This is a genomic window from Ruegeria sp. E8 (genome assembly GCF_056533985.1).
Genome location: NZ_JBQFOY010000012.1, coordinates 1 through 53384 on the forward strand (window position 1 = coordinate 1; position 53384 = coordinate 53384).

Sequence of the window (53384 nt, forward strand, 5' to 3'; positions counted from 1 at the left end):
ACGGCCTGGCCGCCAATGGCGAAGACGGCAACGGCGCGGTCGAAGCCAAGGTCAAAGCCGAAGTCGCCGAACTCTGCGCGCGCTTCCCTATATATCCAAACCTGTAATCGGTTCGGAACGAATGAAAATGGCGCCTCAGGGGCGCCATTTTTTTAAATCTACTCGGGCCAGTACAAATCCCGCGCCCGAAATCCGCTCAATCCATATTGACGAATGCAGGATTCCGCCGCCTCGCCCAGTTGTTCACGCAACTGCTAACAGCCGATTTGAACCACGTTCAGGCCTCATCGCATAGTCCAGAACCCAAGGTCAGATCAAGCCGCGCCACCACAGAAAGACCAGCAGTAGTGTTGTCAACGCCAGCAAGTTGAATGCCAGTCCTCCCAGCAGACCAAGGAACCACCCCCATCTGCGATCCGCCAGATTGATGGAGCTCAGATGGGCCTGCACCACGTCGGATGCCTTGACCAGTTTGGGGTTATCCAGAACCAGCCTCAATTTGGGATGCGCTGCCATCGCCTCGGCCCGGGCCAGAACCAAAGCCTGTTTGTAGACACGGCGCGGCAGGCGGCGTTTGGCCTTGCGGATCGATGCCTCAAGCGTCTTGTCGCGCACCCCGAGCTTTGCGCGCAGCAACGCCACCGTCTCGGTGATCCTGGTCTGAATGTCTTTGTCCTGCGACATGGGCGGCCTCCTGCGGCGGCAATCTAGCGCCTGCTGCATAGACCCACAATGGGGCTGGCTGTTTCCGGCGCTGGCTAGTATCACGCAATACATGCTGAACACGATCGTACATGGTGATCCGACCGCCCGACCGCCCCTTGTCATCGCACATGGCCTTTATGGATCGGCCCGGAACTGGGGCGTGATAGCCAAACGGCTCTCGGACGAGCGGCAGGTTGTGGCAGTGGATATGCGCAACCATGCCTACAGCGCTTGGGATGCGTGTCATGATTACCCCCATCTGGCGCAGGATATCGCTGAAGTGATTGAGCAAATCGGCGGCAATGCCGATGTGCTTGGTCATTCGATGGGTGGCAAGGCGGCGATGACGCTGGCCCTGCAACACGGCGGCTTGGTGAACAAACTGGTGGTCGCCGACATTGCACCGGTGCAATACACGCACACACAGATTCAGTTCATCGAAGCCATGCGCGCCGTGGATTTTTCGCACGTGACACGCCGTTCCGACGCCGAGCAGCAACTGGCCGAACTGGGCGTCGAGAAGGCTTTGCAAAGCTTTTTCACTCAATCGCTGGACGTAAAGGAAAAGCGCTGGTTGCTGAATCTGGATGTGCTGGCGGATCAGATGCCAAACATCATGGGATTTCCAGAATTGGACGGCCAGTGGGATGGTCCGGCGCTTTTCCTGTCGGGGGGGGCGTCAGACTACGTCCTGCCGGAACATCGCGACAAAATCCGCGCCCTGTTTCCTGGCGCGCGGTTTGCCAAAATCCCAGGCGCCGGGCATTGGCTACATGCCGAAAAACCGCGCGAATTCGAAGCTGCCGTCAGGACGTTTCTGAACGCCTGATCACGCGCCCTGAAAGAGCCGCTTGGCCACCATCCAGGACGCCGGCGCGGCAACTATGGCACCAGCGGCAGCAGCACCAACAATTGCGCTGACGGACACCATTCCGGCCGACAACACGGCGATGACGGCCGAACCAGACAGGGCAGTTGCAATCAGCGAATATAGCATAGCGGCAAGGCGAAACATGGCCGGTAGTTCCTTTTGATAAACTCCGGCCAAATATTTCACGATTCGAATGTGATACGCTTTGATTTGTGTCAGATACAGAATACCTCTGCGTCAGGAATTAGCGATCTCACCGCCGCCATTCACCCAGTCGGCCAAACCTCCTAGGTTGTAGACCTGCTGATACCCCATGTCCTTGAGAAGCTTTCCGGCCAAGGCCGCACGCCCACCCGCCGCGCAATACATAACAATAGGACGATCCTTGCGCAGTTCCGGGTCGTGAGATTGCAGCGCATCATCTGCACGAAACTCCAGCATACTGCGCGGGATATGATGCGCCCCGACAGCGCGACCGGTGGTTTGCAGTTCATTCGCATCGCGAACGTCCAGCAACAGGCCGCCCTGCTCGATCAGAGCCTTCGCCCGAGCCGTATCGATCCGTTCGACCACGGCATTTGCGGCCTCCATCATGTCCTTGACCGTTACCGGCATACAACTTCTCCTTCACGTCACAGCGCAAAGGCTAACATGCAATATTCGGAAGGTGTAGCCGCAACCGGGTCCAACCGCGTCATTGCTCGCGAAACGCGCGCGACATACTGTCTGTCACCGGTTTCGCAATATAGGCGGCAAAGGTCCGCTCTTCAGTCTGGATCATGATTTCGGCGGGCATTCCGGGCGTCGGGACAAACCCGCTGACGCGTTGCAACTCATCCGGAGTCAGCGAGATGCGCGCAAGATAGACTTCTTGCGGAACGCCGGTCGTTTCTTCAAGCAGTGCGTCGGCTGAAATATAGAAAACCTCGCCGTACAGAACGGGGGTCGTGCGCTGGTTCAGCGCGATAAGCCGGACGGTGGCGGTCTGACCTGTGATCACGCTGTCAATTTCGGTACGGGGGATTTGCGCCTCGATAATCAATGGCGCATCCGCAGGCAGGATTTCGGCGATCGGCTCACCCGTTTCGATAACACCGCCGGGCGTGTGGTAATGCAGCCGGACCACCGTTCCTGTCACCGGCGCACGCACCACTGCGCGGTCCAGAACACTGCGGGCCTGACGGGATTTTTCGCGCACACTTTCCAGATCGGCTTCGATCACGCCCAACTCATCCAGCGCGGCTTCGCGATAGGCAGATCGGGTGCGCGTGATCTGTTCTTCGTATTTCAACAGCATCTGATTGATTTCGGCAGCTTCGGCCTGCAAACGGGCCTGTTGCCCTTCGGCTTCGGCCTGTACGCGTCGGATGGTGTTCAACTCACCTTTGCGGACAAGGCCTTTTTCGAACAGCTGACTCTTGGCCTCATATTCTTCCTGCAGAATATCGGCCCGCCTGGTCATGCTGTCGAGCTGAGCTTCAAACCCGCTTGACCGGATTTTCAGTGCTTCCATGTTGCGCTCCAAAAGCGCCACGTCATTCAACAACGTCTTGCGCGACACATCAAAGCTGAGCTTTTGTCCATCGAGAATAGCCATGACTTCGACATCGTCGGACGCATCGATCAGGCCCTGAGAGAATACCAGACGGTCCCGTTCCCCATACTCCGCCAACAACCGTTCGGTCATGGCCTGAAGACGCAGTTTGCGGATAAACAGCTCGCGCTCATTGGCCTGGGCCGAGGTCTGGTCCAGCGTCATCAGCACCTGACCGGCCTGAACCGACTGGCCTTCTGCAACCTTGATATCTTCGATGATACCGCCTTCAAGATGTTGGACAATCTTGTTGCGACCCGTCGCGACAAAACTACCCTGCGCAATAACGGCAGCGGCTAGTGGGGCGCTGAAGGACCAGAGACCGAAGCCGCCAAAACACACAACCAGCATGACCATGCCTAAGACTATCAGCCGGTTGATCGAGCGCGGAACCTCGGCATACCAAACTTCCGGTTCATTGGCAGAGTTCTTCACAGGTACGAGGTCATTCATGGTCAGCCCCCCTGCTGGCCTTCAATTCCGGTCTGTTTGCGCGGCGCGTTGATCTGCTGCAGAACCTGATCGCGCTGTCCGAACAAGGCCACGCGCCCGTCGGTCAGCAACATGATCTTGTCGACCGCATTCAACAGCGTCGGCTTCTGCGTAATGACAACCACAGTGATCTTGCTTTCGCGCGCCTGTTCAATGGCACGCGCCAGCGCCTTGTCCCCGGCGACGTCGAGGTTCGAGTTCGGCTCATCCAGCACAACCATTTTCGGGTCGCCAAAGAAGGCCCGCGCCAGTGCGATGCGTTGTTTCTGCCCACCCGACAACGGCGAGCCATCGGCGGCCACTACGGTCTCATATCCCTGCGGCAGGGTTGCGATCATGTTGTGCACGTCGGCCAGAACGGCAGCGTCGTGGATCTGTTCGTCGGTGGCGTCCGCCCGCATCCGGCCGATATTGTCCTTGATCGTACCGGGGAATAGCTGAACGTCCTGCGGCAGGTAGCCGATGCTTTCCCCAAACTGGCGCGGGTCCCAATTGCGGATATCCATCAGGTCGAGCCGTACGCTACCCGACGTGGGCAGAATGGACCCGACAAGCGTTTTCCCAAGCGTGGTTTTGCCCGCGCCGGAATTGCCGATGATGGCCAGCGTTTCTCCGGGGATGAGCGAGAATGTAATCCCGTTCAGAACCACGCGCTTGGTTCCACCGGGCACATAGAGCAACCGTTCCACATCCAACCGACCTTCGGGGCGCGGCAGGCGCAGTTTTTCGTATTGCAGGGCCGAGGTCGACAGCAACGCCTTGATCCGCCCATAGGCTCCGCGTGTCAGCAGGTAACTGTTCCACCCCTCGATCGAACCTTCGATAGGCGCAAAGGCACGTCCCGCGATGATCGAAGCAGCAATCACCATGCCACCCGTGATCTCGCCTTGCAGGGCCAAATATGCACCCCAGCCCAGAATACCGATTTGGGTCAGCAGACGAACCCCGCGCGAGATTGCTGCGAAAATCACGTTGCGGTCCTGCGCACGCACCTGCCATGTCAGCGATTGGGCGGTGTCGCGCCCCCAGATCCGAACAGCTTCGGGTATCATGGCCAGTGCGTTGATGATCTGACTGTTGCGCGACATCGAATCCAGATGCAGGTTCGCCATGGATTGCGCCTTGTTCGCCTTGGCAAACGGTTTGGCGGTCATTTTCTGGTTGATCAGCGCAATCGTCATCAAGATCAGCGCGGTAACCACGACGATCATGCCCAGTTGCGGGTGAACCAGGAAGATCATCAGGATGAACAGAGGCGCAAAGGGTACATCCAGAAACGAGATCAATGTGCCCGAGACCAGAAAGCCGCGCAGTTGCTGCAAGTCCCCAAGCGTCTGATACTCGCGCCCGTTTCCATGCAACGACGCATGCGCGGCCGCGCTCAGCACTGGCGCACCCAACCGGGCCGCCACCTCAACGCCGGTTCGCATGAGCATAAACCGTCGCACTGCATCAAAGGCCGACTGAAAGATCACCGCCCCGGCGACGATTGTGGTCAGCATGATCAGCGTATCCAGAGACCGGCTGGTCAGAACCCGGTCGCTGATCTGAAACAGGTAGATCGGGATTGCCAGGATCAGGATGTTGGTGGCGCATGTCAGCACCAGAACAAACGCCAGATTACGCCAGATCGCCCGGGTCGAAACGCGCAGGGTACGCTGGAAATCTTCGGGCGGGGTGCGTTTGTGGAAGGTTTGGGGTGGCCCGTTCCCATCACCGCCGCCGGTCTTCGTTTGCAGCAGTGGCTGGTTTGCCTTGGCCTCGATCGTGGTGCCCATGCCGTTCTCGCCGGATGCGCGCGCAGAGGGGGTCTTGCGCGCAGTCGATTTTCCGGCGGATGCCGGATCCGGGCCATCAGCGGCGGCCACCCCATCGCCACCACCCGCCGGGTCTTTGTCTTGCGCGGGCTGCGGCTGTGCGCGCCGATGGGGAGTATCGGCGCGCCGTTGTTCGCGTGAGTGTTGTTGGTCTTCGGATGACTTAAGCTCTGCGGTTTCAACCGTCTGGTTTCGATCTGGTTCCGGCACGCGCATCTCCTGCGTCAGGTGCAGCCGTGTTTTCACCCGCGGTGCCCGTGCCGTTTCGCCTACTCCACCGTCAGCGCTCTGACGCTGCGGGCCCAAACCGCCTTGCCTGTCCAAAGGGCTGGAAAAGAGTGGACGGCGCGACGAGAATACAATCGACATCTACAAACCTTCTGGTCACTCGGTAAAAATTCGGGAAGTCAGGCCAGCAAGGTTTGCAGGCCGTCATCTTGCGTTTCTGTCTCGGTGGGTGGTGCGTTCAGTGCCGTTGCCGCATCGGGTTGCGGGATAGACATGTCATCCATGATGGCAGCGATTGCCTCGTTGGCCATCGTGGTGATTTCTTCGTTATCAGGAACGTCGATCAGGCTGGCCTGGTGCAACAGAAGATCGGAATAAGATCCGTCAGCAGCCATGATGGTCGAATCCACACCCATCTTTGTCAGGCTCGCGCTGTTCAGCAACGCGTTGCTGCCTGCGACAACTTCGGTCTCGGCGGCATGAGGGCCGGACAGGTCAATTTCATCCTGATCCAGCATCTTGGTGACCTGTTCAAAGATGTTCACCTGCATCAGATCCCCGTCGATCTTGAGCACTCGCAACTGCTCCATCCCGGCGAACATGGGATCGTTGAGCAGCGCATCCTCCAGCGCGTCCATATCTGATTGCTGAAGCGCCATGGCGTCAGAAAGGTTCTGCTGCATGTCCTGATGAACATCTTCGCCTATCGTTTTGACAGTCGCTTCATTCATCAGCAGATTTGCATCCTCCCCGGCCATCTCTCCGGGTGTTCCGCCGCTGATAATATCGTCGTCCATCAGGGCAATGGTCTGATGCAACAAATCGACGGAAATCATGTTCCCACCGACCATGATCAGATCATAGAAGCTGCCCAGTTGCACGATATCGGTGATATTGAACAACTCGTTATCGCCCAGCGCATACAGGGTCGATGCTGCCGAAATCTCGGTCTGGATGTTGTCGATGTCCGTGGCGTCGATGACTTGCTTGACGAAGTTCGCCACAACCAAATCACCGTGTACCCAATCGACAACGACGTAGGCGGGTTGCTCGTCGGTGCCTGAGGTATTTGCAAGCCACGGGGCCTCTCTGCCTTCGACTTCGATTGTCGACGTTTGAATCACATCAGTGCCACTGCCCGTACCTGGTGCGCCCACATCCCAATCCGACACAACCGCAACCTGGCTGATGGCCGTCAGGCTGATCGCCTGCCCACCGACAGCGATATAGGGGGCATCAACCCACCCGACGGATGCAGCGACCGCATTGATCGCAAGGTTGCCTCCGGTCACGACCATGTGTCCATCGTCAAAATCGGGATCCTTGGATTGATCCCATTCCTCCGGAAGCACAACCTCTGCTTCGTTTTCGCCTGCTTCTTCGGGCTGATGGAACGCAGGCAGAAGATCCTTCCATACCGGCGCCTCGGCCACGTATTCGCCATTGACGATCACACCCATCGCGTCATCGCCATGGAACTGATGCACCGTAACGCCGTCCATTTCCGCAATTGCCGGGTTCAGCATCGACTGGGCCAGCGCCTCGACCATTTCAACCGATTTGTAATCCGCGAGTGAAAATGACGGGGATGCCGTGGCATGGAACGACAGCGCCATCTCCAGCATCTGTTCGCCTTCTGCCATCAAGGCCTCGGTGTCGCGAAAATCCCCTTCACCGACCGTATCGTTGTCGTTCATGACGACCTTTTGCACGGTGTAGGTCATTGCCGACCCTAGTGGCACGGTATCTGGTCGCAAGATGATCAGCTCGGCGCTGGAAGACGGGCCGGATACGGTATCCGGAACAAATCGTACGGATTCTGCGCTGTCGCCATTTAGAATAATGACGGATTCATGAACGGGCCCAATAGGTGTGGACGGCAACGGCAGTTCGGGTTGAGAAGGGATGAAATTGAAGGGCAGAGCCTTATACTCGCCCGCGGGGATGTCTAAATCCGCCTTGATGTTAATCGAAGCGGGTTCCTCCAGTCCTTCAACTTCGGCTTTTCGCCTCAGAGCGGTGAACTCCTCGTACTGATCTCTCAGCCGGGCCTGTTCGATCGTAAGCTCAAAAGTTCCAACAAAATGCGCGATCGTTTCCGTAATACTGTCAAGGGCCATGTTGGTTATCCTTTTTTCCCGCCGCGGCCTGAAATTTCCGCTTTGGGGTCAGATGGGCCGGGGCCGCGTTTTACGGCCCCGGCGTTTTCAAAAATTTGCGGGGCTCGAAAATGCGAGCCCCGCTTTGTGACTTATACGTCCGTGTCGTCACTTGCAGACGAGACACTCATCGAACCACCAACCATGGTCGTATCGACTGAGTTACCAAGAACATTGGCACCCATGATGATCGACTGGTTGAAGGCCGAGGTGTCGACCACTGCGGCAGCCGAAGCATAGGACTCGCCGGTCACGATACCATCGCCACCATTGTTCGCGCCCCAGGCACCGCCATTGCCGCCAGCGCCGCCGTCACCTGAATAGGCACCTGCCGCGCTACCGGCAGAGATCATGCCACCCCAGGTGTCGCCACTGGTTGCGGTGCCCATCGAGCCCCCGCTGTTTCCACCGTTCGAAGCGGATGCGCCGCCAGCACCACCGGCACCTGAATCGGCTGCACCAGTTGCGTCGCCCGATCCAGCCGATGTGGCATCATTGTCCGAGCTGCCCGCACCGCCGTAACCGGCGATTGCATCGGCCATACTGTCAGCGGAACCGTTCGTGTCGGCTTCTCCGAAGATATCTGCGGCTCCACCTCCACCTGCGGTATTGGCGGCATCGGCAGATCCGGCACCGTTACCGGTAGACGTGGATGTCGGGGTGGTGGTGCCACCTGCTCCGCCGTCACCGTCTGCTGCCGATGTTCCGGTTCCCGCTGCATCCGCTGCGCCGTCGGCCGTATTCGTACCGCCGTCACCGCCACTGCCGTCGGTATTCTGGTCAGTGCTGGCTGCACCGTTCACGTCGCCTGGGCTCTGATCGATGTCTGGCCCGCTGGCCGACTGATCGCCAACGCCCTGTGCGTCAGAATCCGCGTCTGCGGTTCCACCGGAACCATCGCCGCCCGAGCCATCGCCAGCCGTTCCGTCACCGCCGGTACCATCACCGCCGTTTCCGTCACCGCCGTTTCCGTCGCCGCCTTCGCCAGCTTCGGCATCAACCATGCCCAGCTGTTCCTGCAGCTCCATGATGGCTGCTTCGAGCATCGCCGCAAAACCGCCTTCACCATCACCACCAGTGCCGTCACCGCCGGTACCATCACCGCCTGTGCCGTCACCACCGGATCCGTCACCACCAGTGCCGTCACCACCCGAGCCATCGGCCGAGCTGTCTGCACCGCTGTCAGCGGAGCCTTCCGCACCATTGCTGCCTGCGGTGGCGTCATTTGCTTCAGTGGTGCTGTCGCCACTGTTCGAGGCCGAACCGTCGGTCGATGCATCACCGTCACCGCCATCCGCGCCAGAGGCATCTACAGCGTTATCTGCAGTACCGGTGCCAGTTCCGGTCGAGTCGGAATCGCTGTCACCACCATCGGCGTTGCCGGATGCGTTCGAACCCGAAAGACCCAGACCAAGACCCAGGCCAAACGAATCTGCGCTGCCGCCCGCTCCGCCGGTTCCATCACCGTCGGTGCTCGAGCTACCGTCGTTGTCCGAAGACGAGCTACTGTCAGCTGCTCCGCCTTCACCGCCAGAGCTATCGCCATATGATCCGGCACCAGACAGACCCAAGCCAATGCTTGCGTTGCTTGCTTCGCCGGACGTACCACCTTCTCCACCGCTGGAGTCGGCATCCGCACTGCCGGTATCGCCACCTTCGGACCAGGCCTCGCTACCCGTTGTTGATGAATCGGCTGCGCCACCATAGCTGGTGCCGCCGTCACCCGAGTTTCCGCCCCTGGCGTCTGTGCTGATACCTTCGGCAGCAGAGGCTGTACCGCCGTTGGCGTCGCCATTCTGATTGAAGTCAGCATTGTTCGATACGGTCGGTGAATCGAGCGTATCGTCGTCACTCAGGCTGGCCACCTGGTTGTTGACAGCATTCATTGCTGTACCGGCACCATCCATTGAGATGTCCAGGTTCATGTCATCGCCCGGATCATAGGTCAGATCGCGACCAGCAGTGATCACGTCACCCACTGTCGCTGAATCGCCAAGATCGAGATCAACCTGATCATCGTCGCGCGGAATCCACTCGCCGCCACCAAAATCGATATTGATTGCGTTGTTGTTGGAGTTGTCGTTGCTGTCATCGCCGGCATCAAGCGTCTGAGACTGATCCTGACCTTGATCCTGACCCTGGTCCTGGCCCTGGTCCTGGCCTTGATCCTGACCCTGTTCTTGACCTTGGTCCTGACCCTGGTCCTGGCCCTGATCATTAGAGTTGTCTACATTCTGGTCCTGCTGTTGCTGTTGCGCTGTCAGGTCGGCCTCGACGAGAGCCTCATCTACCTGAATTTCAACATCCACCGGAGCATCCAGATTTTCGACATTAATTTCGTCGACGGTCGTTACATTGGTATTGTTTACATTACGTCTCATAACAAAATCCCATTTCTGGAACGCCAGACCGCCATTCATCTACAAAGCGGCATCAGGCGTGATTGAAACAAAAACCCACACGCAGCGACAAACGCGCTGAATGCGGTCTATGGTCGTTTCTTTGGGGCCACCTCCTTTCCCGGCTAAGCCGAAAAACGCGACCGCTCTCAATCAATGCTGTAATACGCAAGGTTGCGGGCGCGTCAGGAACAGACACTTCGACAATTGAAGCCCGGTCATGTTTGCAGCGACTCCGGCTCGCGACTAGCTAACTGAAAGTTCAGTTGCATTTATCATACTGTTTTTATTGTTTATTTTAGCGATTCAGTAATTTACTGACGGGTCGAAGAAGAAAGTTCTAAACAAAGAAAGTCTCAAAAAAATTAATGCAATTGTTTCCAACAGTTACACAAAAACAAATGAAAAAACCTAAACGATAGTTCTATAACTTTGCTGCTCGAACTATACCGTCTGGTTGTGGAAATTCACGTTTTCAGCTACACTAAAACGTACATAATTCTTTGATTAGTTAACTATTTTCACCCGTCTAATACTTTTTAAAAACGCTATTTCCGGTTAACCCCATTTTGTGAGGGAACATAATGAGTGTGTCTTTGAACAATGGAACTGCCGATCAGAGTCTTTATTCACAGGGTTTTTCGATTGCTTTCCTTGGAAAGGAATTATTCTACTCAAATCAAACCTTAAGAAGCGTCCAGACCGAGTTTGGAGTCAGCGCCCTGCGCTTCGAAACGCTCGAAGCAATGTGTGAACATGTTCCCGGCGGCGAAAGGATCGTCGTCGTAGATCAAATGCTGATCGAAGATCTGTTGGCACGCCCTACGGCCTATACCGAAAGTACAGGATCCGGCTGTCTGGCCTTTGCCTATCGCAAAGAGGAATCGGCCCGGCACATGTTCGAAAATTGGGATCGCCCGCAATTCGGAGACGTTGGTTTCTTGCCGATGAACGTTGCGCCGGACGCATGGCGTGCCATTCTCAGGTTGCTGATGCACGAAGAACTGTACCTTCCCAGCTTTCTGGCCGACTGTGTTTCGCCCCCGTGTCAGAGCGCGCCAGAATCCCCTAGGCTGCCCGAGCCTGCTGCACCGAACGGCGTTGACCGACACGCCCAATTCTCCAAGCTGACGCGTCGTGAGAAACAGGTTCTGCAACTGGTCTCGCAAGGCAAAAGCAACAAGCTGATCGCAGCCAAGCTGGGCATCACGGAACACACGGTCAAGCTTCACATGCACAACGTTGTCGGCAAGATCGGTGTCAGCAACCGGACTGCCGCCGCTCATTTCTATTTCGAGGTTGCGCCTCATGAGGCGCAGCAGACCGCCTTTGACTGATCCGTTCGAAGTCCGGTTTGACCGCCTGATCCTTTTGGTCGGCAGGCTGAACTACATGTGGACCAATACCGAAAGCCTATTGATCCACCTGATAGCCGGCCTGACCGAAACGTCGAAAGACGTGGCGGTCATCATTTTCCTGACATTGAACACAACACGCGCGCGTATCGATCTGGTCGAACGTCTGGCCAAAATGGAAGGTCGCCCGGCCGAGGTCCGCGACCCGATCCTCGAGCACACACAACGGCTGGCCAAGCTTTCGGGCATTCGCAACAAATACAACCATTGCATCTACTCCTTCGACCCGGAAAGCGGAAACCCGAAAACAATCCTCATGCGGATTGCCGATCGCAAAACCGACATCAAACTTGGCCGCGAAGATACGGTCGATGACGAGGCCCTGCGCGAGATCGAAGCGATCGTTGATCGGCTGTCAGCGGCCAACCGAGACATTTGGAAACTGATCCGCCAATTGGGGTATCCGGTTTAAGTTGCGCCCGAAGCATTTTTTCAATGTAAAAAATCGCACATTCGGCAAAACCCGCGCAGGCCGATGCAGATTTTTCAGGTGTCTTTGATTGGTGCGGGCGGTGGGACTCGAACCCACACGGGCATACGCCCTTCAGATTTTAAGTCCAATTTGGTGTGGTACGGACGACGGGACTCGAACCCGTAAGCCATTGACGGCGAGGGATTTTAAGTCCCTTGTGTATACCAATTCCACCACGTCCGCATGTCACTCTGTCACCATTGTCACCAGTTTTGTCACCAACGATGGCACTTGCGCCAATTACCCAACTTTTTTCCCGTTAGCCAGAGCAATGTTGCTCATTAATGCCAAGAAATCTAACCTGCAATTTCATCGTTAGTATTTTGGAATGCAAATGAAAACTGAAAGTCGTGAACCAATGCTGCCCGATTACTCCATAAGCATTGAGGTTGAAGGAAAAAAGCGCAAGCGGATCAAACTAGATCTTTCTACTGTTGAGACCGCGATCCTCGGTGAACTCACGGCGAACTGGGCTTACCTGGAGCACGCGATTTTTGTAGCCACAGCGATTGCCGCCGAACAAGCTGGCGTCGGTTTACCTGCCGACGCAGTACATGACTCCTTCAAAAGGAGGTTCAAAGCGTTTCAGGAAATCCTCAATAAGCACCGGTCGAAAGTTGAATATTCATCAGTACTCCAAGGATTGGTCAGCAAAATTGCCAACCTTCAAACACATAGGCACAGGATAACTCACGGAATTTGGTCATACTCCAGGGGCGACGCTCGAAAAATTATCGGTTCGAGCTTTCGTCCGGGGCGAGAATTTGAACATCCCTATGATCACAAACGATTAGTCGAGCTTGCTGACGAAATTGCGGAAGTCAACTTTTGGCTTACATACCCTAACGGCGAATGGCTTCCATCTGGCTCGGAAAACTACGCCTATGTTCACCGCTCGCTGCTCATGCCTGATGAGGACAGAGAACGTTTGTATCCAGAATTTAGAACGTTTACTGCTTCCCCGTTCGTAAAAAAAGACGAACAAGAATGAACCAACTGGTTCCCGAAATATCCCGTATTGGAGTCACTTCCGGAAAGAAAAGAGTTAGGATTGCGCAGACTCTTCTTTAACCTTTTTGTGCATCAATCGAACTACTTAGCTCAAATTTGATCCGGTACACATATCAGATCTGTTCAGATTTTAAGTCTGATATGTCTACCATTCCATCACGCCCGCACGGCGCGGCCCCTTCGGGCCCTGCAATTTCCTTACAAGCACAACGGAATGATAACAATGTGCTTTGATGCAGCTGAGCCAGGAATTTGCGGCTTGAATGCAGGCAACCCGACCGGACGACTGCTCGCCTGCGCGAAAAGGGAGCGGCCTTGCCCCTCCCCTGTTCAGACATCACATGCCCAGCGCTTCTTTGTACATTTCCAACACAGCCTCTTCCTCGGCAATGTCGTCCTTGTCGCGCTTGCGCAGCGCGATCACCTTGCGCATGACTTTGGTGTCGTAGCCGCGCGCTTTGGCTTCGGCCATGACTTCTTTCTGCTGCTCTGCCAGATCCTTTTTCTCCGCATCCAGACGCTCGAACCGTTCGATGAACTGGCGCAACTCGCCTGCGGTCACGCGATAGTTGGCGGCGGCCTGATCTTCGGTGATGTCTTCCATATGCGTCTCTCCCAAAGGCTGAAAATCTGATGCAGGTTGCCGGATACAGTGCTGCCGCCCGGGTCGCAAGCACCCAATCCCCAAGCGCCCTTGTACGACCTGTTCCGATCCGTTAAGCGCGGGGGCAGTTCACGAGGAAATGTGGGGCACCATGTTCGAATTCATCACCTGGGGCGGTGCGGCCCTGTCTCTGGCCGGGCTCGCCGGTCTGGTCTGGTGTATTCTTCGCGTGATGAAAGCGCGCAAGGCCGGTTTGTCGGATGACGAATTGCGCGCGACCGTTCAGGGCGTATTGCCCTGGAACCTGGCCTCATTGTTCCTGTCGGTCATTGGATTGATGCTGGTCATCCTCGGGATCTCCTTCGGATGACCGTTTGATTCAGATCGGCAAGTTATCAAACTGCGCTTCAATCGCGTCATCACATAATGCGGCGTCCAGACGTCGCAGACGGGACGGCACATGCATCCCCTGCTGTCGCATTCGGTCGACAACCTTGCTAACACTCGGCTGAAGCGCCAAACGCGTTTCCAGGCACGCATTCCTGAGCTTTTGTTCAAGTTGCTCAGCTTCGGAATAAAGACCATTTGCTGTCATAATATCCTCCCAAGTGTTGCCAGTATTCCAGATATAGGTAACGGGAATAAGACCCGAAAAAATTAACCTGGAATTGTGCGGGATATTGCCTGCAAAAATCGTGATTTCGGCAATCCGGCGCGAATGGATTAAAGTTTAAGCCAAATTAATGGTGAATGCCTTGACCGGCATCAAATACAGATTGCCGGTTGTATCACATTCCAATTTACATATATGATGCAAGCAACCAAGACGGAGGAAAAAATGACACCCGCAGTGAAAGCCTTTTTTGACGATCAGACCTTCACTGTGTCCTACGTTGTTCACGAACCTCAGGGGCGTGCCTGCGCCATCATCGACAGTGTTTTGGATTTCGATCATGCCTCGGGGCGGACGGCGACGACGTCGGCAGATCAGATCATCGATTATGTGCGCAGTAACGATTTCAAGGTCGAATGGGTTCTGGAAAGCCATGTCCACGCCGATCACCTGTCTGCTGCCCCCTACCTGCAACAGGAACTGGGCGGCAAAATCGGAATTGGCGCGCAGATCGTTACCGTGCAGGACACCTTTGGCAAGGTTTTCAACGAAGGAACCGAGTTCCAGCGCGATGGCAGTCAGTTCGATGCGCTGTTCTCGGAAGGCGACAGCTTTCATATCGGCCAGATGCGCGGCGATGTACTGCACACCCCGGGACATACCCCGGCCTGCCTGACCTATGTGATTGGGGACGCCGCATTTGTGGGTGACACGCTGTTCATGCCCGATTTCGGAACTGCGCGCTGCGATTTTCCTGGAGGGTCGTCAGCCACGCTGTTCGAATCCATCCAGAAAATCCTGTCACTGCCGGACGAAACACGCATCTATGTCGGACACGACTACAAAGCGCCGGGCCGCGACGAATACGCATGGGAAACGACGGTAGGCGAACAAAAGGCGCTTAACGTTCATATCGGCCAAGGGCGCAGCATCGAAGAATTCGTGGAGATGCGCGACGCGCGGGACGCGACCCTGGCCATGCCGCGCCTGATTCTGCCCTCGCTGCAAGTGAATATGCGGGCAGGACAGATGCCTCCGGCGGATGAGGAAGGTGATGTCTTTCTGAAACTGCCGATCAACAAGCTCTGACGCAGGGCAATTCAGTTCAAAAGGAAACTGCCACATGAACATCGAGTGGATTTTGGGGCTGTGCGGCGGTCTGCTGATTGGCCTGGGCGGCGCTGTGTACCTGCTTGGAAATGGCCGGATCATGGGCGCGAGCGGCATTCTTGGCGGTCTTGTCGACGGCAGTGCCCGCGACACACTGGCCGAGCGGTTGGCCTTCATTGCGGGGCTTATCGGAATGCCGCTGCTGCTGCGCCCGCTGATCGCGCCCGAGGTCCAAACGCATCTGACCCACAATTTGGGCATTGTTGTAGTGGCCGGCCTGCTTGTCGGCGTCGGCACACGTATTGCCAATGGCTGCACCTCGGGTCACGGGGTGTGCGGCATCTCTCGGTTTTCGCTGCGCGGCATTGTGGCCACCGTTTTCTATATCCTCGCCGGGGGCGTAACGCTCGTCCTGCTGCGCCATGTTTGGGGGCTGATCTGATGCGCCTTTTCATTGCTCTGCTCGCCGGATCACTGTTTGGTGCCGGATTGTTGATCTCGGGCATGACAGACACGACAAAAGTTCAGGGCTGGCTGGATGTTTTCGGAAATTGGGACCCGACACTGGCCTTTGTGATGGGCGGGGCCATCCTGCCGATGCTTTTAGCCTGGAGGATAACGACCGGGCGCAAAGCCCTGACCGGCAACAATTTTCCTTCGCCCGCAAAACCTGAAGTAGATCGTCGACTGGTCGTGGGTTCGGTCCTGTTCGGAATGGGCTGGGGGTTGGCCGGACTGTGCCCCGGGCCCGCAATGGCCTCACTGAGTTATGGCGGGTTCGGTGGTTTGGTCTTTCTGGCCGCGATGGCTGCGGGCATGTTCGTGGCGCCACCGCTGAGCGCGCAACTGGACAGAGCTGCAAACGCGGCCTAAGGAATTAGCATGGAGATTCGACCGATCACCCCCCGCTATTCAGTCTCGCCACAGATCACTGTCGAGGACGTCCCGGCAATTGCCGCGGCTGGCTTCGTCAAGGTGATTTGCAACCGGCCCAATGTGGAAGTTCCCGCGATCATGCAATCGGACGCGATCGGTGAAGCCGTGCGCGCGGCGGGTATGGAATACGAGGTGCTGGAGCTGACCCACCAGACCATGACACCAGAGAATGTGCAGCGGCAGCGCGATATGGCCGAAGGCTGCACCGGCCCGGTTCTGGCCTATTGCGCCTCGGGCACGCGGTGTTCTGTAGTCTGGGCGCTTGGCCAATGCGACCACATGAGTACGGACGACATTCTGAGCGCGACAACAAATGCCGGGTATCAACTGGAAAACCTGCGCCCGGCCCTGGACCACATCCGCAGCAAAGCAGACTGATCCTTAATCACTACCGCTGTTTAAATTGGCTGTGTCCAGACCAGCCAATTGCGAAATCTCCGCGACCATACGCTCGGAATCATCCAATAGAAGCTCGCTGTCCACTGGCTCGAACGCCTCAGCCCGAGGCATCAGATCGTCCGCGCTGACAACTGGCTCATCCAGATGATCCTGCGACTGCGTTCTCCCCCTGCTCTCAATAAATTCCTGCGCGTCAGCCCCCGACAAGGCAGGCGGGAGCGCATGTTCGTTCAAACGAACCGCGCGCAGACCGCCGCACTGACCAAGGCGGCCGACGCCCGTTCTTGCCCGGTCGATGGTCAATATCTCGGTTCGGTCCAGTCGAGCACCGCGCAAGGGCAATACACTTCCGGTTTGCATCGCTGACAGTTCGGATAATGGCACCGACATCCGACACAAAACGGCATTCAACTCAGCCCGGACAACGCCTGATGACTGCTCAATTCGCGGCCCGGCTGGTTCCGTGATTTCCTCGGCGTTGTCCAAAACAACAGGATGGTCTGGAAGAAAGATTGCAATTTGCCCCTGCCGAACCCCGTTCGCCAGATCAGCTGTCAGATCAAAGACGCGATAGGCATCCTCGGACATGGCCAACGACAAGCTGCGCGCATCCTCTGCCCGCGCCGAAAACTCAAGTCCCGTCAGCCAAACATGATCGACCGCGGCATCAACCAAACCAGCGGACAAGGTCAGCGCGGCTTCGATAAATGGTGCCACCATGGCCGCGTCCGTGTCGGTGAAGGCCCTTGGGTCGGGGTCGCCGGGCAGCACTTCGCCGATCGTCTGGGTTTGCACAATTGTGGATACCACCTGTGGGTCCAGACATACCGCAGCGCGGCCTTCCGGACCGTCAAACACCAACAGCAGCCAATCCTGACCCATGGTGTCGGCCAGATCTTCCCGAGAGCGGCTGGACTGCTTGGCCCCGATAACCGCCAGGGGCAGGTTCAGCTGGTCGCCCGCCGCCCGTGCAAATCCCAAACGCATCGCCCGCAAGATCGAACGCGGGCGATCCCCCAGGTCTTTTTGTCCGGCAGACAGTTTACGCGCCAAAGCGGCGCTGACGGTTTGTGACATGATGCCTGATCACCAATTGTTCCAGCAACTGGCAACCGGTTTAACGTGCCGAGCGTTACGAAGTTCTTTACAGCCGTGTCACTGCGCAGCCTGCTGAAAGGCCAGCGGCAAGCTGACCCGGAACGCCGCACCGCCCTGTCCGGGCAGATAGGTGATCTCGCCCCCCAGCCGCTGCATGATTTCCCGACAGATGGCCAGCCCCAGACCCGCGCCACCAGCCTTGTCGACGCCGACGCGGGCGAATTTTTCAAACACCATCGAGCGAGCGCCGGGCGGAATACCGCTGCCATTGTCGATGAAATCCACGATGACCCGACCGCCAACATCGTGGGCTGAAATGATCAATACCGGCTCGTCCGCGTCGCAATATTTTTGTGCGTTCGAGATCAGGTTGATGAACACCTGCCCCAACCGGTCCAGATCTGTATGAAGGGGAATACGTTCCGCCGTAAAGGTCCGCCGGACAGTGATTTTCCGGTCGGCCCCGGCCAACGCGCTGGATACGGCACGATCCAGAACCGAACGCAGACTGTCATCGCTGAGGTTCAGGTTGACCTGCCCGTTTTCAAGAACGCTCAAGTCCAGCAAATCGTCCAGAAGCCGGGTCAGACGCAACGCCTCATCATGGATGATCGCGGCATAGCGGGTCTGTTCTTCGCTGCTCAGGCCTTCCGTGTCGCGCATGATCTCGGAAAACGCCCGGATCGAGGTCATCGGCGTGCGCAATTCGTGGCTGACCTGACTCAGGAAGCTGTCCTTTTGCTCGGAAATCTGCGTGAGCTTGGTGTTCGCTTCGCGCAGTTGACGCGCCGTGCGGCTGAGTTCCGACGATTTCTCTTCCAACTGACCGGAGTATTCCAGCAGCTGCGCCGATTCATCCGCCACCGCCAGCAAATCTTCAACCGAAACCGATGATCCCCCCACGATCTGACCGATCATCGCATGCGCTGTCGCCGTGCCAACCGACCCGCTCAACTCTCGTTCCAGACGGTTGAGAAAACCCGGCGTCGGCTCCGGCAGGTGCGAGCGGCTACCCTGTTCTTCTGCCTCGGCCTGAAAGAACGCCTGCGCGGGACCGGTGCCCAGAATACGCTGGGTCATGATCATCAGGTCTTCGCTTTGCGCCACCGAGCCGGACCAGCCCCGGGGCGAGACCGAGTGATCGAACACATTGACGAACTGCGCGCCCTGCAAACGCTCCAGCGGGCTGGGAAAGCTCAGCAGAGAGGCCACGCAAAAGGCAATCGTATTCAGCGACAGCGACCACATCACTGTGTGGACCATGGGGTCGATCCCTTCGATCCCGAACAGAGCCTGAGGGCGCAGCCAACTGAGGCCAAACAGCCCGTTCTGCAACACGGTATCGGGCATCCACGCCCCGCCCATTCCGGGCAACAGTAGCGTGTATATCCACAGCACAAAGCCAACAGTCAGACCAACCAGAGCCCCGGTTCGAGTTGCCCCCCGCCAAAACAGCCCACCGACCAGAGCGGGCAGAATCTGCGAGATACCGGCAAATGCAATCAGCCCGATCGAAGCCAGCGCCGCACCACCACCGGACAGCCGGTAATAGAAATACCCCAACGCCATGATGGCCGCGATTGACACGCGGCGCGCCATCAAAACGATATTGCGCACATCCCCCGAAACCGACCCCGTGCCTTCATGCGTATTCAGCCAGATGGGCATAACCACATGGTTCGACACCATCGTCGACAGGGCCATGGCGCTGACGATGACCATCGAGGTCGCAGACGAAAACCCACCGATAAAGGACAGCATAGCCAACCAGTCATTGCCCTGCGACAGCGGCACAGTCAGCACGAACAGGTCGGGATTGGCACCTTCCGGCAGCAGATCCAGACCAACGACCGCAATGGGCACGACAAACAGGCTCATCAACAGCAGATAAAGCGGAAAAGCCCAGGCCGCGGTTCTAAGGTGGCCCTCATCATCGTTTTCCACCACCATCACCTGAAACATACGCGGGAGGCAGATGAAGGCGGCAGCAGACAGAAAGATAAAGGTCGTCCAGCGCCCGGCATCGACATTCCATTGCCCGATTTCCGAGGCGTCGATCCGCTCCATCATCGGGCCAATGCCACCGGCAACGCCCCACACCACGAACACGCCCACGGCGATCAGCGCGAACAGTTTGACAACGGCTTCCACGGCAATGGCCGTGACCACGCCATGGTGGCGTTCATTCACGTCCAGATTGCGCGTCCCGAAGAGAATGGCAAAAACGGCCAGCCCGGCAGCGACCCAGAATACGCTGGAGCCTTCGCGATACAGACCCGATGGGTCGGCTTCGGCAAAGATCGAAAAAGACAATGTGATCGATTGCAGTTGCAGCGCGATGTAGGGTGTTCCGCCAAGCACCGCCAGAATGGTGACGCATACAGCCAGCGTGTTCGACTTGCCATAGCGTGATGACAGCAGGTCGGCGATTGAGGTCACCCTCTGACTACGTCCAACCCGCACCAGCTTGCGCAATCCCCACCACCAGCTGACCATCACCAGCGTCGGCCCCAGGTAAATGGTGACAAACTCCAACCCGGATCGCGCAGCGTTGCCCACCGCGCCATAGAACGTCCAAGCCGTACAATAAATCGACAGCGACAACGTATAGATCAGAGGTGAGCGCAGCCACTTGCCCCGCCCCGCCGCAGCCATGCGATCAGCGGCAAAGGCCACCGCAAACAGAAAGACGACATAGCCAAGGCAAACCAGGATCAGAACGTTGATTGTGGCCATCACTCTGCGCCCGCGTCACGTTCCTCGCGCGCGCTCATGCGGCGGGCAGCAAGGCCAAAGATCAGCCCGACCAGGATCAACGCGCCCCAGCAGACGAAGATGTAAGACATTGCCGAAGACAAAGGGACGGCCGCATCCCCACTGGATCGGTCTGGCCAAAGCAATGGAAGCGCCAACAGCGCCGCCCCCAAGAAGGGCAAAAGCCGCGCGGCATCCGTCAGCCTGCGGCGGCGATAGCTTTGACGTTCCAGAAAAAGCGAGGACCTTGTGCCCGGCGGTTTGTCCTTGTTGCCCTCGCCAGACATCATAATCGTGTCGCCTGCGCGTGAAGATCCCGCACCGCCGTCAGCACTTCGGCATTTGAAAACGGCTTGGTCATGAAACGGCTGACGCCCGCGTTTTCGGCCATCTCGCGGTCACGCGATTGCCCGCGCGCCGTCAGCATCAAAACCGGCAAGCCTGCCAGTTCTTCCATCTTTCTGATATCCTTAAGAATATCCATGCCGCTTTTGCCTGGCAGCATGACGTCCAGAATGACCAGATCAGGCTGTGCCCCCTGAATCACCTGAACGGCATCCGATCCATCGCCATGCGTATCGACCTGCCAGCCCTCACGGGTCAGCAGGAACCGGATTGCCTCGGCAATGTTCGGCTCGTCCTCGATCAACAGAACCTTACGGCTCATATTTTCATTTCCTCCCCTAACCGGCCTTCCATCCCGGGACCGGTCCCCGTCAGATTAAGCGCTCTGCCGGGAAAGTGTCAAAAACCTTCGCTCAGAATCGACGGCTCGCGGCGGGCTTTGCATGCATCGCTGGGACAGACGCGGCAATTCGGCCCGACCTCGGTGATCGGTGTGCTCTTTGAAACTTCTTTCACCGGACGAATGAGCATGACCGAGCGATAAGCGGGCTCCTGATCGTATCCCGACACCGTATGAGGCCAGGCATAAGCAAAACACTCGAACTCAGCCGAGGCCCGCCCCATCTGAACCACCCGTTTGCGCACGGGAACCAACGGGCGGCTCAATGCCGTAAACAACGGCCATAGCGGACAAACCTCGCCATGTCTTGGCAAGGCAAAACCCGGAATTGACTTGAGAAACAATATACTGCCGGACGCATCGCACAACGCCATGCCGGCGGGTCGCGTCAACCTTTCATCAGGCAAAAACGCAAGCCGTCTGAGCACGGCAGCAACATCAACCGAGAACTGATGCGCCAGTTCAACCGGGTCAGGCTCGCCGTCCTGTAACATCGATCTGAGGGCATCCATCGGCAAAGCCCGCGCATCCGCACGACACATCTTAAGAACCTCACGTGCCACCGTTCGCGCGGCCGGCGTGTTCAGAGCGCTCAAATCAACGGCATCGATATCTTCCCCTTCTTCCAATTCCGGAAACCTGTACCCACGTGTGTCAAAGAAAGCTTCGACCTCCTCAAGCGGAACACCGCGCGGATCCACGGACGAGTCGCTTTCGTCCAGAAATGTCACCAGCGCCTTTGAACTGCCTGCCAACCGCTCTGCATCCTGATGCAGGTTCTTGTGAAATCGCTCGCGCCATTCGGCTTCGATGTCTTCAGTATCCGCAAGAATGGCCGCCGTTGACCGAATCGCGGCCGCGGTGGACAGCACTTCGTGCATAGAAGCCGCCAAATGAGGGTCGTGGGTCAGGCGGTCTGAAAGAATCTCGACAGTCCGCTCAAGCGACACAACCCGGCGATGCATCTGCGCAAGAACCCCGGCCCATCCGGGAAAGCGCCCGGCAAACTCCTCCAACCCGTCCACTTCGGCCTGCTGCCCGACCGCATCATCTGCCGCCTCTCGCAAGGCCGACACAAGTGTCGCCTCAATCCCCTGGGTCAGGACAGAAGGTTCAACCGACAACGCCGACGCAATGTCCACCAGCAACTTGCCCCCGATCCGGCGGCGGTTGTGTTCGATCAGGTTCAGATAAGACGCGGAAATTCCAGCCATTCGCGCCAGTTCTGCCTGCCGCAGCCCTGCGATCTGCCGCCGCTCGCGAATGCGGCTTCCTGTCAACATATCGCGCATATTCGCAATTCTCTGATTTTGATCATCATTTGTTTTCAGAACATACTATAAATTACGGCAAGTTAATCATGGATTTTCAGATCAGATTTACAACTTTCACAGCTTCGGCGGGTAACCAGCGCCGGAACCGTGCCTCTTTGGTTACAAGAAATCGCGTCCCCCCTTCATTTCCGCGTGGTTTCCCGGCACGATATACGAATGAGTGACCCCGCCTTTGAATATGCGCCCATAGGGCTTGTTGAACTGGAAAACCGGATCATCCGGCGCTGCAATCTGCAATTCGCACGTACCTTCGGCGGAGAGGAAGCCGAGTACCGCAACATGCCCTTGCTGCACCTCTATCCATCAGTGGCCGATTGGGAGAGGATCGGGCAACGCAGCCTTCAGGTAATGCGTGACACGGGATACTACACCGATGAGCGCGTCATGCGCCGGCGCAATGGTGATCTGTTCTGGTGCCGCGCCCGTGGCAGATCCCTCACCCCTGATGACCCATTCCGCCATGGAATCTGGAGCTTTTCCGACATCTCGGAAGAACGCCCAATTGTCGAATTGACCGTTCGTGAACGCGAAGTCGCGATACTGTCCTGCCGCGGCCTGTCCGCCAAGGAAATCGGCGTCGAACTTGGGCTGAGTTACCGCACGATCGAAGCCTATCGCGCGCGCCTGCTTGAGAAATTCGGCGCACGCAAATTGCCCGAACTTGTCGCCAAACTGTCAGGGATGCCCCTCTGACCCGAGCAACCCTTTAAATTATGCAGGAATCCCGCCCACGATGGTGCGAGTCGGCGCTTTTCATGCACGGCTGCTTGGCCTATAACCCTGCGTAATTTGATCAGAGCCCGCAGAAAACAGACGGGCCAAAGGGGAACCGTCGAGGACACTCATGACAGATACCAAACACGAAGCGGATGTGGCGTTCATCAAGGCTCTGGCCGAATTGCTGCGCGAAAACGACCTGACCGAACTGGAAGTCATGCGCGAATATGGCGACGATGATAGCCTGAATGTCCGCGTCAGCCGGATGACACAGACTGCCGCCGCTCCGGTTCAGGTTGCGGTACCTGCTGCAGCACCGGCCCCTGTGGCTGCTCCGGCGGCTGCTCCGGCTGCGGCCGAAGCCCCTGCGGCGCAGGAAGACCCGGCCAGCCATCCTGGTGCTGTGACCTCGCCCATGGTTGGTACGGTTTACATGCAGCCCGAGCCCGGCGCGCCAGCATTCATTTCGGTGGGCGCATCGGTGTCCGAAGGCGACACGCTGCTGATCGTCGAAGCGATGAAAACCATGAACCACATCCACGCCCCCAAGTCGGGCGCGATCAAGCGCATTCTGGTCGGCGACGGCGACGCTGTGGAATTCGGCACCCCTCTGGTCATCATCGAGTAAGGCGGGCCCATGTTCGACAAGATCCTGATTGCCAACCGAGGCGAGATTGCCCTGCGCGTCATCCGCGCCGCGCGCGAGATGGGGATTAAGACGGTCGCCGTCCATTCCACCGCCGACAGCGACGCGATGCATGTACGTATGGCCGACGAATCGGTCTGCATCGGACCTCCGCCCAGCCCGCAAAGCTATCTGTCGGTGCCCGCGATCATCTCGGCCTGTGAAATCACCGGCGCCCAGGCGATCCACCCCGGCTACGGCTTCCTGTCCGAAAACGCGGAATTCGTGCAGATCGTCGAAGATCACGGCATCACCTTCATCGGCCCCACCGCCGAGCACATCCGTGTCATGGGCGACAAGATCACCGCCAAGGATACGATGAAGGAACTGGGCGTGCCTTGCGTGCCGGGGTCCGATGGCGGCGTTCCGACGCTGGAAGACGCCAAACGCATCGGTGAGGAATTCGGCTATCCTGTCATCATCAAGGCCACCGCTGGCGGCGGCGGGCGCGGCATGAAAGTCGCGCAGACCGCTGATGAGATGGAAAGCGCCTTCATGACCGCGCGTGCCGAGGGCAAAGCTGCCTTTGGCAATGACGAGGTCTATATCGAGAAATACCTGACCACGCCGCGCCATATCGAGATTCAGGTCTTTGGTGACGGCAAAGGTAAGGCGGTCCATCTGGGCGAACGCGATTGCTCGCTGCAGCGTCGTCACCAGAAAGTGTTTGAAGAGGCCCCCGGCCCCTGCATCACCCCTGAAGAACGCGCCAAGATCGGAAAGATTTGCGCCGACGCAGTCGCCAAGATCAACTATATCGGCGCGGGCACCATCGAGTTCCTTTATGAGAATGGTGAGTTCTATTTCATCGAAATGAACACCCGTCTTCAGGTGGAACACCCCGTCACCGAAGGCATCTTCGGCGTCGATCTGGTCCGCGAACAAATCCTGGTCGCCGCTGGAGAGGACATGTCGTTTGGTCAGGACGATCTGGAGATCAACGGCCACGCCATTGAGGTTCGGATCAACGCCGAAAAGCTACCCAACTTCTCGCCCTGCCCCGGCAAGATTACCGCGTATCACGCGCCGGGTGGTCTGGGCGTGCGGATGGATTCAGCCCTCTATGACGGCTACTCGATCCCGCCCTACTACGACTCTCTGATCGCCAAGCTGATCGTTCAGGGTCGCGACCGGGCCGAAGCACTGGCGCGTCTTGAGCGCGCTCTGGGAGAGTTGATTGTCGACGGTATCGACACCACGGTTCCACTGTTCCACGCCCTGCTGCAGGAACCTGATCTGCACAGCGGCGAATACAACATCCACTGGCTGGAGCGTTGGCTTGCGGAGCATATGGAACAATAACCCTGTAGGATCGGAGGGCACGTGCCCTCCGGTTCACTCGTACCCGACATGAGCTTGTCCCCCGAACTTCTGCTGCATGGGTATTCCATCGGCATCTTTCCGATGGCCGAACATCGCGATGATCCCGAACTATTCTGGGTCGACCCAAAGTTTCGCGGGATTTTTCCACTGGACGGGTTCCACATCTCACGCAGCCTTTCACGACGAATTCGAAATTGCGGTTTCGAAATTTCGATCGATCAGGATTTTTCTGGTGTCGTCGATGGTTGCGCTGACCGGGCCGACACATGGATCAATGCCGAACTGCACGACCTCTATCGTCAGCTACACCGAACAGGCCATGCGCATTCGCTGGAGGTTTGGGACAACACCACACTTGTGGGTGGCGTCTACGGCGTGACCCTAGGGGCCGCCTTCTTTGGTGAAAGCATGTTTTCACGACGCACAGACGCCTCGAAAATCGCCCTTGCCTACCTTGTGGACCGCCTGCGGCAAACCGGGTTTCACCTGTTTGACACGCAGTTCCTGACCGCGCATCTGGCCTCGTTGGGTGCCATCGAAATCCCGCGCAGCGCTTACAAGAAAGAGCTGGAAGAGGCCCTGAATCTCAGCGCCGATTTCACGGCGCCACTCAATCAATCCGCAGCGGGCGTGATACAGCGAATGACCCAAACGTCATAACGCGCGTGATCCAAAGCGTTCAGAGCGGGTGACGTCGCGATCATCCAGCCATCAAACAACTGATCTGCCTTGCCGGTCTCCCAGATGGTCAGATAGGCAAACGCATCGCCGGTCGGGTTGTCTACAGGATAGCGGCAATCACCCAGGGCGACATCCAGTCCAAAAACAGCTTCGGTCTGGCCGGTCCGCATTTCGACGTCGACGGTCTGACCACTGACTTTATCCAGCCCACGCAGCATTGCACCGGGGCCGGATTGAACCTTCTGCTGCGCGGCTGCACCGCTGCCTGTCAACAACAGGGCAATCAAAGCAGCGCGCATCATTCGCCGCCATCCCCAGCCACGAATTTGACTAGAAGCGAGATCAGGCTGACCGCGCCCTGCGTATCCTCAATCTCGTCACCCGGATCGAAGAAAAACGGTGATCCGCCGGGCATAACCTCGACAAAATTGCCCCCCAACAACCCTTCCGAAGAAATCACAACAGCGCTGTCGTCCGGCACCAGAATCCCGTCGGCAATTGTAAAAGTCGTGTCCGCGCGGTAGGTATCGGGGTTTAGACTGACACCCGTCACGGTTCCGATCTTGACACCGGCAAGGCGCACATCCGTGCCGACACCCACACCTTCCAGCGACCTGAAAGACGCGCCCAACTCGTAACCAGCGGCACCTTGCGACAAGCCGGTCGATTGGCTGGCGTAAACGCCAAATGCCAGGGCACCGGCCAATACGACGCCGCCGACAAGAACTTCGGTCCAGTTATGGGTCGACATTTTCGCCTCGTTTATTCCGGGCTCCAGGCCTCATAGTCCTTGCGCTCAACCGGCTCTGCGCGACGCAGCGATCCGGCAGGAGCATAGGCCAGCGCAGTGCCGGTCAGGTTTTCCTGATGTGGTTTTTCCCAGGATTTATGCGGCAGCGGTTTATCCGTCGGGGGTTCATCCCAGGTACGATGCAACCAGCCATGCCATTCCGGATCAACCCGGCTGGCTTCGGCCTCGCCATTGAAAATCACCCAACGCTTGCTGTCATCGGCGTTGCGATAGAACACGTTGCCTTCATTGTCTTCGCCCACTTTCACGCCTTTGCGCGCAGTGTAGATCTGAGTATTCAAAGTCGACCCGTTCCACCAGGTCACGGCTCGCAAAAGACTGTTCAGGATTCCCATCGGGTGCCTCCGGCATTTCGTCGACGAAAGGTATGGACCAAAGGCTCGCCAAGGTCCAGTGCCCCATAACCCGCCTGCGTCACTCAGGCAAAAAGGCGGTCACTTCGATCTCGATCCTGAACTTCGGATCGATCAAACCGCATTCGATCATTGTCGCCGCCGGTGGGTTGGCTCCAAAGGTCTCGGCCAGGATCGGCCAGCACGGTTCGAATTCGCTGCGATCCTGTAACATGTAGGTGACCCGAACCACGTCCTCAAATCCTGCGCCCGTGTCTTTCAAAGCCTTTTCGATGACGGCAAGCGCCGACCGGCATTGCTCGACCACACCTTCACCCTGTCCGACTGTGCCGGCCACGTGAACCCAGCCGCCCGCGACAACTGCGCGGCAGTACCCTACTTTTGCCTCGAACTCACTTCCCGTGGAAATGCGTTGAATCGCCATGATCCGTCACCTTTGATGTTTGAAAACTAAAAAGCCTCAACGCCTGAATGAAAATGCGTCCGTGGCGCGAACGAAAGATCCCCAGTTTATCTGGCTAAAAACACCTCGGGGGAGGCGCCCGAAGGGCGACGGGGGCAGAGCCCCCCTTAACCGATCTTACCCAGCCGACACCGATTCCGGAGCAGCGTCTGCATAGATGAACAGCGGCTGCGACTCCGAGGTCACCGCTTCTTCGTTCACCACAACTTCGCTGACATTCTTCATACCCGGCAATTCGAACATGGTATCCAGCAGAATATCTTCCAGGATCGACCGCAGACCCCGTGCACCGGTTTTGCGCTCGATGGCCTTCTTGGAAATCGCTTTCAGAGCATCATCCGTGAAGTCGAGTTCCACATCTTCCAGTTCGAACAAGCGCTGATACTGCTTGACCAAAGCGTTCTTGGGTTTGGTCAGGATGGTAACCAGCGCATCTTCGTCCAGATCCTCCAGCGTCGCCAGAACCGGCAAACGGCCGACGAATTCCGGGATCAGACCAAATTTAAGCAGGTCTTCGGGCTCCAGATCTTTGAATATCTCGCCCACACCGCGATCATCATTGTCGCGCACATCAGCCCCAAAGCCCATGGCCGAGCCCTTGCCACGCTGCGCAATGATCTTGTCCAGCCCCGCAAAGGCCCCACCGCAGATGAACAGGATATTGGTGGTATCCACCTGCAGGAACTCCTGCTGCGGATGCTTGCGCCCGCCTTGCGGCGGAACACTTGCCACAGTCCCTTCCATCAGCTTCAACAGAGCCTGCTGTACGCCCTCACCCGACACATCGCGTGTGATCGAGGGGTTTTCGGACTTGCGGGTAATCTTGTCGACCTCGTCGATGTAAACGATGCCGCGTTGCGCGCGTTCGACGTTGTACTCGCTGGCCTGCAACAGCTTGAGGATGATGTTTTCCACATCTTCACCCACGTAACCGGCTTCGGTCAGCGTGGTGGCATCTGCCATGGTAAACGGAACGTCCAGAATACGCGCCAGCGTCTGTGCCAGAAGCGTCTTGCCGCAGCCGGTGGGTCCGATCAACAGGATATTCGACTTTGCCAGCTCGATATCGCTGCCCGCTTTCTGCGCATGGTTCAGACGCTTGTAGTGGTTGTGAACCGCAACCGACAAAACACGCTTTGCGGTGGCTTGACCGATCACGTAATCGTCCAGAACCTCGCAGATGTCTTTGGGTGTTGGGACACCGTCAGACGACTTCAGCCCGCTGGCCTTGGTCTCTTCACGGATGATGTCCATGCACAGCTCAACACATTCATCACAGATGAAAACGGTCGGGCCCGCGATCAGCTTACGAACTTCATGCTGGCTTTTGCCGCAGAAGCTGCAGTAGAGCGTGTTTTTCCCGTCGCCGCCTGAATTCGTCGCCATGATCTACCTTTCGGGCTTCGTCCCTGCCCCCAGTTTCCGGGAGCGCTTACACCTGTTTGTGCAGCTTAGGCCAGCACTCTGGCGGCTACAATCTCAAAATGACCCCCGCGCCGGTGGCGCGGGGACTTGGCCTCAGGCCTCTTCCGTGTCCATTTTCGCACGGTTTTCAACGATTTCGTCGATGTGACCCCAGTCTTTCGCTTCTTCCGGGCTCATGAAATTGTCGCGATCCAGTGCCTTTTCAACCGCCTTTTTCGTTTGCCCGGTATGGCGCACATAGATGTCATACAGGCGATCTTTCAGCTTTTGCGTCTCGGCCGCGTGAATCATGATGTCGCTGGCCTGGCCTTGGTATCCGCCGCTGGGCTGATGCACCATGATACGGCTGTTGGGCAGCGAAAAGCGCATTCCTTTTTCACCACCGGCCAGCAGAACGGATCCCATCGAAGCCGCCTGACCGATCACCAACGTCGAACATTTCGGCTTGATGTACTGCATTGTGTCGTAAATCGACAAACCACTGGTCACCACGCCGCCGGGCGAATTGATGTAGATCGAGATTTCCTTGTTCGGGTTTTCCGCCTCGAGGTGCAGCAATTGTGCCACAACAAGGTGGCTCATCCCGTCATGAATCGGGCCGTTGATGAAGATGATCCGCTCTTTCAGCAGGCGGGAGAAAATATCATAAGCGCGCTCGCCCCGGCTGGTCTGCTCAACGACCATGGGAACAAGCGTATTCATGTAGGTATCTACGGGATCGAACATTCGTAACCTGCCTGTTTTGCTATGGATCGGGACAATATCCCAACAAGTGTTACCTGAGTCTTAGTGTCGGCTACGAGAGGCTGCAAGGGGGGGCGAGTGAGAACGCTGACTGAATGTGGATCGGGCTCAAACCGAAGTTGGATTCCAGTATTGTTTCCGGGCAGGATCAAGCGACGAGTTCTTAACGCGGTCCGCTGACACTTCGCTTACGGGGAAAATCAACAATGGTTCCCCTTTCGTTTATCACGGTATTTTGATTCATGCATATAGTAATAAATGTACGAAACATGTACTGAAGGAGTTCGCACTCACAGCACTTCTCGCTATGGAAACAACACCCGGCCAACGGGTTCGCAAGGAATACAATCGATGGCCCTTCCCCAGCTGTCTCAAGACATGTCACAAGAAGATTTCGACCGCATGGTCAATAACGCAACGCGCGCGTCCAATTTCCTCAAGGCAATAAGCCATGAAGGCCGATTGATGATCTTGTGCCACCTTGTGTCCGGCGAAAAATCCGTCACGGAATTGGAAGAGCTTTTATCCGCAAGACAAGCCGCTGTTTCACAACAGCTTTCCCGCTTACGGCTGGAAGGGCTGGTCACGCCCCGCAGGGAAGGCAAAGCCATCTACTACCGTCTTGCTGACGACCGTCCGCGCCGCATGCTCGAAGTCGTCTACGAGTTGTTCTGCGGAAATGACGCGGCCTGACACTGGTTCGGTCAGCGGAATGATGCTACCGAAATGTGATCGAGCATCAAGGAGACGAACATGATCCGCGTAATTCTGATTGGCCTGAGCCTGTTTGCACTGACCGCCTGTGAAACCGCGAAAGGTGCCGGCAAGGATATCGAAAAGGCCGGGGACGCCATCCAGAGTGCCGCTACGGATGTGCAGGAAAGCCTGTAAGCCCCCTATCTTGCGGCAATCGCAGAGCACAGCGCAAGATATGGTTGCGAAAGCCATCAGAACAAGGTAATCTTTGCCCTACAGGTGCATAGACGCGGCATTGCATCATCTGACGCTAAATCGGGGCTCTTTTGCACACGCAGAAGAGCCCCGTTCCCTTTCGGCAGGGGTGAGTGGTAGCCTGTATGAAACCGAAATCCGGCAAAGGAAAAGGCGTCAGGTGCGCAGACGCGGTCTTTGCATGCATCCTTTCGGACACTCCTGACGCCTTACCGGGTCGACGCGGCCCGAAGACCACCCCGATCCAGTTGCCCCAGCCCCCTAAGAGACTGCAGCTGCCGCTCAGCACCCGAAGGGACATCGCAGCGTGCATCGGCCTTCTGAGAAGGTGGCCATCCGACCTGAGCAAGACACTCACGCTCGGCTGATCACCCACCGGTAAGCCATTGCAGTTCAACGCAAATCCTAAGATCTGTTCTCTCTGCCAAGACCCCCGGGCCTTTGCGTTCCACCTTAAGTTCCGAAGAACCTGTGCGGTGATCAGACTGTTGCATTGCGCCCCGTTTCGGACAAGAAAATAGCACTGCAGCATGAAAATTAGCCGGGGATAACCTGTTAGTATCTGGCGGGAAATCTTTGTGGATAATCCGAGAAAATTCGAATCCACGTATGTTTGAACCGGGAAATGTACAGACCTTGGTCAAACGCCCATTTTTTGCCCGATGCTGCAGGAGCAAAGGTCACCGCACGGTCCTTTTGACGAATATTGCGGGGTTTGTACCACCCTCAGCCCCCTGATCTTTCGAATCGTACACACGGAGATTCGCCGATGCGCTGCACTATTTCCTACGCCCGCGCCCATCTGGGCACGCTGGTCACCCGCGCTCAGGACCCGCGCGAGGTGATCATTCTGACCCGTCACGGTAAACCGCTGGCCGCCCTCGTCTCGATCACCGAGGCGAACCGGATCTGGAATTTGCAGGATGATGACGAGATCGGATGGAAACATCCGTTGTCGGGCATTCGCGGGATGTGGTCGAGGGGACGCAACATCCCCGGAATGGAACCTGGGCCGGACGGTAATTATGTCACCGCGCGCGAGGCCGCGCTGAAGGTCCGCGAGATCCAGATGACCCGTGCCGAGGAACGCCGCATTCTTGCGCGGGGTGGTCTGGATCCTGTCGCAGGCGGTGAACTGGCCGCCCGGCCCGTCTCCTCCCTGTGGAGACGCTGGTTCCGTTTGCTGAGAAGCGGTCCGACCCGATCGGGGTAACCTACTAAACTCTGCCGCAGTCTTGGATCAACGGCAGTCCGTACCCCCTACATTCCGACCGGGCCGGACACGCTTCAGTTCACCTGACGTTCCAGAACAGTGCTGTAGGTCGTTCCGTTCCGCAGGCTACGGAAATCGGCATAGATCTTGCCGTCCTCATACCGCGCATCGATCAACGCATTGGCGCCGATCACCAGCGGTGAGGTTTCAACGATGCCGATAGAGCCCGAGCCATCAAGGCTGATGGTTCCGGTGGCCTCGTATTCATTCCATTCGGTATCGCCATCGCGGCGCCACTTGCTGGGACCCCAAAAGACGTTGTCTTCCTGAATCTGCACATCCAGCATCCATTCGGCCTGATTGAACCGGGGCTCATCGCCTTTGTAGTAATGGCTGGGCTGAACGGTCGTGTAAGACCCCAGCCAAGTACCGCGCAGGTCAGGCGTGGTATCGGCCAGCGCGGCCGTTCCAAGGGTGAGGGTCGTGGCCAAAGCGGCTGCTCCGGCAGTCATGTATCTGGTCATGGGCTCTCTCCTTCTGTCTGGTTAACAGATTGGGAGGGCGCGTAGCGGATGCAACTTACCTAAAGTAAACTTCACGAACCGTTCAGGTTCAACCGCGCGACCCAACCGGCGCAAACCGGCGGATCGCCTTTTTCCTTCCCACACCTGTCTAGTCGAAATAGAAAAGGGGAAGCGAAACCCTGTTCCAACCGACAGAGATAAAGCCAGCAGACACGAATGCGCTTTCCCAAGAGAAAACATCGAGCATTCAAAAGTGCCGTCCGGCGTTTCCGAAGCGAGTTTTCACAGTTTGTGCTGGAACAAAGCGGATACGAGGTTCTTTGCGGACCGATGAAAGGCTTTCGCTTTACCGAGAAAGCGTTCTGGGGTGGGCATTCTGACACCGCCACGAAAATCTTCGGCCTCTATGAACAGCAAAATCTGGGGATTCTAAGCAACTCGGACAAAACCGTTCTGGTGGATATCGGCGCAGGGGACGGCTTTTGGGGCGTGGGCCTCGTGTCCACCGGCAAATTCGAGAAAAGCGGGTGCTTTGAGGTTTCGGCCAAAGGCCGCGAGGTCATCCGAGAGACGGCGGAGCATAACGGTGTTGGCGACCGCGTGGCCGTTTTTGGCGACGCGCTTGAAAACACCGTCGAGAATATCGCGACCGTTGCCCCAGATCCCCGTGACATTTTCTTTCTGATCGACATCGAAGGCGTGGAATTCAGCCTGCTGACTGAAGATTTTCTGACGCAGTATCGCCAATCGGAATTCCTGATCGAACTGCACCCACAGATGGTAGAGAACGGCCCCGCCAAGCTGAAAGCCATCGAGGATTTTTGCCAGCAATATTTTCACGTTACCCATGTGGACGGCAGTGTCCGCGATACCTCTGAGATGGATGAAATCCTCAAACTGGGGGACGATTTCAAATGGCCTATCCTGTCGGAAGGGCGCGGTTTTCCGATGCAGTGGCTGCATCTGGTGCCGCGCGGCTAAGGGCGGTCTTCAACGGGTGACCGACAAAACAATCAGCCACTTACGGCCCACGGGCGCGAGGGGCGTTCTGGAATTCGTCCAGTGGACGGGTTCCGCCGAAAAGGGGCGTAGACCAGTTCAGACGAAAGAGGCGATCAGCAGCACCAGCCCGATCAGGCCGAGCAACCCGTGAGACATCAGCTTGAGGGCTTTCATATTCTTCTTCTTGATGCCCCGCGCGTAGTGGGTTTGCGCGAAATCCCTATCGATATCGTCCCGCAGGCTTTCCAGATCGTCCAGGGCCGAACCACCTGCCACAACGCCATAGATGGTGACGGCGATGACCAGGATGGCCTGTGCCAGAGCGTAACCGTCAGACGCAAAGCTGATGATGGCGGCGATGCCCACGAAGCTGAACAGCGTTGTCCGCATGATGACGTGATATTCCTGAAACCGGTTGATGGCATATTGCGCCCGAAGTTGCGGGTCCATGACAATTCCCCCTGTTTATCAATTGATTGGAATGGGGGGAGTGTATCACCGTTTGTGGTGTTTCCGAAATTCGAGCATCCACCCACAACCGTAGGGCGGGCTGAAGGCTACCCTACAGTCGATCAGCAAAGATGGGGGCCGCGACCGACCGAGGGGGTCAGCGGCGTCTCGGGATTCGTCCAGTGGACGAATTCAGCCGCGAACGGGCGGAGCCCCGGGGCGCAAACGCGCCGCCCGTTTTGCCGGAGGCAAACCTACGGTTTGACGGGGGTCGATCAGCACGGCCCGGCGGTGCCGCCGGGCGAGTAACCACCTGATAGAAAGAAACGCCTCCATAGTGTTAACTGGTTTCCATCGGATAGAAAAAAACGTGAGCAAAACCTATTCACTTCTCGCCCAAAGTGTTTAGAGTTTTCGCAGTACAATCTTAAAAAGATTTTTGAATGGACTACGCATACTACTACGCTTTGAACAATGAAGCTCGCAAACGCACCGTCGAAAGCATCAACAAGAGGTTGTTGCGCAGCGGAGGTATCAAACACTGGGACAAGTTGACGCTGTGTTCAATCGTTGGTGATGAAGTAGGCGATGCATTTAAATTTGCCGCTGAGGAATGGCCAAAGCACTACGGCAACGAGACTCACAGCGGATTCCCAGAAAGCTGGGAGAGCCTTTATTTTCGGTATCGCCCCGGAAAAGACCTTTTCGAACTAGCGATTTGGCAAGAAGTCGAAGATGTGCAGGTATTAGTGGCGCTCGCGCTGGGCAATCCGTCTCACGCAAGAACCCACCTCACCGTTAAGTGGGTTGAAAGGTTTTTCGGGCATAACTACCTAGCAGGGAGAGCGTTGTGGCCGATTTTGACTTGCGCAGAGGAGTATGCAAAACTTCTTGGAGCGGAAAGGGTTCTCATCAAAGACCCTGTTGACTCGAATAAATACGAAAGATACGGGTACGCGCCATATTGCCACCCTAATGTTGCTTATGGTGGTGATTACTATGGAAAGGAACTGAACCAATGACGGATCAAGTTATCGAGAAAGCGCACGTGGTGTCGGATGATGTCATGGCCAGCATTCTTGCGGCTATGGCTCGCATTGAACGCGTCCCTTCTTCTGCCACACTAATTGACAGTATTCCTGACGAAGAATGGCACTCAGAGGAAGTGTCTGAGTGGAACATTGTTGCTGGCTCAACAGATGTTGACGAAGCCGATGCGGCAGACGACTTCGACGCGGAGATTCCCGCAGTCGCGTGAATTCTTGCGCGCCAATAAATCGGGCGCCGCAATCTCATCATCAAACGACCAAAAGGCGAGCATCAATGCCTCGCCTTTTTTGATTTCTATCGGCAGAAATTTTTTTAAATAACATGCAGTTGGCTACGCCAACCGCTTTCGCCCACCCGCCTCAAAAATGAACAGCTTTTAGCTGTCCATTTTCAATGCAGAGATGAATGCCTCCTGCGGGATATCCACCTTCCCGAATTGGCGCATCTTCTTCTTACCCGCCTTCTGCTTGTCCAGCAGCTTGCGTTTCCGCGTGGCGTCGCCTCCGTAGCATTTCGCGGTCACGTCCTTGCGCAGGGCGCTCAGGGTCTCGCGGGCGATGACCTTGCCTCCGATGGCGGCCTGGATCGGGATTTTGAACATGTGGCGCGGGATCAGGTCCTTGAGCTTTTCGCACATCGCGCGGCCCCGCATCTCGGCCCGGTCGCGGTGAACCATGGTCGACAGCGCGTCGACCGGCTCGTCATTCACCAGCACCGACATCTTGACCAGATTGTCCTCGGTATAACCGGTCATCTGGTAGTCGAACGAGGCATAGCCCTTGGTCACCGATTTCAGGCGGTCGTAGAAGTCAAAGACAACCTCGTTCAGCGGCAGGTCATAGACGACCATGGCTCGGCTGCCTGCATAGGTCAGGTCCAGCTGGATGCCGCGGCGGTCCTGGCAGAGTTTCAACACGTCGCCGAGGAATTCATCCGGCACCAGAATAGTCGCCTTGATGCGCGGCTCCTCGATATGGTCAACCTTGGACGGGTCGGGCATGTCGGCGGGGTTGTGCAGCTCGATCATCTCGCCGTCTTTCATGTAGACGTGATAGATCACCGACGGCGCGGTGGTGATGAGCTCGATGTCATATTCGCGTTCGATGCGGTCGCGGATGACCTCAAGGTGCAGCAGGCCCAGGAAGCCGCAGCGGAAGCCAAAGCCAAGGGCTGCCGAGGTTTCCATTTCAAAGCTGAAAGAGGCGTCGTTGAGGGCCAGCTTGTCGATCGCATCGCGCAGGTCTTCGAATTCGGCTGAGTCCACGGGGAAGAGACCACAGAACACCACCGGCTGCGCGGGCTTGAAGCCCGGCAGGGCCTCTTCCGTACCGTTGCGGTCATTGGTGATGGTGTCACCGACGCGGGTGTCGCGGACCTGTTTGATCGAAGCCGTCAGAAAACCGATCTCGCCGGGACCGAGGCTGTCAACCATCTCCATCTCGGGGCGGAAGACGCCGACACGGTCGACATGGTGCAGGGTGTTGTTCGACATGAACTTGACCCGCATTCCCTTTTTCAGCGTGCCGTCCATGATGCGGACCAGGACGATGACACCGAGATAGGCGTCGTACCACGAATCCACCAGCATCGCCTTGAGCGGCGCGTCCAGAGTGCCCTGCGGCGCGGGCAGATGGGTGACGATGGATTCCAGCGTCTCATGGATGCCCTGCCCGGTTTTGGCGGAGACCTGAATGGCGTCGGTCGCGTCGATGCCGATCACATCCTCGATCTGTTCAGCCACGCGGTCACAATCGGAGGCAGGCAGGTCGATCTTGTTCAGCACCGGCACGATCTCATGATCGGCGTCGATGGCTTGGTACACATTCGCCAGCGTCTGCGCCTCGACCCCCTGGGTCGAGTCCACAACCAGCAGAGAACCTTCGACCGCGCGCATCGAGCGGCTGACTTCATAGGCAAAGTCCACGTGGCCGGGGGTGTCGATCAGGTTCAGCACGTATGCCTCGCCATTGTCGGCGGTATAGTCGATGCGAACCGTGTTGGCCTTGATGGTGATGCCGCGTTCCCGCTCGATATCCATGCTGTCGAGCAGCTGTTCCTTCATGTCGCGATCCTTGACGGTTCCGGTCTCTTGAATGAGCCGGTCAGCAAGGGTGGATTTGCCATGGTCGATATGCGCGACGATGGAGAAATTGCGGATATGAGCGAGGTCTGTCATGGGTTGGGGATATGTAGAGGAATCGTGGTTTGGTCAATAGAAACGAGACAGAGTTTCGGTACCTTGTTTGATAAGCATTAGTAGGGCAGTCGGGAACGGTCACTTATTAGAGGTGTGCATGGTCGATCTGACAAATCCGGATAAGGTCCAAGAGTGGGTCAACAAACTTGAGGTCAAAACTGGGTTATCATTCGTTGCTCGCATGATGCTTAGAGAGCTGCCTTGTGTGTTTTCGCTTCGAGACCAATATGTTGACGGTTGTGATCTGAGACAACTTTTCTTGATTTGCCTAAGATCAAATATTGTTTGCGGAGTTGAGAGCGTGTTGCAAATACCAAAGACAAGCACCGAATTCGCAACAGCCTCCTTTGATCATGTCAACCATGCATGGGGTGGTATATCCATCGCCACCAAACTATCGGGCGATTTACAATCGGCAGCCTTTGACGCAACCAAAGTTACACAGCGCGCGCTTAGGATTTCTAGTTACAGCCACGCGGACTCAAAAACAGCCTTGGCCGGGGCACTCGGTGCCATTCACGAATTTTATTTCGACACATCCGCTCTCGCTGCGGATATTGATACCCTCACAGCAACACATACTGATTCAAAGCAACTATTTGCGACAGAGCTTTGGGATTGCAAAGCGCCAGCACAGGAAGATCAACGAATACAAGAATTTTTAGAAGGAAGCATGGGAACACCATGGGAGTTTTGGGCTGATTGGTATGAGGGAATGCTGAAGGGTGAACCGTTGGACTGGGAGTTACAGCGGCGGGTTGCTTTGATTGGCAATAGTGTTTGGAACGTAGGCCCAGAAGCCGTTGCCGAAAAAATCGAACAAATTCAGGCTCGGTGGGAAGTCGAGAAAGCCTTATCGGACACTAAAGACAGCCTGACGGTTCGAGGATCTGCGCGTCACGGTATCGGAGGCAACAATCCTCCTGAGAGCATTGAAGACGAACTCTTGCCTGAGTCCGTAACCTTCATCTGGGAAGCCACCGAAGAACTCTCGACGGCTATGGAAGAGGAAAACCCTGGTCGCGAGTGGGTGGAAGCAATTCTGGCTAAGTTGAAAGCTGGCTTTCTAGCACTCGCCAAATGGCTTGGACGAAAAGTCGATCTTGCCGTGGATACGGCCATTGTAACAGCTATCAAACAAGGCGTGCGGTTGGCGGGCGGTTACTATGCGCTCGACAAGCTGATCAAAGCCATCGAAGACTGGCTGCCGCACTTACACTGACCGGTGCCGGGCTGAAGCCCGGCCTACGGGGGGAATGTATCGTTTCCGGCTCGTGTATTCACTTTTTCGCAACGTATGATTGATCCGCGCGCCCGTTTGATTCATACTCCAGCGCAGACTGAGAGGGGCGCAAGACCCCTCCGGGCAGGCAAAAAACGAGGCTCGAGTATGAAACAGTTCCTCTTAATCGCATTTTGTGCGGCATCGCTGACAGCGGTGGCTCCGGTCGTGGACGCGGCTCAGATCAAGCGGGCGTGTCTGGCGTCAGATCGGTCCGCCGCAACGCGGGATCGGTGCAGTTGCATTCAGCGTGTGGCCAATCAGGCGCTTACCCGCAGCGATCAGAAGACCGTGGCCAAGTGGTTTACCGACCCCCATCAGGCGCAGGAGTTGAAGATGTCGCAGACCGCGCGCGATGATGCGCTGTGGGATCGGTATCAGAACTTTGGCCAGATGGCGCAGGCGATCTGCAGCTAAGCCATTCAGAACGCTTGACCTGATCCACGCTGCGCCCCAGAAAGGCGCAGCGAAAGGGATGTTGCATGGTGATGAAAGGGCTGACCCTGCGGGGCCTTGAGGTGTTCGAGGCTTTGGCGCGGACGGGATCGGTGGCGCAGGCCGCCGAGATCACCGGGCTCAGCCAGCCATCCGTTTCTCAACAATTGCGCAATCTGGAAAAGGCACTGGGCACCGAGTTGGTGGACCACGGGCGGCGGCCGATGCGTCTGACGCAGGCCGGGCGCAGCTTTCTGGCGCGGGCCGAGGCGGTTCTGGCCGAGCTGCAAATGGCGCAGAGCGAATTGTCGGTCATGGATCTGGGGCATCTGACCACGTTGTCCATCGGGTTGATCGACGATTTCGACAACGACCTGACGCCACGGCTGGCCACTTTGCTGGCCGACAGCCTGACCCGGTCAAATTTCAAGCTGATCACCTTGTCGAGCCTCGATCTGTTCGGGGCTTTGGCCGAGCAACGCCTGCATATGGCGGTCACCGCCCATAGCGGCGAGGTGCTGGAGGGCGTGGTCGAGTACCCTCTGGTGCGTGATCCGTTCATTCTGGTGGCGCCGCAAGGCTCGGGTGGAGTCGAGGCCACGCAGGAGGCACTGCCGTTTTTGCGATACGCGCGCGAGCAACTGATCAGCCGCCAGATCGAGGCGCATCTTGCCCGCGGGTCGCGAGAGTTCGAGGAACGGTTCGAGATCGGCTCGCATATGGCGCTGATGGCGATGGTCGCGCGGGGTCTGGGCTGGACGATCACGACGCCGCTGGGCTTCATGCGGGCGGCGCGGTTCCATGAGGGGCTGGAGGCCTACCCGGCACCGTTCGGAGATTTCTCGCGCAGTATATCGCTGTTGGCCCGCACGGACTGGTCCGATCAGGTACCGCAGGAGGTCGCGGGCATGACAAGGCGTCTGATGCAGAAACAGATCGTGGACCCGGCGCTGGCGAAACTGCCCTGGCTGAGCGGATCATTGCGGGTGATCGGCGGTTAACCGTCCAGATGCGCGGCAAGCCCTTCGACCGCCGCTTCGATCAGGTCCAGAGCGCCATCGAAATCCCGCGTGTAATACGGGTCAGGCACATGATCCGCACCGGTTTCAGGGGCGAAATCAGTCAGCAGGCGCACCGGGGTGTCGTTGCCTTTGGGTCGCAGATCTTCGATATCCGCGATGTTGTTGGCGTCCATGCCGATAACCAGGTCGAACCGGTTGAAATCGGCAGCGGTGAACTGGCGCGCGCGCAGGTCGCCAAGGTCGATCCCCCGGCTCATTGCCGCCGCTTGCATCGGGCCATAGGGCGGGTTGCCCGCATGCCAGCCCATGGTTCCGGCGCTATCGGTTGCGTGATGCGGCGCGCGGGCGCGAAAGACGCCTTCGGCAGCGGGGGACCGGCAGATATTGCCCAGACAGACAAAGAGGATACGGTGTGTCATGCACCAAGCTGTACCGCGCGGAGGGGAAATGGAAAAGATCGTCATTCTGACCGGAGCCGGAATTTCGGCCGAAAGCGGGCTGAGTACCTTTCGCGACGAAGGCGGATTGTGGGCGCAGCACCGGATCGAGGATGTCGCGACACCGGAAGGTTTCGCGCGTGACCCCGCTCTGGTTCAGGGGTTTTACAATGCCCGCCGCGTTCAGGCCGCCAAGGTTCAGCCCAATGCCGCACACGAAGCGCTGGCCCGGTTGCAACAGAACTGGCCCGGAGAGGTGGTGATTGTCACCCAGAATGTGGACAGCCTGCATGAAGCGGGCGGCGCGCGGGATGTCATCCACATGCACGGAACTTTGGCGGGCGCGTTATGTGCCGCCTGCGGTAACCGCTGGACCGCCCCGCCCGAGATGGCGGTTGAGGAACCCTGCCCCGCCTGTGCGCAGCCCACCGCCCGGCCCGATGTGGTCTGGTTCGGCGAGATGCCCTATCACATGGACGCGATTTATGATCATCTGGCCAGCGCGTCGCTTTTTGCTGCCATCGGAACCTCTGGTCAGGTTTATCCGGCGGCGGCGTTTGTACACGAAGCTCAGGCGGTGGGCGCGCGAACGGTCGAGATCAATCTGGAACCGACGCCGGGCGCATCCGGGTTTGACGAACGTGTTATTGGCAAGGCGACGCAGACAGTGCCGCAATGGGTCGACCAACTGCTTGCGCGGCACTCTTAAGCTACAGACAACGCTTGCTTAATTTGTTTAAACTATCTCCGAAACGACTGGAGGACGAGCCATGACTGATCAAGACCCCCGGACCGGTGAAATTCTGGATGACGGCAGCATGGCCGGGCGCGACATGCTGGGCGCGCAGCTTTCCGGCCTGTGGTGGACCTTTCTGCTGCGTGGGATCTTGGCCGGGCTTGTCGGTATCGCTGCCCTGTTCTGGCCGTCGGGCAGCATCGCGGTGCTATTGCGGCTGGTCGGCGTGCTGCTGATCCTCGACGGTGGCCTGACGCTTTTGGGGGTCGGGCGGCGCGGCGTGTTGGGCGGCGCTGCCATCGGGGCGCTTTTGATAGGGCTGATCCTGCTGATCTGGCCAGAGGGGACGGTCAAACTCGCCTTCTTCTTGTTGGGTGCTTGGGCGCTGATCATCGGAATCGGATCATTGGCGGCATCCGGGCAAATGCATGAGAGAGACCCGCAGCGTGGTTCCATGCGCGTTTCCGGCTTTGTCGCACTAATCGTCGGGCTGATTCTGATGATCTGGCCTGCTGTCGCGCTTGTGGCTTTGGGATGGGGCATCGCCTTTTCAGCTTTGGCCATTGCAGCCGTCATGTTCTGGCTGGCGTCCCGGTTCCGTCACGCGGGCGACCGTGTCGGCATGAAAACCATCAACAAGTAGCACCGGAAACAGCCACGAAGAAAACAGGCCGGGCAAAGCCCGGCCTGACGCGTGGATGACGGCCGCAGCGCGGCCCGAAGACAGGCGTCGTCTTAGTGCGAATGCGCCCCGTGGCCGCCTTTGTCCTTACGCTCCAGATCGACGGGGATTTCGATCTCGACCTCACCGGCCTTTTCAAAGATCAGCGTCACCGGAACCATGGCGTCCTGTTCGAACGGCGCGGACAGGCCCATGAACATCACGTGGTCTCCGCCACGTTGCAGCATGTGGGTCTCACCCGCGGGGATGGCAAAGCCTTCTTCGACATGCACCATCGAAGCCACGCCGTTGTCATCGACCTTGTGGGTATGCAGCTCGACCCGGGCCGCGGCGTCCGAGGTCACGCTGATCAGGCGGTCGTCTGTATCGCCGTGATTCTGGATCATCATGAACGCCGCGCCGGCTTTGGCGGATTTGCCCGAGGACCGGGCATAGGCGTCATCGACCTTGATGGTGCCTTCGGCAAAGGCGGGAATGGCCAGGGCCACAGCGGCCAGAGATGCGAGCAGAGTAGTTTTGAGGGACATAGCGCCTCTCCTGTTTAGTAGGTTTGAAAAGATTGGGTTTTCAAACCGGTACAGGCGGGGCGCGCGCCGGCGCGCCGGAGGCTGGCAAGGTGATCTGGTTGCCCAGGCGCCGCAGCGGTGCGGGCTGAGCCAGTTCTGGCGCGGTCGGCATAGGAGGATGGGCGACGGCAATCGCGCCCATGAGAGACAGCGCATAGTCCGGGCAGTAATGCGGCGGCGCGGTCGGTTGCCCGTCTTCGTCCATGTAGACAACAACCGGCCCGGTGCCCGTGCACAGCACCATTTGACCCACGGCCTTGTCCATGCCCCGCGACATGGCAACACCCTGCCCGGTCAGAACCAGGAGCAGGGATAGGAAAACAGGCAAATATTTTACTATGGCAGGTCTCATACTGACCCGGGTATAGGTCAGTCATCAGAGTGGCTTCAAGCGCCAAAGGGTCGCGCTTGAAGCTGATCTCAGTAGTCTATTCCCGGTCTTTTCACCTTGCTTGTATTGAAGCTGGTGTGGGACCGGTTCACCCTGCGCTGCATCCGCGTACAAGCCGAAATTGCCTTGCGAAAGATCGCGGCCAGAAACAGGAAAAGGTAGAAACTTTTTAACGTCATAATTTGGCCCCCGCCTGATGAGTGGCTGTGACGTTAGGTCAGATGCAAAACTCTGTATGTGAAGAAGTTCACCAATAGGGAAAAATAATTTCGTAATTGAGAACAATGCCGGGCGACTGGGATCGTCTGACAAAGAAAAAGCCCTGCACCACAAGGGTACAGGGCCTGAAATACGGTAAGCGAAAAGGCTTAGGCCGAGGCTTGTGCCTTGGCGATTTCCTTTTTCACTTTCAGCGCGTTTGCCGACAGCTCTTCGTCCTTGGCTTTGGCCAGGAACGCGTCCAGACCACCGCGGTGGTCAACCGAACGCAGGGCGGCTGCCGAGATACGCAGCTTTACACCGCGGCCCAGAGTCTCGGACTGCAGGGTAACGTCGTTCAGGTTCGGCAGGAAACGACGTTTGGTTTTGTTGTTGGCGTGGCTGACATTGTTGCCAGTCATCGGGCCTTTTCCGGTCAGTTCGCAACGGCGCGACATGGTTTCTTCCTTTGTTTCTGGAGGCCGGGCTTGAAACCCTCGGCCAAATCACAAGGGGCGCAACCCGAAGTCGCGCCCGAAAACTGGTTGGATGCGTGTAGTGGGAATCGCCGGAAGGGTCAAGACGGGCAGCGCGAAATCTTTAACTTTACGCCTGTGATGGAAATGGCCCTGACGGGCCATGCCGCTGGCAGGAGTATTTGGGAAAAGATGAAGGCGCATCAGCCGAGGGTGGCCAGCATCCGTTCGGCAGCGACCGCCGGGCTCAGGCGGCCTTCGGCAACTTCCGTATTGAGGCGCTCCATCTCGGCCCGGGCTTGCGTGGTTTCCAGCCGGGCGAGAAGGGTATGCCGGACTTCCTGATTGAACCAGTAACATGCCTGTGCGGCGCGATTGGCCTCCCACTGTTGGTTGTCGCGGCGCCATTGGGTCAGCGACTGCATCTCATCCCAGGCTTGTTCCAGCCCATGTTCTTCGACCGCCGATACGGTCATCGCCTTGGGGAAGCCTTCGGGATCCTGAGGGCGTTTGCGCAGCAGGCGCAGGGCACCGGCATAGTCGGCGCAGGTGCGGGTGGCGGTGGCCTTGAGGTCTCCGTCCGCCTTGTTGACCAGAATCATGTCGGCCATCTCCATGATGCCGCGTTTGACGCCCTGCAACTCGTCTCCGCCAGCCGGAGCCAGGAGCAGCAGGAACAGATCCGACAATTCGGAGACCACCGTCTCGGACTGGCCGACGCCGACGGTTTCGATCAGCACGACATCGAAGCCCGCGGCCTCGCACAGGGCGATGGCCTCACGGGTGCGGCGGGCCACACCGCCAAGATGGCTTTGGCTGGGGGAGGGGCGGATGAAGGCGTTTTTTTCACGGCTCAGCCGTTCCATCCGGGTCTTGTCGCCAAGAATCGAGCCACCCGAGCGGGCCGAACTGGGATCGACCGCCAGAACCGCGACGCGCAGCCCCTGCCCTGTCAACATCATACCGAAGCTTTCGATGAAGGTGGATTTGCCCACGCCCGGGGTACCAGACAAACCGATCCGCAGCGCCTGACGCCCCGATCCGGCAAGCTGGGCCAAAAGCTCGCTGGCTTGCGCCCGATGATCGGCGCGGTTGCTTTCGACCAGAGTAATCGCGCGCGCCAGCGCCCGGCGCTCGCCCTTCAATATCCTGTCGCTGAGGCTGTCTGTCTGCATTCTTGTCCCGATCTTTGAGGCAGGAATAGTTGCCGTGGTCCGGGGGTGTTTGTCCAGACCAGAGTCGGCGGGAAATGCGATCAAAGCAAAAGCTGCGGCATTTCGTGTGCCTCGTGGTGCGTGCGGGCTTTCCGTTTAGGGTTTTGGCTGCAAATTCATCGACTGGTTTCTTGGGCCAGCGCGGGAACTGGACGCCACCTGCATGATGGCGGATAAGGGCCAGATGACGATACGCCTGCCCATCGACGACGCCATTCCCGACCTGCTGGACACTCTGCGTGCGCATGGGCGCGCTGTGCTGCAGGCCCCGCCCGGTGCAGGCAAGACTACGCGGGTGCCTCTGGCGATGCTCGAGGCGGGTCTGTGTGACGGCAGGATCGTCATGCTGGAACCCCGGCGGCTGGCGGCGCGGGCCGCCGCCGAGCGGATGGCGGACACTCTGGGTGAACGCGCGGGCCAGACCGTCGGCTACCGGGTGCGGGGCGATGCGAAAGTGTCAAAGGACACAAGGATCGAGGTGGTGACCGAGGGCATTCTGACCCGGATGCTGCAATCCGACCCGGACCTGCCCGGTATCAGCGCCGTGATTTTCGATGAATTCCACGAACGTTCACTGAACGCCGATCTGGGGTTGGCCTTGTGCCTTGAGGTAACCGGCGCGTTGCGGGACGATCTGATCCTGCTGGCCATGTCCGCGACGCTGGATGCTGACCCCGTTGGACGCTTGATGGCGGCCCCGCTGGTCACCTCAGAAGGCCGCAGCTTTCCGGTGGAAACGCGTTGGCTGGATCGCCCCTTGGCAGCCCAAGCACGGCGACTGGATGCTTTGATTGATCTGGTTGCGCAAGCCGAGCGCGAAACCCGCGCGACAGGCGGCGGCATATTGGTTTTCCTGCCCGGTGAGGGTGAGATTCGCCGCGCTGAGGCCGCATTGAATGGGCGATTGCCCGAGCGTTGTACGGTGCGCCCGTTGTTCGGTGCCATGCCTTTTGCAGCCCAGCGGGCGGCGATTGCACCAGCGGAACACGGCCGCAAGGTGGTGCTGGCGACGTCGATTGCCGAGACCTCTCTGACCATTCCCGACATCCGGGTGGTCGTGGACATGGGGCAGGCACGGCGGGCCCGGTTTGATCCGGGATCGGGCATGTCCCGGCTGGTGACCGAACGGGTGACTCGGGCCGAGGCCACGCAGCGCGCGGGTCGAGCGGGGCGTGTGGCCGAGGGGGTATGTTATCGGCTTTGGTCGAAGGGGGAGGAAGGCGCGCTGGCCGCCTATCCGCCTGCCGAGATCGAGGCGGCGGATTTGACCGGGCTGGCGCTGGAACTGGCCCTGTGGGGCGCTGACGCCGCTGATCTGGCCTTTCTGACCCCACCGCCCGAAGGTACGATGGCCGAGGCGCGGGCTTTGCTGACAATGCTGGGCGCGCTGGACGGAAAGGGGCGGATCACCGACCATGGGCGGGCGTTGGCGGCGCTGCCGTTGCATCCCCGGTTGGGACATATGCTAGTGCGTGCCGGGCCAGACGCTGCGCCTCTGGCCGCGTTGATGGCCGAGCGAGACCCCCTACGCGGCGCGCCGGTGGATATCGCCTTGCGGCAAGAGGCGTTGCGGGATGTGCGGGCCTTTCAGCGCAACCGGGTCTGGCAGGTCAATATAGGGGCCGTGGATCGGATCAATGCCGAAGCCAAACGGTTGCGGAAACAGTCAGGGGGTACATCCGATGATCTGAGCCCGGCCGCCATGGCCGCCCTCGCCTATCCCGACCGCATCGGGCAGCGGCGCAAGGGCGATGCGCCGCGCTATGTGCTGTCGGGTGGTAAAGGTGTTGTTCTGGACAGCGGCGACACATTGGCCAACGCCCCGTTTCTGGTCGTCACCGACACCGATGGCAACCCGCGTGAGGCGAAGGTTCGGATGGCGACCCAGATCACGGAACGGGACATCCGCGATCTGTTCGCGGATCAGGTCGATTGGGTCGAGACCTGCGCCTGGTCTAAACGCGAGCGGCGCGTTGTGTCGCGGCAGCAGGAACGGTTCGGGGCAATCACTCTGGATGACCGCATCTGGAAGGACGTACCGGATGACGCCGTAGCGCGGGCGATGCTGGACGGGGTGCGCGACCTGGGCTTGCGGCTGGACGGTGCCGCCGCGCGACTGGCGGCCCGGGTCGAGCTGGTGCGCGCCGATGGGGTTGATCTGCCCGATTTCTCGGTCGAGGGCCTGATGGCCGCGTTGGAGGACTGGCTGCTGCCGATGCTGTCGGGTGTCAAAAGTGTAGAGGACTGGAAGAAGTTCAACCTGCTGCCCGCCCTGCGTGCGCGGCTGGATTGGGCGCAGACGCAGGAGTTGGATCGCCGCGCACCGGGATCGTTTGAAACGCCTCTGGGGCGTAAGGTGCCGATAGATTACAGCGCCGCGGTGCCCGAAATCTCGGTCCGGTTGCAGGAGGTGTTCGGCGTGACCCGACACCCGGCGATTGGTGGTCAGCCATTGAAAATCACTCTGTTATCGCCGGCTCAACGTCCAATCCAGATCACCCGTGACCTTCCGGGTTTCTGGGCGGGATCTTATGCGGATGTGCGCAAGGACATGCGGGCGCAATACCCCAAACACCCCTGGCCCGAAGACCCGACGCAAGCCGACCCGACGCTGAGGGCCAAGCGCAGGCGCGGCTAGAATTCCGATCAAGGTCGCAGATGCGACCGAAACCCCACAACGTGCTTAATGCTACATGAAAAACCCTTCACAATCAGCCGAATCCGGAAGGTATAATTGAAATTCACCTTTTCGACTGTTATGTCGCGCCAGCTTTGAAGGCAGGGATTGGATTGACGAGCCTGTGATGACTGCATGGTTGCGAAATATCTGGGAGGAGGTCGGCAGACCTCTGTTCCTGCGCCCCCGTCGGGTGCAGTTTGCAGCCCTGTGCACGCGCTTCAACGAGGGTCGGGAAGAGGTTTTGCTGATCACCAGCCGCGATACAGGACGCTGGATCATCCCGAAAGGCTGGCCAATCGACGGGCTGGATGGTGCGGAAACCGCCTTGCAGGAGGCCTGGGAAGAAGCCGGAGTGCGCGCGGACGCGGTTCACAATGATCCGGTCGGCCATTTCACCTATGACAAGATCCTCAAGGACGGATCGGCGCAACCGGTTCTGACCACGGTCTATCGGGTTGCGGTGCGCGCCCTGGCCAAAGACTTTCCCGAAGTTGACCAGCGTGAACGCCATTGGTTTTCACCGGATGAAGCGGCAACGAAGGTGCAGGAACCTGAATTGCAGGCGTTGCTGCACCGAATGTAACGAGTTCGCAACAATTTGATGAAACCCAGCTTGCGACGGCAGCGGGAAACCGTTAGCTGCGTGCGATCTTCCAATATCTGACCAAGCCGATGTCTGACACAAACCCAAAGCCGCGCTGGCAGGCGCTGGACAGCGACCTGCACCGAATTTCCCGCGTCGAGACCGCCAATATCCATGTCGCACGCCCGTTGCTGGCGCCGGGGATCGCGCTGGCCTTCATGGCGCTGGCGGGGCTGACGGCGGCCGTTCTGATCGGTCAGGCCGATGGCAGCTATATCGTCGTCGCGGCAGCCGCGTTCGGGGCCTATATGGCGATCAATATCGGCGCCAATGACGTGGCCAACAACATGGGGCCTGCGGTGGGTGCGAATGCGCTGACCATGGGCGGTGCCATCCTGATTGCCGCCATCGCCGAAAGTGCGGGCGCTTTGCTGGCGGGGGGCGATGTGGTCTCGACCATTTCAAAGGGGATCATCGACCCGACCTCGGTACAGAACAGCAATGTGTTCATCTGGGCCATGATGGCAGCGCTGATTTCATCGGCCATGTGGGTCAACCTGGCAACCTGGGTCGGCGCGCCGGTGTCCACCACGCATTCGGTCGTGGGCGGGGTCATGGGGGCCGGGATTGCAGCGGCGGGCCTGAGCGCGGTGAGTTGGGGCACGATGAGCGCGATTGCGGCCAGTTGGGTGATCTCACCGGTGCTGGGGGGCATGATTGCCGCCGGTTTTCTGGCGCTGATCAAGGCCAAGATCCAGTATCAGGACGACAAGATTGCCGCGGCGCGCAAATGGGTGCCCATCCTTGTGGCGGTGATGGCGGGCGCCTTTGCCACCTATCTGTCCGTCAAAGGATTAAAGCGGATCGTGAAAATCGATCTTGAGATGGCGCTGTTGATCGGCTTGGGCGCAGGGCTGTTGGCCTGGTCCGTTACCGTCCCTTGGGTCCGGCGCAAATCCGAGGGGCTTGAGAACCGCACCCGGTCGCTGAAAACCCTGTTTGGCCTGCCGCTTGTGATCTCGGCCACGTTCCTGAGTTTCGCCCATGGCGCCAATGATGTGGCCAACGCAGTCGGTCCGCTGGCGGCGATTGTTCACGCGGCAGAATTTGGCGATTTCGCCTCGAAGGTTTCAATCCCGCTTTGGGTGATGATCATCGGTGCGTTCGGGATCTCGTTCGGTCTGTTCCTGTTCGGCCCCAAGCTGATCCGTATGGTGGGCAGCCAGATCACCAAGCTGAACCCGATGCGCGCCTTTTGCGTGGCGCTGTCGGCGGCGATCACGGTTATTGTGGCCAGTTGGCTGGGCCTGCCGGTCAGTTCGACCCATATTGCTGTGGGCGCGGTCTTTGGCGTCGGCTTTTACCGCGAATGGCATTCCGAGCGTCGGCGCAAGCAGGCGAACCGTCAGCGCACTCCAGCCCAAAGACTGGCCCCCGAAGAACACCGTCGTCGCAAGCTGGTTCGGCGGTCGCATTTCATGACCATCGTCGCGGCCTGGGTTGTGACGGTGCCCGCCGCTGCAACCATGTCGGCCGTAATTTACTGGATGCTGACCGCATTCTCGTGAAGGAGAGGGTCAGAGCCTGATCAATTCCGGTGAAAGCGGATGATCGGGCGCGTGTTTGATCAGGTCGGACACCTGCGTACAGATCGGGGTGGGTATTCCGGTTTCATGGCCCAACCGAATGATATGACCTTGCAGGCTGTCGATTTCCGTTTGCCGCTCGGCCATCAGATCATAGGCCATCGAGGTGCGCGCACTGGGATCGATGGTCAGCATCCGGGCTGCGATCCGGGTGAACAGCGGGGTCGGCAGGCGCAGGATATGCGGAGTCATCCAGGCCGGGAGCGGCGTGGTCGAAGCCACGGGATGCCCCGCCGCCTTGAGAACGGACAGCGCCTCGGCCATCTGATCTGCCATGAGGTTACGCCAGTCACGGTTCATCAGCTGATCCACGAGCGTCAGGCCGGACAAGGCATTGAGGGCGTTGTTCAGATTGATCACCAGCTTGCCCCATTGCACGGCCTCGATCTGGTCGCTGGAGATAACGGGCAAATCCGGGCTACTCAGCCGTGCGGCCAGATCGCCGGGGCCGTTCTGAATGATGATCTCGCCCGATGTGGCCCGGTGATAGGTGGCGGGGCCGTTTGGCACCACGTTGAACGGAACCATACCGGCGCGCACATCGCGCCCCGGCAAGGCCTCACGCAAAGTCGCGGCAGCTTCGATCCCGTTTTGCCAGGACAGGATCGGGGCATCCTGCGACACAAAGCGCTCGATTTGCTCGGCCATGTCTGCGGTTGCACCCGATTTGACAGTGACGATGACCAGTTCGGCCTGATCCAGACAGGCCGGATCTTTGCTAAGCGTCAGGTCCCCGGCCGGAACCGTGTAATCAAGGCCATCAAAGTCGGTGACCGTCAGCCCGTGCTCTCGGATCGGGTCCAGCACACGGGCGCGGCCCAGCAGTGTCACGGCATGGCCCGCGCGGGCCAGCAAAGCACCACAGTAACAGCCGATGCTGCCCGCGCCTGCGAGGACAAGTTTCATGATACCCCCTTCGGTACACCGAAAGGATCACCCCAAACGGGCCGATACACAAGCCCACCCGCAAGGGTCGTTGACTACCTGCGCGCCAGCCGGGGTTTTGTGCGCTCAAGCTCTTCGGAAATAGGGATAAATTCCTGATCGTCCCCGGGCGGCAGATGGAAGGTACCATTGGCCCAATCGGCGCTTTTCCACTCACGCGTCGCGGTTTCGATCTTTTCCTTCGAGGATGAGACGAAGTTCCACCAGATATACCGATCCTCGTTCAGGGTCGCACCGCCCAGCAGCATCAGTCGCGCGCCCAGAGGTCCCGCCTTGACCGACAGCCTGTCACCGGGGCGGAATACCATCATGCGGCCTTCGTCAAACCTATCGCCTGCGATCTCGACTGAGCCTTGCGTGACATAGACGCCGCGATCCTCGTGATCGTCGGGCAGCGGGAAAGCGGCACCGGGCTCAAGCTGCACGTCCAGATAGAAGGTCTCGGACAACATGGTGACGGGGCTGGTTTCGCCATAGGCGGACCCGAGGATCAGCCGGGCGCTGACGCCTGCATCCTGAAGATGCGGCAGCGCGGCCTGTTTGTGATGTTCGAAATCGGGGGCCATATCCTCATGCGCTTCGGGCAAGGCGATCCAGGTCTGGATGCCAAACAGGCTGTGTTTCTTGCCGCGTGTCTCGTCGCTGGTGCGCTCGGAATGGGTCACGCCACGCCCTGCGACCATCCAGTTGACCTCGCCGGGATAAATCATCTGATGGGTGCCGAGGCTGTCGCGGTGCTCGAACTCACCCTGATAGAGGTAGGTGACAGTGCCCAGCCCGATATGCGGGTGGGGGCGCACGTCAATTCCACCTTCGGTGATGAATTCAGCGGGCCCCATCTGATCGAAGAAGATGAACGGGCCGACCAACTGCCGTTTCACCGAAGGCAGTGCGCGACGCACCTCGAACCCGCCGAGATCGCGGGCACGCGGGATGATCAGCGTGTCCAGCGCCGGGTTTTCCGAGACGCAGTCAGGATTGTGGGTCGGGTTCCAACTCATTTCAGCACTCCCTTCATTGCAGATGGCCGGGGCCAATCTTCGTTCGGCCATGCAAGAGATAGCCGTATTTTCCGGTATATAAAGTGCAAAAACGCACAGAACGGGTGCGGTGCCGGTCCGATTATCGGGGCCAGAGTTGGGGGAAAAAGGGTCCGTCGATCCGGTCGCCCTCGCCATAGCCTGCCGCCACGAATTGCGCGCGTTCATCCTTGGCCCAGTCGCCACGGTATCGGATGACACCATCCGGCGCGGTCATGCGAAGGGTGAAGCGGCGCACCGTTTCCGACGGGGTGGTTGAGGACAGCCCGCCATGCAGCGTTCGCATGTCGAAGAAAATGCAATCCCCAAGCTCCAGATCCCATTGCAGCAAGTCATACGCGCCGGGGTCTGCATTGACGTCAGGTGGCGGGTGATAGGTCTGACCGGCCACTTCGGTGGGCTGATAGCTGGGATGCCCATCGGCAAAGCGCACGCGCATGAACAGTTTGTTCCACAGGTGTGAGCCTTTCACGAAAGCGATGCCGTTTTCTTTGGTCACCGACTCCAGCGGTAGCCAAAGAACGCACATCGTGCCTTCGAAATCGAAATAGGAAAGATCCTGATGGAAGGGCGGGCGCGAGGTTGAACCGGCCTCGCGAAGAAACCAATTGTCCATGACAAGGTTGATGGACGGTGCCCCCAGCAACCCGGCGGCAAGCGGCGCGCAGGGCGAATTGTGAACGAATTCGGTGAATTGGGGGATTTTGTTCCACGCCCAGTAATCCTCGAAATAGCCGGGGGCGTTTGGGTCTTTGGTGTGGCGGGTGAAATTGTCGGTCGGATTGTCAAGGTCGGCGTCGATGCCTGCACCAAGCAGCGACAGCCAATCAGGCGAGAATTTTGACCGCAGAACAACGGCCCCCTCGCGCTGGAACGCGGCGATGTCTTCGGCTGAGACCTGATCCGTTTGCGTCATGGCACGACCTTTCGATTCAGACACCATGAGCGCAAGCTTCGCACCTTGAAGAACGAAACGTCAAAGAGTTTCGGTTTTGCCACCCCTGTCCATCTCACAGAAACGTGAGTGTGGGCTTTTGTGAACCCGGACGCCTCGGAATCTGCCGGAACCATGCTATCTTGGTTATCGGTATCGGACCGAACGTGATTGCGGATTGGAGGTTTCTCGATGACTGACGCGTTGCTCTCCCGTCGTTCTTTGATCATCCAAGGGGTCGCCGTTGTGGCAACCGGGGCCTCGGGGCTTGTGGTACCAGCACGCGCGAGCGGGCTTGCGCCGACACCTTCGATGCGGGGTGGGGCCAACAACTATCGGCCCGGCGCGCCAATCGTGGAACGGATCGGTGGCGGTGGGTTCTGGATGACCGGCACGGTGCGGCGCGCAGGCGATGGTGCGCCCCTGCCCGGCCAGCGCATTCAGATCTGGGCGCATACCACCGAGGGGCACGAGCGCGATCCGCAAAGCCATGGCGCGACGTTGACGGATGCGAAGGGTGAGTTCCGGCTAGAGATGCCGCAAATCGTGCCCGCCTTTGGTCAGCCGCACGGGCATCTGGCTTATGACAGCGGGGAGTTCGAGACCGTGTTCCTGCGCCCGGTGATGTCCAGTTCCACGGACAAAACACTGGCCGCCCATTTCGTGTTGCTGCCGCTCTGATCGCGGTGATCCGAGCCTGTCTCATCTGGGCAGCCCTGATCGCCGTTCTGGTGGTTCCGCTGATTGCTGCGGCGCTTAGTCCCTATCTGGC

60 protein-coding genes and 1 tRNA gene (1 of these 61 running past the window's edge) are annotated in these 53384 nt (G+C 58.3%); 29 read left to right on the plus strand and 32 right to left on the minus strand.

Annotated features, from left to right (window positions below):
- Nucleotides 1–309: 309 nt before the first annotated feature.
- Nucleotides 310–684 carry a hypothetical protein gene (locus ACR0LF_RS15170; RefSeq protein ID WP_480580878.1) on the minus strand — a complete coding sequence of 125 codons (375 nt, stop codon included), beginning with the start codon at nucleotides 682–684 and terminating at the stop codon, nucleotides 310–312.
- Between the two features lie 91 nt (nucleotides 685–775).
- On the opposite strand from ACR0LF_RS15170, the gene ACR0LF_RS15175 reads away from it, so the two are divergent.
- A complete protein-coding gene (locus tag ACR0LF_RS15175; RefSeq protein ID WP_480580880.1) occupies nucleotides 776–1534 on the plus strand; it encodes an alpha/beta fold hydrolase in 759 nt (252 codons plus the stop codon).
- On the opposite strand, the gene ACR0LF_RS15180 is transcribed toward ACR0LF_RS15175, so the two are convergent.
- The 6 genes from ACR0LF_RS15180 to ACR0LF_RS15205 form a co-directional block, all read right to left on the minus strand.
- Nucleotides 1535–1720: a hypothetical protein gene (locus ACR0LF_RS15180; protein ID WP_480580882.1), complete on the minus strand. Its 186-nt coding sequence runs from the start codon at nucleotides 1718–1720 to the stop codon at nucleotides 1535–1537. It abuts the gene before it with no gap.
- A 93-nt stretch (nucleotides 1721–1813) separates the two neighbouring features.
- On the minus strand, nucleotides 1814–2191 hold the full coding sequence (locus ACR0LF_RS15185; protein WP_480580883.1) for a rhodanese-like domain-containing protein: 378 nt from the start codon (nucleotides 2189–2191) through the stop codon (nucleotides 1814–1816).
- Between the two features lie 79 nt (nucleotides 2192–2270).
- Nucleotides 2271–3623 carry an HlyD family type I secretion periplasmic adaptor subunit gene (locus ACR0LF_RS15190; RefSeq protein WP_480580885.1) on the minus strand — a complete coding sequence of 451 codons (1353 nt, stop codon included), beginning with the start codon at nucleotides 3621–3623 and terminating at the stop codon, nucleotides 2271–2273.
- 2 nt (nucleotides 3624–3625) lie between these two features.
- Nucleotides 3626–5848 carry a type I secretion system permease/ATPase gene (locus ACR0LF_RS15195; RefSeq protein ID WP_480580887.1) on the minus strand — a complete coding sequence of 741 codons (2223 nt, stop codon included), beginning with the start codon at nucleotides 5846–5848 and terminating at the stop codon, nucleotides 3626–3628.
- Between the two features lie 38 nt (nucleotides 5849–5886).
- Nucleotides 5887–7827, minus strand: a complete 1941-nt coding sequence (locus ACR0LF_RS15200; protein ID WP_480580889.1) for a type I secretion protein — start codon at nucleotides 7825–7827, stop codon at nucleotides 5887–5889.
- 131 nt (nucleotides 7828–7958) lie between these two features.
- On the minus strand, nucleotides 7959–10247 hold the full coding sequence (locus tag ACR0LF_RS15205) for a hypothetical protein (protein WP_480580891.1): 2289 nt from the start codon (nucleotides 10245–10247) through the stop codon (nucleotides 7959–7961).
- 764 nt (nucleotides 10248–11011) lie between these two features.
- On the opposite strand from ACR0LF_RS15205, the gene ACR0LF_RS15210 reads away from it, so the two are divergent.
- Both ACR0LF_RS15210 and ACR0LF_RS15215 read left to right on the plus strand, forming a co-directional pair.
- Nucleotides 11012–11602 carry a response regulator transcription factor gene (locus ACR0LF_RS15210; protein WP_480580893.1) on the plus strand — a complete coding sequence of 197 codons (591 nt, stop codon included), beginning with the start codon at nucleotides 11012–11014 and terminating at the stop codon, nucleotides 11600–11602.
- On the plus strand, nucleotides 11595–12092 hold the full coding sequence (locus ACR0LF_RS15215) for a hypothetical protein (protein ID WP_480856426.1): 498 nt from the start codon (nucleotides 11595–11597) through the stop codon (nucleotides 12090–12092). The genes ACR0LF_RS15210 and ACR0LF_RS15215 overlap by 8 nt, the downstream gene beginning before the upstream one ends.
- Before the next feature lie 156 nt (nucleotides 12093–12248).
- On the opposite strand, the gene ACR0LF_RS15220 is transcribed toward ACR0LF_RS15215, so the two are convergent.
- A tRNA-Leu gene (locus ACR0LF_RS15220) sits at nucleotides 12249–12335 on the minus strand.
- A 151-nt stretch (nucleotides 12336–12486) separates the two neighbouring features.
- Between ACR0LF_RS15220 and ACR0LF_RS15225 the strand changes: the two genes are divergently transcribed.
- Nucleotides 12487–13143, plus strand: a complete 657-nt coding sequence (locus ACR0LF_RS15225; RefSeq protein ID WP_480856427.1) for a hypothetical protein — start codon at nucleotides 12487–12489, stop codon at nucleotides 13141–13143.
- A gap of 357 nt (nucleotides 13144–13500) precedes the next feature.
- Here the strand turns inward: ACR0LF_RS15225 and ACR0LF_RS15230 are convergent, their stop codons facing one another.
- Nucleotides 13501–13767 carry a DUF2312 domain-containing protein gene (locus tag ACR0LF_RS15230; protein WP_171177687.1) on the minus strand — a complete coding sequence of 89 codons (267 nt, stop codon included), beginning with the start codon at nucleotides 13765–13767 and terminating at the stop codon, nucleotides 13501–13503.
- A gap of 151 nt (nucleotides 13768–13918) precedes the next feature.
- Here ACR0LF_RS15230 and ACR0LF_RS15235 point away from each other — a divergent pair, with 151 nt between their 5' ends.
- Nucleotides 13919–14137 carry a hypothetical protein gene (locus ACR0LF_RS15235; protein ID WP_480580898.1) on the plus strand — a complete coding sequence of 73 codons (219 nt, stop codon included), beginning with the start codon at nucleotides 13919–13921 and terminating at the stop codon, nucleotides 14135–14137.
- Nucleotides 14138–14146: 9 nt separating this feature from the next.
- Here the strand turns inward: ACR0LF_RS15235 and ACR0LF_RS15240 are convergent, their stop codons facing one another.
- On the minus strand, nucleotides 14147–14362 hold the full coding sequence (locus ACR0LF_RS15240; RefSeq protein ID WP_480580900.1) for a hypothetical protein: 216 nt from the start codon (nucleotides 14360–14362) through the stop codon (nucleotides 14147–14149).
- 243 nt (nucleotides 14363–14605) lie between these two features.
- Between ACR0LF_RS15240 and ACR0LF_RS15245 the strand changes: the two genes are divergently transcribed.
- From ACR0LF_RS15245 to ACR0LF_RS15260, 4 genes are read left to right on the plus strand one after another with little or no spacing between them, the layout of a single operon-like run.
- Entirely contained in the window at nucleotides 14606–15469 is an 864-nt protein-coding gene (locus tag ACR0LF_RS15245) for an MBL fold metallo-hydrolase (RefSeq protein ID WP_480580902.1), read from the plus strand.
- Nucleotides 15470–15503: 34 nt separating this feature from the next.
- Nucleotides 15504–15932 (plus strand): YeeE/YedE family protein, encoded by a 429-nt coding sequence (locus ACR0LF_RS15250; RefSeq protein WP_480580904.1) that lies wholly within the window; start codon nucleotides 15504–15506, stop codon nucleotides 15930–15932.
- Nucleotides 15932–16363, plus strand: coding sequence for a DUF6691 family protein (locus ACR0LF_RS15255; protein ID WP_480580905.1), 432 nt, complete (start codon nucleotides 15932–15934; stop codon nucleotides 16361–16363). The genes ACR0LF_RS15250 and ACR0LF_RS15255 overlap by 1 nt, the downstream gene beginning before the upstream one ends.
- 9 nt (nucleotides 16364–16372) lie before the next feature.
- Complete coding sequence (locus tag ACR0LF_RS15260) at nucleotides 16373–16804, plus strand: protein tyrosine phosphatase family protein (RefSeq protein WP_480580906.1); 432 nt, start codon at nucleotides 16373–16375, stop codon at nucleotides 16802–16804.
- A gap of 3 nt (nucleotides 16805–16807) precedes the next feature.
- Here the strand turns inward: ACR0LF_RS15260 and ACR0LF_RS15265 are convergent, their stop codons facing one another.
- The 5 genes from ACR0LF_RS15265 to ACR0LF_RS15285 all read right to left on the minus strand — a co-directional run bounded on the left by ACR0LF_RS15265 (nucleotide 16808) and on the right by ACR0LF_RS15285 (nucleotide 22714).
- Nucleotides 16808–17902 (minus strand): FliM/FliN family flagellar motor C-terminal domain-containing protein, encoded by a 1095-nt coding sequence (locus ACR0LF_RS15265; RefSeq protein WP_480580908.1) that lies wholly within the window; start codon nucleotides 17900–17902, stop codon nucleotides 16808–16810.
- A 78-nt stretch (nucleotides 17903–17980) separates the two neighbouring features.
- The gene (locus ACR0LF_RS15270) at nucleotides 17981–20659 is read right to left on the minus strand and encodes an ATP-binding protein (protein WP_480580910.1); all 2679 of its coding nucleotides are present in this window, start codon (nucleotides 20657–20659) and stop codon (nucleotides 17981–17983) included.
- Nucleotides 20659–20967: a hypothetical protein gene (locus ACR0LF_RS15275; protein WP_480580912.1), complete on the minus strand. Its 309-nt coding sequence runs from the start codon at nucleotides 20965–20967 to the stop codon at nucleotides 20659–20661. Before ACR0LF_RS15275 ends, ACR0LF_RS15270 begins: the two co-directional genes overlap by 1 nt.
- The gene (locus tag ACR0LF_RS15280) at nucleotides 20964–21344 is read right to left on the minus strand and encodes a response regulator transcription factor (RefSeq protein ID WP_480580913.1); all 381 of its coding nucleotides are present in this window, start codon (nucleotides 21342–21344) and stop codon (nucleotides 20964–20966) included. Before ACR0LF_RS15280 ends, ACR0LF_RS15275 begins: the two co-directional genes overlap by 4 nt.
- A gap of 77 nt (nucleotides 21345–21421) precedes the next feature.
- Nucleotides 21422–22714, minus strand: coding sequence for a helix-turn-helix domain-containing protein (locus ACR0LF_RS15285; protein WP_480580915.1), 1293 nt, complete (start codon nucleotides 22712–22714; stop codon nucleotides 21422–21424).
- Between the two features lie 198 nt (nucleotides 22715–22912).
- Between ACR0LF_RS15285 and ACR0LF_RS15290 the strand changes: the two genes are divergently transcribed.
- The 4 genes from ACR0LF_RS15290 (at nucleotide 22913) to aat (ending at nucleotide 26141) form a co-directional block, all read left to right on the plus strand.
- Complete coding sequence (locus tag ACR0LF_RS15290) at nucleotides 22913–23449, plus strand: LuxR C-terminal-related transcriptional regulator (protein ID WP_480580917.1); 537 nt, start codon at nucleotides 22913–22915, stop codon at nucleotides 23447–23449.
- 151 nt (nucleotides 23450–23600) lie between these two features.
- Nucleotides 23601–24101: an acetyl-CoA carboxylase biotin carboxyl carrier protein gene (gene accB, locus ACR0LF_RS15295; RefSeq protein ID WP_480580918.1), complete on the plus strand. Its 501-nt coding sequence runs from the start codon at nucleotides 23601–23603 to the stop codon at nucleotides 24099–24101.
- Between the two features lie 9 nt (nucleotides 24102–24110).
- Nucleotides 24111–25460 (plus strand): acetyl-CoA carboxylase biotin carboxylase subunit, encoded by a 1350-nt coding sequence (gene accC, locus ACR0LF_RS15300; RefSeq protein WP_480580920.1) that lies wholly within the window; start codon nucleotides 24111–24113, stop codon nucleotides 25458–25460.
- Between the two features lie 48 nt (nucleotides 25461–25508).
- The gene (gene aat, locus ACR0LF_RS15305) at nucleotides 25509–26141 is read left to right on the plus strand and encodes a leucyl/phenylalanyl-tRNA--protein transferase (protein ID WP_480580922.1); all 633 of its coding nucleotides are present in this window, start codon (nucleotides 25509–25511) and stop codon (nucleotides 26139–26141) included.
- Here aat and ACR0LF_RS15310 read toward each other — a convergent pair.
- The 6 genes from ACR0LF_RS15310 to ACR0LF_RS15335 all read right to left on the minus strand — a co-directional run bounded on the left by ACR0LF_RS15310 (nucleotide 26096) and on the right by ACR0LF_RS15335 (nucleotide 29940).
- Entirely contained in the window at nucleotides 26096–26464 is a 369-nt protein-coding gene (locus ACR0LF_RS15310; RefSeq protein WP_480580924.1) for a DUF2155 domain-containing protein, read from the minus strand. The genes aat and ACR0LF_RS15310 overlap by 46 nt on opposite strands.
- Nucleotides 26461–26913, minus strand: a complete 453-nt coding sequence (gene mlaD / locus ACR0LF_RS15315) for an outer membrane lipid asymmetry maintenance protein MlaD (protein WP_480580926.1) — start codon at nucleotides 26911–26913, stop codon at nucleotides 26461–26463. The genes ACR0LF_RS15310 and mlaD overlap by 4 nt, the downstream gene beginning before the upstream one ends.
- An 11-nt stretch (nucleotides 26914–26924) precedes the next feature.
- Nucleotides 26925–27308, minus strand: coding sequence for an NADH:ubiquinone oxidoreductase subunit NDUFA12 (locus ACR0LF_RS15320; protein ID WP_152457346.1), 384 nt, complete (start codon nucleotides 27306–27308; stop codon nucleotides 26925–26927).
- A gap of 79 nt (nucleotides 27309–27387) precedes the next feature.
- Entirely contained in the window at nucleotides 27388–27750 is a 363-nt protein-coding gene (locus ACR0LF_RS15325; protein ID WP_480580927.1) for a RidA family protein, read from the minus strand.
- 156 nt (nucleotides 27751–27906) lie between these two features.
- A complete protein-coding gene (gene clpX, locus ACR0LF_RS15330; RefSeq protein ID WP_480580929.1) occupies nucleotides 27907–29175 on the minus strand; it encodes an ATP-dependent Clp protease ATP-binding subunit ClpX in 1269 nt (422 codons plus the stop codon).
- Between the two features lie 132 nt (nucleotides 29176–29307).
- Nucleotides 29308–29940, minus strand: coding sequence for an ATP-dependent Clp protease proteolytic subunit (locus ACR0LF_RS15335; RefSeq protein WP_170530866.1), 633 nt, complete (start codon nucleotides 29938–29940; stop codon nucleotides 29308–29310).
- A 369-nt stretch (nucleotides 29941–30309) separates the two neighbouring features.
- Between ACR0LF_RS15335 and ACR0LF_RS15340 the strand changes: the two genes are divergently transcribed.
- From ACR0LF_RS15340 to ACR0LF_RS15350, 3 genes are all read left to right on the plus strand, one after another.
- Nucleotides 30310–30651 (plus strand): ArsR/SmtB family transcription factor, encoded by a 342-nt coding sequence (locus ACR0LF_RS15340; RefSeq protein ID WP_480580931.1) that lies wholly within the window; start codon nucleotides 30310–30312, stop codon nucleotides 30649–30651.
- Nucleotides 30652–30711: 60 nt separating this feature from the next.
- Nucleotides 30712–30849 (plus strand): entericidin A/B family lipoprotein, encoded by a 138-nt coding sequence (locus ACR0LF_RS15345; protein ID WP_480580933.1) that lies wholly within the window; start codon nucleotides 30712–30714, stop codon nucleotides 30847–30849.
- Between the two features lie 829 nt (nucleotides 30850–31678).
- Entirely contained in the window at nucleotides 31679–32122 is a 444-nt protein-coding gene (locus ACR0LF_RS15350) for a type II toxin-antitoxin system Phd/YefM family antitoxin (RefSeq protein WP_480580935.1), read from the plus strand.
- Between the two features lie 74 nt (nucleotides 32123–32196).
- On the opposite strand, the gene ACR0LF_RS15355 is transcribed toward ACR0LF_RS15350, so the two are convergent.
- Nucleotides 32197–32646 (minus strand): hypothetical protein, encoded by a 450-nt coding sequence (locus ACR0LF_RS15355; RefSeq protein WP_480580937.1) that lies wholly within the window; start codon nucleotides 32644–32646, stop codon nucleotides 32197–32199.
- 216 nt (nucleotides 32647–32862) lie between these two features.
- On the opposite strand from ACR0LF_RS15355, the gene ACR0LF_RS15360 reads away from it, so the two are divergent.
- Nucleotides 32863–33627: a hypothetical protein gene (locus ACR0LF_RS15360; RefSeq protein ID WP_480856428.1), complete on the plus strand. Its 765-nt coding sequence runs from the start codon at nucleotides 32863–32865 to the stop codon at nucleotides 33625–33627.
- Nucleotides 33628–33744: 117 nt separating this feature from the next.
- Here ACR0LF_RS15360 and ACR0LF_RS15365 read toward each other — a convergent pair whose 3' ends face one another.
- Nucleotides 33745–34098 carry a hypothetical protein gene (locus ACR0LF_RS15365; RefSeq protein ID WP_480580941.1) on the minus strand — a complete coding sequence of 118 codons (354 nt, stop codon included), beginning with the start codon at nucleotides 34096–34098 and terminating at the stop codon, nucleotides 33745–33747.
- A gap of 443 nt (nucleotides 34099–34541) precedes the next feature.
- Here ACR0LF_RS15365 and ACR0LF_RS15370 point away from each other — a divergent pair, with 443 nt between their 5' ends.
- Both ACR0LF_RS15370 and ACR0LF_RS15375 read left to right on the plus strand, forming a co-directional pair.
- Nucleotides 34542–35120: a hypothetical protein gene (locus tag ACR0LF_RS15370; RefSeq protein WP_480580943.1), complete on the plus strand. Its 579-nt coding sequence runs from the start codon at nucleotides 34542–34544 to the stop codon at nucleotides 35118–35120.
- Complete coding sequence (locus ACR0LF_RS15375) at nucleotides 35117–35356, plus strand: hypothetical protein (RefSeq protein WP_480580945.1); 240 nt, start codon at nucleotides 35117–35119, stop codon at nucleotides 35354–35356. The genes ACR0LF_RS15370 and ACR0LF_RS15375 overlap by 4 nt, the downstream gene beginning before the upstream one ends.
- Before the next feature lie 168 nt (nucleotides 35357–35524).
- On the opposite strand, the gene lepA is transcribed toward ACR0LF_RS15375, so the two are convergent.
- Nucleotides 35525–37324 (minus strand): translation elongation factor 4, encoded by a 1800-nt coding sequence (gene lepA / locus ACR0LF_RS15380; RefSeq protein WP_480580947.1) that lies wholly within the window; start codon nucleotides 37322–37324, stop codon nucleotides 35525–35527.
- A gap of 118 nt (nucleotides 37325–37442) precedes the next feature.
- Here lepA and ACR0LF_RS15385 point away from each other — a divergent pair, with 118 nt between their 5' ends.
- The 3 genes from ACR0LF_RS15385 (at nucleotide 37443) to ACR0LF_RS15395 (ending at nucleotide 40063) form a co-directional block, all read left to right on the plus strand.
- Nucleotides 37443–38567, plus strand: a complete 1125-nt coding sequence (locus tag ACR0LF_RS15385; RefSeq protein WP_480580949.1) for a hypothetical protein — start codon at nucleotides 37443–37445, stop codon at nucleotides 38565–38567.
- A 168-nt stretch (nucleotides 38568–38735) separates the two neighbouring features.
- A complete protein-coding gene (locus ACR0LF_RS15390; RefSeq protein WP_480580951.1) occupies nucleotides 38736–39044 on the plus strand; it encodes a hypothetical protein in 309 nt (102 codons plus the stop codon).
- Between the two features lie 65 nt (nucleotides 39045–39109).
- Nucleotides 39110–40063, plus strand: a complete 954-nt coding sequence (locus ACR0LF_RS15395; RefSeq protein ID WP_480580953.1) for a LysR family transcriptional regulator — start codon at nucleotides 39110–39112, stop codon at nucleotides 40061–40063.
- Here the strand turns inward: ACR0LF_RS15395 and ACR0LF_RS15400 are convergent.
- The gene (locus ACR0LF_RS15400) at nucleotides 40060–40503 is read right to left on the minus strand and encodes a low molecular weight protein-tyrosine-phosphatase (RefSeq protein ID WP_480581134.1); all 444 of its coding nucleotides are present in this window, start codon (nucleotides 40501–40503) and stop codon (nucleotides 40060–40062) included. The two genes, ACR0LF_RS15395 and ACR0LF_RS15400, sit on opposite strands and share 4 nt — an antisense overlap.
- A gap of 28 nt (nucleotides 40504–40531) precedes the next feature.
- Here ACR0LF_RS15400 and ACR0LF_RS15405 point away from each other — a divergent pair, with 28 nt between their 5' ends.
- On the plus strand, nucleotides 40532–41230 hold the full coding sequence (locus ACR0LF_RS15405) for an NAD-dependent deacylase (protein WP_480580955.1): 699 nt from the start codon (nucleotides 40532–40534) through the stop codon (nucleotides 41228–41230).
- A gap of 61 nt (nucleotides 41231–41291) precedes the next feature.
- Nucleotides 41292–41900, plus strand: coding sequence for an HdeD family acid-resistance protein (locus tag ACR0LF_RS15410; RefSeq protein ID WP_480580957.1), 609 nt, complete (start codon nucleotides 41292–41294; stop codon nucleotides 41898–41900).
- Nucleotides 41901–41992: 92 nt separating this feature from the next.
- On the opposite strand, the gene ACR0LF_RS15415 is transcribed toward ACR0LF_RS15410, so the two are convergent.
- The 4 genes from ACR0LF_RS15415 to meaB all read right to left on the minus strand — a co-directional run bounded on the left by ACR0LF_RS15415 (nucleotide 41993) and on the right by meaB (nucleotide 44745).
- Nucleotides 41993–42466, minus strand: a complete 474-nt coding sequence (locus ACR0LF_RS15415) for a copper chaperone PCu(A)C (RefSeq protein ID WP_480580959.1) — start codon at nucleotides 42464–42466, stop codon at nucleotides 41993–41995.
- Between the two features lie 40 nt (nucleotides 42467–42506).
- A complete protein-coding gene (locus tag ACR0LF_RS15420) occupies nucleotides 42507–42782 on the minus strand; it encodes a hypothetical protein (RefSeq protein ID WP_480856429.1) in 276 nt (91 codons plus the stop codon).
- A gap of 482 nt (nucleotides 42783–43264) precedes the next feature.
- Nucleotides 43265–43552, minus strand: coding sequence for a 50S ribosomal protein L28 (rpmB, locus tag ACR0LF_RS15425; protein ID WP_171094054.1), 288 nt, complete (start codon nucleotides 43550–43552; stop codon nucleotides 43265–43267).
- 221 nt (nucleotides 43553–43773) lie between these two features.
- Entirely contained in the window at nucleotides 43774–44745 is a 972-nt protein-coding gene (gene meaB, locus ACR0LF_RS15430; RefSeq protein WP_480580963.1) for a methylmalonyl Co-A mutase-associated GTPase MeaB, read from the minus strand.
- Between the two features lie 202 nt (nucleotides 44746–44947).
- Between meaB and hrpB the strand changes: the two genes are divergently transcribed.
- From hrpB to ACR0LF_RS15445, 3 genes are all read left to right on the plus strand, one after another.
- Nucleotides 44948–47422: an ATP-dependent helicase HrpB gene (gene hrpB / locus ACR0LF_RS15435; RefSeq protein ID WP_480856430.1), complete on the plus strand. Its 2475-nt coding sequence runs from the start codon at nucleotides 44948–44950 to the stop codon at nucleotides 47420–47422.
- 166 nt (nucleotides 47423–47588) lie between these two features.
- Nucleotides 47589–48047: an NUDIX hydrolase gene (locus ACR0LF_RS15440; RefSeq protein ID WP_480580967.1), complete on the plus strand. Its 459-nt coding sequence runs from the start codon at nucleotides 47589–47591 to the stop codon at nucleotides 48045–48047.
- 89 nt (nucleotides 48048–48136) lie between these two features.
- The gene (locus tag ACR0LF_RS15445) at nucleotides 48137–49615 is read left to right on the plus strand and encodes an inorganic phosphate transporter (RefSeq protein ID WP_480580969.1); all 1479 of its coding nucleotides are present in this window, start codon (nucleotides 48137–48139) and stop codon (nucleotides 49613–49615) included.
- A gap of 9 nt (nucleotides 49616–49624) precedes the next feature.
- On the opposite strand, the gene ACR0LF_RS15450 is transcribed toward ACR0LF_RS15445, so the two are convergent.
- The 3 genes from ACR0LF_RS15450 to ACR0LF_RS15460 form a co-directional block, all read right to left on the minus strand.
- Entirely contained in the window at nucleotides 49625–50599 is a 975-nt protein-coding gene (locus ACR0LF_RS15450) for a 2-dehydropantoate 2-reductase (protein WP_480580971.1), read from the minus strand.
- Between the two features lie 74 nt (nucleotides 50600–50673).
- The gene (locus tag ACR0LF_RS15455; protein WP_480580973.1) at nucleotides 50674–51639 is read right to left on the minus strand and encodes a pirin family protein; all 966 of its coding nucleotides are present in this window, start codon (nucleotides 51637–51639) and stop codon (nucleotides 50674–50676) included.
- 121 nt (nucleotides 51640–51760) lie between these two features.
- The gene (locus ACR0LF_RS15460) at nucleotides 51761–52621 is read right to left on the minus strand and encodes a phytanoyl-CoA dioxygenase family protein (RefSeq protein WP_480856431.1); all 861 of its coding nucleotides are present in this window, start codon (nucleotides 52619–52621) and stop codon (nucleotides 51761–51763) included.
- A gap of 183 nt (nucleotides 52622–52804) precedes the next feature.
- On the opposite strand from ACR0LF_RS15460, the gene ACR0LF_RS15465 reads away from it, so the two are divergent.
- A complete protein-coding gene (locus ACR0LF_RS15465) occupies nucleotides 52805–53293 on the plus strand; it encodes a twin-arginine translocation pathway signal (protein ID WP_480580977.1) in 489 nt (162 codons plus the stop codon).
- Between the two features lie 8 nt (nucleotides 53294–53301).
- Nucleotides 53302–53384 carry the beginning of a ferric reductase-like transmembrane domain-containing protein gene (locus ACR0LF_RS15470; protein ID WP_480581136.1) on the plus strand. It continues 514 nt past the right edge of the window, so only the first 83 of its 597 coding nucleotides appear in the window; it begins with the start codon at nucleotides 53302–53304; its stop codon lies beyond the right edge, outside the window.

What these genes read in the sequence shown, in the direction of transcription:
- ACR0LF_RS15320 (WP_152457346.1), bottom strand. Translation starts at nt 27,308, where the DNA reads ATGGGAATCCTGAACAGTCTTTTGCGAGCCGTGACCTGGTGGAACGGG.
- ACR0LF_RS15270 (WP_480580910.1), bottom strand. Translation starts at nt 20,659, where the DNA reads ATGGCCACAATCAACGTTCTGATCCTGGTTTGCCTTGGCTATGTCGTC.
- ACR0LF_RS15260 (WP_480580906.1), top strand. Translation starts at nt 16,373, where the DNA reads ATGGAGATTCGACCGATCACCCCCCGCTATTCAGTCTCGCCACAGATC.
- ACR0LF_RS15325 (WP_480580927.1), bottom strand. Translation starts at nt 27,750, where the DNA reads ATGGCGATTCAACGCATTTCCACGGGAAGTGAGTTCGAGGCAAAAGTA.
- ACR0LF_RS15360 (WP_480856428.1), top strand. Translation starts at nt 32,863, where the DNA reads ATGCGCTTTCCCAAGAGAAAACATCGAGCATTCAAAAGTGCCGTCCGG.
- rpmB (WP_171094054.1), bottom strand. Translation starts at nt 43,552, where the DNA reads ATGTCGCGCCGTTGCGAACTGACCGGAAAAGGCCCGATGACTGGCAAC.
- ACR0LF_RS15340 (WP_480580931.1), top strand. Translation starts at nt 30,310, where the DNA reads ATGGCCCTTCCCCAGCTGTCTCAAGACATGTCACAAGAAGATTTCGAC.
- meaB (WP_480580963.1), bottom strand. Translation starts at nt 44,745, where the DNA reads ATGCAGACAGACAGCCTCAGCGACAGGATATTGAAGGGCGAGCGCCGG.
- clpX (WP_480580929.1), bottom strand. Translation starts at nt 29,175, where the DNA reads ATGGCGACGAATTCAGGCGGCGACGGGAAAAACACGCTCTACTGCAGC.
- accB (WP_480580918.1), top strand. Translation starts at nt 23,601, where the DNA reads ATGACAGATACCAAACACGAAGCGGATGTGGCGTTCATCAAGGCTCTG.
- ACR0LF_RS15180 (WP_480580882.1), bottom strand. Translation starts at nt 1,720, where the DNA reads ATGTTTCGCCTTGCCGCTATGCTATATTCGCTGATTGCAACTGCCCTG.
- ACR0LF_RS15375 (WP_480580945.1), top strand. Translation starts at nt 35,117, where the DNA reads ATGACGGATCAAGTTATCGAGAAAGCGCACGTGGTGTCGGATGATGTC.
- ACR0LF_RS15440 (WP_480580967.1), top strand. Translation starts at nt 47,589, where the DNA reads ATGACTGCATGGTTGCGAAATATCTGGGAGGAGGTCGGCAGACCTCTG.
- aat (WP_480580922.1), top strand. Translation starts at nt 25,509, where the DNA reads ATGAGCTTGTCCCCCGAACTTCTGCTGCATGGGTATTCCATCGGCATC.
- ACR0LF_RS15230 (WP_171177687.1), bottom strand. Translation starts at nt 13,767, where the DNA reads ATGGAAGACATCACCGAAGATCAGGCCGCCGCCAACTATCGCGTGACC.
- ACR0LF_RS15415 (WP_480580959.1), bottom strand. Translation starts at nt 42,466, where the DNA reads ATGTCCCTCAAAACTACTCTGCTCGCATCTCTGGCCGCTGTGGCCCTG.
- ACR0LF_RS15355 (WP_480580937.1), bottom strand. Translation starts at nt 32,646, where the DNA reads ATGACCAGATACATGACTGCCGGAGCAGCCGCTTTGGCCACGACCCTC.
- ACR0LF_RS15245 (WP_480580902.1), top strand. Translation starts at nt 14,606, where the DNA reads ATGACACCCGCAGTGAAAGCCTTTTTTGACGATCAGACCTTCACTGTG.
- ACR0LF_RS15225 (WP_480856427.1), top strand. Translation starts at nt 12,487, where the DNA reads ATGAAAACTGAAAGTCGTGAACCAATGCTGCCCGATTACTCCATAAGC.
- ACR0LF_RS15310 (WP_480580924.1), bottom strand. Translation starts at nt 26,464, where the DNA reads ATGATGCGCGCTGCTTTGATTGCCCTGTTGTTGACAGGCAGCGGTGCA.
- ACR0LF_RS15335 (WP_170530866.1), bottom strand. Translation starts at nt 29,940, where the DNA reads ATGTTCGATCCCGTAGATACCTACATGAATACGCTTGTTCCCATGGTC.
- ACR0LF_RS15255 (WP_480580905.1), top strand. Translation starts at nt 15,932, where the DNA reads ATGCGCCTTTTCATTGCTCTGCTCGCCGGATCACTGTTTGGTGCCGGA.
- ACR0LF_RS15235 (WP_480580898.1), top strand. Translation starts at nt 13,919, where the DNA reads ATGTTCGAATTCATCACCTGGGGCGGTGCGGCCCTGTCTCTGGCCGGG.
- ACR0LF_RS15460 (WP_480856431.1), bottom strand. Translation starts at nt 52,621, where the DNA reads ATGGTGTCTGAATCGAAAGGTCGTGCCATGACGCAAACGGATCAGGTC.
- ACR0LF_RS15400 (WP_480581134.1), bottom strand. Translation starts at nt 40,503, where the DNA reads ATGACACACCGTATCCTCTTTGTCTGTCTGGGCAATATCTGCCGGTCC.
- ACR0LF_RS15370 (WP_480580943.1), top strand. Translation starts at nt 34,542, where the DNA reads ATGGACTACGCATACTACTACGCTTTGAACAATGAAGCTCGCAAACGC.
- ACR0LF_RS15195 (WP_480580887.1), bottom strand. Translation starts at nt 5,848, where the DNA reads ATGTCGATTGTATTCTCGTCGCGCCGTCCACTCTTTTCCAGCCCTTTG.
- ACR0LF_RS15285 (WP_480580915.1), bottom strand. Translation starts at nt 22,714, where the DNA reads ATGCGCGATATGTTGACAGGAAGCCGCATTCGCGAGCGGCGGCAGATC.
- ACR0LF_RS15395 (WP_480580953.1), top strand. Translation starts at nt 39,110, where the DNA reads ATGGTGATGAAAGGGCTGACCCTGCGGGGCCTTGAGGTGTTCGAGGCT.
- ACR0LF_RS15345 (WP_480580933.1), top strand. Translation starts at nt 30,712, where the DNA reads ATGATCCGCGTAATTCTGATTGGCCTGAGCCTGTTTGCACTGACCGCC.
- ACR0LF_RS15190 (WP_480580885.1), bottom strand. Translation starts at nt 3,623, where the DNA reads ATGAATGACCTCGTACCTGTGAAGAACTCTGCCAATGAACCGGAAGTT.
- hrpB (WP_480856430.1), top strand. Translation starts at nt 44,948, where the DNA reads ATGATGGCGGATAAGGGCCAGATGACGATACGCCTGCCCATCGACGAC.
- ACR0LF_RS15280 (WP_480580913.1), bottom strand. Translation starts at nt 21,344, where the DNA reads ATGAGCCGTAAGGTTCTGTTGATCGAGGACGAGCCGAACATTGCCGAG.
- ACR0LF_RS15465 (WP_480580977.1), top strand. Translation starts at nt 52,805, where the DNA reads ATGACTGACGCGTTGCTCTCCCGTCGTTCTTTGATCATCCAAGGGGTC.
- ACR0LF_RS15450 (WP_480580971.1), bottom strand. Translation starts at nt 50,599, where the DNA reads ATGAAACTTGTCCTCGCAGGCGCGGGCAGCATCGGCTGTTACTGTGGT.
- ACR0LF_RS15170 (WP_480580878.1), bottom strand. Translation starts at nt 684, where the DNA reads ATGTCGCAGGACAAAGACATTCAGACCAGGATCACCGAGACGGTGGCG.
- lepA (WP_480580947.1), bottom strand. Translation starts at nt 37,324, where the DNA reads ATGACAGACCTCGCTCATATCCGCAATTTCTCCATCGTCGCGCATATC.
- ACR0LF_RS15210 (WP_480580893.1), top strand. Translation starts at nt 11,012, where the DNA reads ATGTGTGAACATGTTCCCGGCGGCGAAAGGATCGTCGTCGTAGATCAA.
- ACR0LF_RS15420 (WP_480856429.1), bottom strand. Translation starts at nt 42,782, where the DNA reads ATGTCGCGGGGCATGGACAAGGCCGTGGGTCAAATGGTGCTGTGCACG.
- ACR0LF_RS15455 (WP_480580973.1), bottom strand. Translation starts at nt 51,639, where the DNA reads ATGAGTTGGAACCCGACCCACAATCCTGACTGCGTCTCGGAAAACCCG.
- ACR0LF_RS15405 (WP_480580955.1), top strand. Translation starts at nt 40,532, where the DNA reads ATGGAAAAGATCGTCATTCTGACCGGAGCCGGAATTTCGGCCGAAAGC.
- ACR0LF_RS15385 (WP_480580949.1), top strand. Translation starts at nt 37,443, where the DNA reads ATGGTCGATCTGACAAATCCGGATAAGGTCCAAGAGTGGGTCAACAAA.
- ACR0LF_RS15290 (WP_480580917.1), top strand. Translation starts at nt 22,913, where the DNA reads ATGAGTGACCCCGCCTTTGAATATGCGCCCATAGGGCTTGTTGAACTG.
- ACR0LF_RS15175 (WP_480580880.1), top strand. Translation starts at nt 776, where the DNA reads ATGCTGAACACGATCGTACATGGTGATCCGACCGCCCGACCGCCCCTT.
- ACR0LF_RS15365 (WP_480580941.1), bottom strand. Translation starts at nt 34,098, where the DNA reads ATGGACCCGCAACTTCGGGCGCAATATGCCATCAACCGGTTTCAGGAA.
- ACR0LF_RS15265 (WP_480580908.1), bottom strand. Translation starts at nt 17,902, where the DNA reads ATGTCACAAACCGTCAGCGCCGCTTTGGCGCGTAAACTGTCTGCCGGA.
- ACR0LF_RS15240 (WP_480580900.1), bottom strand. Translation starts at nt 14,362, where the DNA reads ATGACAGCAAATGGTCTTTATTCCGAAGCTGAGCAACTTGAACAAAAG.
- mlaD (WP_480580926.1), bottom strand. Translation starts at nt 26,913, where the DNA reads ATGTCGACCCATAACTGGACCGAAGTTCTTGTCGGCGGCGTCGTATTG.
- ACR0LF_RS15350 (WP_480580935.1), top strand. Translation starts at nt 31,679, where the DNA reads ATGCGCTGCACTATTTCCTACGCCCGCGCCCATCTGGGCACGCTGGTC.
- ACR0LF_RS15390 (WP_480580951.1), top strand. Translation starts at nt 38,736, where the DNA reads ATGAAACAGTTCCTCTTAATCGCATTTTGTGCGGCATCGCTGACAGCG.
- ACR0LF_RS15445 (WP_480580969.1), top strand. Translation starts at nt 48,137, where the DNA reads ATGTCTGACACAAACCCAAAGCCGCGCTGGCAGGCGCTGGACAGCGAC.
- ACR0LF_RS15410 (WP_480580957.1), top strand. Translation starts at nt 41,292, where the DNA reads ATGACTGATCAAGACCCCCGGACCGGTGAAATTCTGGATGACGGCAGC.
- ACR0LF_RS15275 (WP_480580912.1), bottom strand. Translation starts at nt 20,967, where the DNA reads ATGATGTCTGGCGAGGGCAACAAGGACAAACCGCCGGGCACAAGGTCC.
- ACR0LF_RS15250 (WP_480580904.1), top strand. Translation starts at nt 15,504, where the DNA reads ATGAACATCGAGTGGATTTTGGGGCTGTGCGGCGGTCTGCTGATTGGC.
- ACR0LF_RS15205 (WP_480580891.1), bottom strand. Translation starts at nt 10,247, where the DNA reads ATGAGACGTAATGTAAACAATACCAATGTAACGACCGTCGACGAAATT.
- accC (WP_480580920.1), top strand. Translation starts at nt 24,111, where the DNA reads ATGTTCGACAAGATCCTGATTGCCAACCGAGGCGAGATTGCCCTGCGC.
- ACR0LF_RS15200 (WP_480580889.1), bottom strand. Translation starts at nt 7,827, where the DNA reads ATGGCCCTTGACAGTATTACGGAAACGATCGCGCATTTTGTTGGAACT.
- ACR0LF_RS15185 (WP_480580883.1), bottom strand. Translation starts at nt 2,191, where the DNA reads ATGCCGGTAACGGTCAAGGACATGATGGAGGCCGCAAATGCCGTGGTC.